Below are 57,671 nucleotides of genomic sequence, written 5' to 3' on the forward strand. Positions count from 1 at the left end.
ATTAAGGGAATGGTTTTACGAATATGGTCACGACTCGCAAGCTCCGGCACAACGCCGCCATAGTCCGCATGCAATGCCACTTGGCTATATAATTGGTGAGCCATAATGCCCAGCTTATCGTCATAAATGGCGATGCCAGTTTCATCACAAGAGGTTTCTATTCCTAATACACGCATGTTAGTCATTCAAAGCTGTCGAAAAAGTGGGAGTTATGTTACCCTTTAAGTGGTTTTTTAACCAGCGAACCTCTGTGGGACTTTACTTTAGGTTAGGGTTCAGAGTAGAATTTCGCACCATTTTTATTAGTCAGACTGATTTATAAAAAATCAGTTAACCGAGGTGAGAGGCACATGCCAGTAATTAAAGTACGTGAAAACGAGCCGTTTGATGTAGCTCTACGACGCTTCAAACGCTCTTGTGAAAAAGCCGGTATTCTTTCTGAAGTGCGCCGTCGCGAGTATTACGAAAAGCCAACAACAGAGCGTAAGCGCGCAAAAGCAGCTGCCGTTAAGCGTCACGCTAAGAAATTGTCTCGTGAAAACGCACGTCGCATCCGTCTGTACTAAGTTGTTATTGATCTCATGTCCTTAAAAGAGCAACTCTCTGAACAGCAAAAAATTGCCATGCGTGCCAAAGACAAGGCGCGCCTCGGCACCTTGCGTATGCTGCTGGCAGAGATCAAACAAAAAGAGATAGATAGCCACGAAAGCTTGACCGATGAAGCTATCGTCACCATAGTTACCAAAATGGTAAAACAGCGCAAAGACGCCGCTTCTATTTATGATGAAGCTGGTCGTAAAGAACTTGCTGATGGTGAGCGTCAAGAAATCGTGGTGCTGCAAGAGTTTTTGCCGCAACCTCTTAGCGCAGACGAACTGGAAACTTTACTCACTGCTGCCATTGCCGATACCGGCGCAAATGGCATGCAAGATATGGGTAAAGTAATGGCGGTATTAAAACCGCAAATCCAGGGGCGTGCAGATATGGGTAAGGTAAGCGCGAGCATTAAAGCCAAACTGGCTTAAAAGCAAAGCGATACCCTACTAACGAGCCGTGCCTCTTTTGGGGCACGGCTTTGTTTTTTCTTCGCTATCCCGGTGAATCATGTCAGGCAGAATCCCCCAATCATTTATTGACGACCTTTTGGCTAGAACCGATATCGTCGATCTTATCGATCAGCGGGTAAAGCTCAAAAAAACGGGTAAAAATTATCAAGCCTGCTGCCCATTTCATAACGAAAAGTCCCCCTCTTTTACCGTCAGTCACGAAAAACAGTTTTATCACTGTTTTGGTTGTGGTGCCCACGGCACAGTGCTGGGCTTTTTAATGGAATACGATGGCTTAGAGTTTTTAGATGCCATAGACGAGCTCGCCAGTATGCACGGGCTAACCGTGCCACGCGAGAACAGCAAGTCCTCACTTAGCCCACAACAACAAGCGGCCGCTAAAGCGGTACGCCAAGACTTATATGCCCAGCTGAACGACATTAGTCGCTTTTATCAAACTCAGCTGCGCCAATCACAAGACGCCATTCAGTATCTCAAAAAACGCGGCCTAAGCGGTGAAGTGGTCAAACGCTTTAACATCGGCTATGTACCCGAGCAATGGGATAGCGTAAAGCGTCAATTTGCCCCTAATAATGAAGCCGAACATCAGCTTACTGAAGGCGGCATGCTGATTAAAAGTGATAGTGGCCGAGTATACGACCGCTTTCGCGATCGTATTATGTTTCCTATTCACGATCGCCGTGGCCGTGTAATTGGCTTTGGTGGCCGTGTGTTAGGTGATGGCACCCCTAAATATTTAAACTCGCCAGAAACGCCGGTGTTCCATAAGGGCCGAGAGCTATATGGCTTATATGAAGTTCGCCAAGCTCACCGTAATCCTGAGCGCATCTTAATTGTAGAAGGCTATATGGATGTGGTCGCGCTTGCGCAATTTGGCATCGACTATGCCGTAGCAAGCCTAGGCACCGCCACCACACCCGAGCATCTACAGTTGCTATTTCGTACCACTCGTGAAGTTATTTGTTGCTACGACGGCGATCGCGCTGGACGAGAAGCCGCATGGCGCGCACTCGAAAATGCGCTACCATTACTACAAGATGGTCGTAGCTTAAAATTTGTTTTTTTACCCGATGGTGATGACCCAGACACTCGAGTGCGTAAACTGGGTAAAGACGCCTTTACCCAAGAGCTGGAGCAAGCGCAAGATTTTGGTGACTTCTTATTTGAACGCCTGGGCCAAAATGCCATGACAGGTGACGCTGGCCAGCATGAATTAGCCAATAAAGCGGCAGAAGCCATTATGCGAGTACCAGAAGGATTCACCCGCGAAGGGCTAATTACTCAACTCTCTCGACAGCTAAACTGGGGGGAAAATGAGCGACGAGTGCGCGACTTATTTAGCCGATTGCAGCCAAGTGGGTCAACAACAACCGACTCTAGGCCAATAAATTCAAAGATAAAGCTCACACCTATTCGCCGAGCTATTGCACTTGTGCTACAATATCCGGCTGCGGCGTCTAACTTGCCTGATATGCCAGAATTCACCGAGCTGACTATGCCCGGTATGGATTTACTGCGAGACCTACTCGCTCAAATACGAGCTCAGCCCAGTATTACCACAGCTCAGCTGCTTGAACATTGGCGTGGACACAGCTTTGCAAAAGCATTGGCAAGACTTGCAATGGCAGAAGAGCTGTTTGCAGGCGAGAATATAGAGCAAGAGCTACAAGATACTTTCGTCGTCCTAATTAACGATTATCTTGAAAGTCATATCGACATGCTGCAACAAAAGAGCAAACAAGGCGGTCTAACGCCGATAGAAACACAAGAATTAATGCTATTACTCAGCGAAAGTAAAGCAAATAATAACTGAACATTGAAAATTGAGGGTTATGCCCTCATATAGTAACTAAACCCGATAAGCGGGCATTATAAAATCCTAGAAGCTGCAACACCCCCATGACTAAGTCTGGCGTGTTAGCAGGCATACACCAACAACACAGCGGCGTTGGTTAAGTTTTGTTATCACCGGCTGATTATGTATCACACTAGTGTGTACCTAATTGCCTACACCCTCTTGCAACATCTAACCGGACGAGTTCTATGGAGCAAACCCCACAGTCACAGCTTAAACTTCTCGTTGCCAAAGGTAAAGAACAGGGGTACCTGACTTACGCCGAGGTTAACGACCACCTTCCACAAGACATTGTCGACTCAGATCAAATTGAAGATATCATTCAAATGATCAACGACATGGGCATTCAGGTAGTAGAAACTGCCCCCGATGCCGATGATCTGATGATGACTGAAACATCGGCCGATGAAGATGCCGCAGAAGCCGCCGCTCAAGCACTGGCTTCTGTTGAATCTGAAATTGGCCGCACCACTGATCCTGTACGCATGTATATGCGTGAAATGGGTACAGTAGAACTGCTGACCCGCGAAGGCGAAATTGTGATCGCCAAGCGGATTGAAGAAGGTATTAATCAAGTACAAAGCTCGGTTTCTGAGTATCCTCAGACCATAACCACTTTGCTTGATCAGTTTGATCGCTTTGAAGCAGGCGACATCAAGCTCAGCGATATTATCACCGGATTTCTTGACCCAGACTCTACCGAGACTGCAGCTCCCACAGCCACGCATATTGGCTCTGAGCTCAGCGAAAAAGAACTGGAAGATGAAGACGACGATGAAAAAGACGAAGACGAGGAGGACGAAGAAGAGGTTGATACCGGCCCCGATCCTGAACTCGCTCGTGAAAAATTTGGTGCGCTGCGTGAACAGTACGAAATTATGCGCAGTGTTATTGAAAGCAAAGGTCGCGCCTCTGCTGAAGCCATTAAAGAAATCGACGAGCTTGCTTATATCTTCCGTGAGTTTCGCTTAATACCTAAACAGTTTGATCGTTTAGTTAACGCCATGCGTGACACCATGACGCGCGTTCGCGTACAAGAACGCCTCATTCTCAAGTTATGTGTAGATCAGTGTAAAATGCCGAAGAAAACCTTCGTGCAGAACTTTGCCCAAGATGAAAGTAACCCAGAGTGGTTTAACAAACAGCTGGCAGCTGGCAAAAGCTGGTCACCACGCTTAGAAGAAGTAGCTGAAGACGTATTACGTTCTATTAGCAAAATTAGGCAAGTAGAAGAAGAAACTGATTTAACCATACTGCAAATAAAAGATATCAACCGCCGTATGAGCATAGGCGAAGCCAAAGCGCGCCGTGCCAAAAAAGAAATGGTTGAAGCTAACTTGCGTCTGGTTATTTCCATTGCCAAAAAATACACCAACCGTGGTTTGCAGTTCCTCGACTTAATTCAGGAAGGCAACATCGGCTTGATGAAAGCGGTAGACAAGTTTGAATACCGTCGTGGTTATAAGTTTTCAACTTATGCTACTTGGTGGATCCGTCAAGCGATCACCCGCTCTATTGCTGACCAAGCGCGCACCATTCGTATTCCGGTGCACATGATTGAGACTATCAACAAACTCAACCGTGTATCGCGACAAATGCTGCAAGAAATGGGTCGTGAGCCAACACCAGAAGAATTAGCACACCGCATGATCATGCCAGAAGACAAGATCCGCAAAGTGCTTAAAATTGCCAAAGAGCCAATTTCCATGGAAACGCCCATTGGTGATGATGAAGACTCCCACTTGGGCGACTTTATTGAAGATACAACCTTATCGTTACCGGCAGACCAAGCCACCAACGAAAGCTTGTGCAACGCTACCAAAGACGTACTCTCGGGCCTCACCGCACGAGAAGCAAAAGTACTGCGCATGCGCTTTGGTATCGATATGAACACTGATCACACGCTAGAAGAAGTAGGCAAACAGTTTGACGTTACCCGTGAGCGTATTCGTCAAATTGAAGCTAAGGCACTGCGCAAGCTACGCCACCCTAGCCGTTCAGAAGTGCTACGTAGCTTCTTAGACGAGTAAGCTAATACACCGTCTTGCACAATAAATGACAAAAGGGCGCACGCGCCCTTTTTCTTTGCCTATTCTTAGACTAAACCTAAGACCTATTTGCAACGGAAGAACGCAGAACCAACGGAAAATTAGAGATAAAATCTGAAAAGGATTTAATGGTAAAGGCTTAAGGGCAGTGGTGAGGGATTAGTGTTTAGTGAACAAGCCATTGGAATAACTCAAAACTGACAGCTTACCGCTGATAGCTGACGGCTCCTCGAAGGGGTTGGGTCATTGCGAGGAACGTAGTGACGCGGCAATCCAGTCTTAAACTTTATTTGGCGCTGGGCTCGGTAATAACTACTAGACGACAAAAAAGTTATGCCAACCGTCTAAAAATCAAACGGATATCAAGCTAGTCCACTAGACAGCAAGCACGGCTTTCCCTATAATCATCCCACTTTTGGCCCCTTAGCTCAGTTGGTTAGAGCACACGACTCATAATCGTTAGGTCCCCAGTTCGAGTCTGGGAGGGGCCACCATATACAGCAAGGGTTAACAGGTTAACAGCCGCTAACCCTTTTTTGTGGGGATACCTATGGGATACTTCTGGTAAGGAGTATCAGGTAACAATAGCGTACCATTGCAAGCTAATGTCCCTACTTTGCCCATCACTTGCGCCAGCCTGTAACCGTAAAGCCTCACTGTTTAGATCGGCGTAATACTGCCCCCCTTAATCGGCGTGTAAACCGCACCAACATAGCGCCAGCCCTTATCCCTTATGCTTCACAAACTCGCGCCTAACTCCGCGCCAGCGATAAAAGCGGCGGCTCTATGGGTAGGGGGTGGGTCAATCTCTATGCCCCTACTCGGTGGACACCGCACCCTCAAGCGTTTTTTTATGCCTGATAAATAAGGAATGTTTTTTGGTTATCTGGTTGGGCCGGTGGCGAGATTCGGCTTCTAGTTGTTCAAGTCTAGCGGCTGGCGCTCACTGACAAACGCCACTATAAAGACTAAGTAATGCCTGACGTACTCGCCAAGATATATCTACGCACACGGTTAGCTCATCGGTCACTATCTTAATTTGTGGTGAACTCCCCAATAGCGCAACCTCAGAGGGTCGGGCTAAAATGGTGATCCCTCCGCTTTTAATTACACACATCCCTAAGCTCTCGCGGTCGTACCCGATCATGATGCCGTCACGCTCAATAGAAAAGGCGGTTTGTGATGCCACTAATCTGGCCATGGTTATTTGTTGGGTGGCCATAGGTAAGATCCTCGTATTGATATACTGGTTTAACATCTGTGATCTAGGCAATAAAAAGCCCCCACTAATACAGTAAGGGCTTTATGGGGTTCTGGTGGTGCGTAAAGTCTGCCGCGCTAGATTGTTATTTTAGTACCGCTTATTTCTCCACGGTTCGGGGGGGTGTATAGGTGCGGCATTTGAATAACTAAACGTCCTACATCATACCGGCTACCCTCTGTCACTGACTCTAAAGCGCTCGCGGCTTTGCGGATACCTGCCATAATTTCGCCAACTTTATCATCTTGTATATACTCAATAAGCTGGCGCTCGTACTCCGCTAGCTCATCACTATGCACAATACGAGCAACATGATCGCGTGTATCTGTAAGCGCTGCTATCTGCTCGCTTACCTCTAACGCCTTGCGCTCTAAGCCTCTAAGCGCTGCGGCTCTCTGGTTGGCTTCTTCTAAGCTCTTTTGTGCTGCGGCTTTGGCTTTGGTTAATGCTGCCTGTGCTGCTTTCTTATCTTCGGCCGAACTCATACCAAGCGCATCTAGCGCGGCCAATTCATCAAGTTTAGCCTGTGCAATAGCTATATCATCTTGGCTTTCTTCTTCGCTTGTTCCTTCACTATAACTCGCTATAAGATCGGCTATCTTTTCTGCATCCTGATCCATAGATTCCAACTGATCGTTAAATGCCATAAGTGCCACAGCGTTAGCTTCTGGCCGCTCACCTTCTAGCGTTGCAAGTGGCTCCGCCAAGCTGTGTATGGTTTCAGTTAGCCTATCATGGTTAGCTTGGCACTCGTCTAGGGCCCGTTCAGCTTCCTCCATTGCCTGTAAATGGCTCGATAATGCTAGGGCTTGACCTGAGTCTATAAGCATACGCTTACGGCCAGCGGGCGATAACCTTAAGCTAAGAGCAGCACGAACCTGATCCCGTTCTTCTCTGCTTGGCACCTGCATATTAATATCTACACCTACATGGTGGTTTGCTTCCTTAGCTACTGAGCAAGCCCCAAGGGTTGCGCGGTCTACCGCTTGAGCTAAGTCGTCGAGCTCGCTTTCTGCTTTGGCCAGCTCTGCGCGTTTGGCTTGTGATTCAGTAATCCAGTTGCGCCAAGTGGTGGCGCTATTGCTTTTTGTAGTCATTGCTTAGCCTTATCGGTTATGGTCTTTGCTTCTACTTGAGCGGCTACTCTTACGATCCGCTCTTTAATATCTTGTGGGGCTGCCTCTAGTGCCTGCCCTAACTGTTGCGCCTCTCTGTTAACCTTTACTTGGTTTAGAAAAGTGGAAAGGCTGGCATTGTTTCGGCTAGTGAACATGGTGGCGTACCTCTGCATTATGGCTAATGCTGTCGAGCACCAAGAGCCAACCGGCGGCGCTCACATCTCCACCCTCTGCCCTATCATTCAAGAGCTCAATCAACTCACGGCGGCGGCGCTTGGTCATAGTGACCTGCCGCCCTCGCCCTTGGCCCTTACTGCTCATAACCACCCCTTTAACTGTATTTATATACAGTACAATAGTACCTTTGCTGGTCTTTATTGCAAACCATCAATCACGCACCCGCTCGCACAAAAACATGGGTCCTTATTCGCTTTCTTGTGTCGTCCACGGGGGCGTAGAGCCGCGGACTTCGGCTAATTTTCGGGGCTCTAGGGTCGTCAGCAGCACCAAGCCCCACCCCTTGCCGTTGTTGGCCTTGTCGGTGTTGGTACTGTTGATATAAAAATGCTTAACGGTCAGCAGATTATTAGCTAGCGGGTAAAGATGATCGGCACTTTAGGCGCTGGCGTTTGGTGTAATGGCGGGTAAGTGGTGGCGGTTATACATTAGCGGAACGAACACCCGTAAAATTACGGGCGTAACTTTGCGCCCGTTGGTGCGGTATGTTCTCAAAGTCGGATTTCCAGCTTTGGTTACTTTTGCTCAACCGCCGAAAAGTTGGCGGTTGCCTACAAGCTATTTTTACAAACATTCCAAGTTGTTGTTTAGGCTGGTACTCAAGCCTTATTTGGCAAGGGTTCGGCCACTGTTGATAAACAACAACCACATCTAATAAATTTTTAAATAGCCAAAGGTCGAGCCTCCACGCACCCGTAAGGGGTCCCCTCTCGGGAGTACCTTTTTATTCGGCTTGCCGTCTCATTAGCAATAACAGCTAACCATTAGCAGTGTTAGCTAATAGGTCGGTGAACATATCGAACCGCCAGTTTTACGGTTTTAGTAAAAGGTTTACTGTTTTGGGGAATGTTTCCCTGTTTTTGGGAAAGATTAGAAGGGGCGGCATAAGTTAGGTAAAGGCCGAATGTCAGGGGTAGGATGCTCATTTAATCCATGGCGGCGTAATAACCGGCCAGCGCCCCGAGCCGCTTTCGTCCAGCACACTAGCGTAAGCTTAATATTGTTATTAACTGCCAAGATTAGCAGCTCTATATGGCTAGTATATAAAGTGCCCCGATTATCGGGGTGGGCTAGGCGGTCAGTAACAGCTTTACCGCCCCGATTTTCGGGGCTATTAAAGATGAACCGGCGTTAACCTGCCCCGTTTATCGGGTCTATTACGAGATTAGCAGCCCCGATTATCGGGGTGGGGAAAATCGAATAAGGCAGAAATAAAAAAGCCCCTTATTGGGGCTATGCGGTCAACAAACTATTCTTATTTGGGGTCGTCAGCGCTCGCCCATCGTAAGGATCTAGGTAGCTACGCCTTAATGGTTGAGTGGTGGGCTCAACGTCGAACACTCGACCATTACCGTTGTAAGTATTGATCGGGCATATCGCCAGCCAAGTGAGCGCGTATAGAGTAGGCTGGCGCTTACCATCTACGCCGCCCTGACCTTGGCGAGTCTTTACAATTAAGCCGCGCTGTATTAGCTCTTTAATAGATCGCTCTATTGTGTCTTTACTCGCAAAGCCTCGCTTATTTAATATAGACCACGCCGCCGTGAGGTCGCCGTTATTGTGGCCGTTAACCTGCCTTGCAAACTCAAGGAGCAGCTTGATAGAACCGCCATTTAAGGCCATAAAATCAGGCCCATCTAATACCCGTCTCGGTATAGCAGCAAAGCCGCCCCTATCTCCGTTCCAAAAATCAGAGTTAACCGGCGCAGTCTTTCTTTTGCTGGCGCGTTTGGGTACACCATCCCGATCAATCTTAGCCATACCCTCCCCCTAGCGTATAACGCCACTGGCCAAAATAGCCCAGTAACTTTTAAAGGTTGAGGTATTCACTCTTTATCTATCGTTAGGTTAACCCCAGTAAACCAAGCTAAGCGGGCTGCGTCTTCATAACAAAGATCAGGCAATACTAAGCGCAGCCCGTCACCGCTTGATATTACAGCTTGAGCGCCCGCCGGTTCCCTAAGCTCAGCACTCATTGGCCAGCACTCAATAGAGAAGTTATCGCGCCTACATTGAACAAAAAAGCCCATGTTTTGATTGCTCACGGTGAAACGGCCGCCGCTCTGCTTGCAAACAGTAACTTCACCAAGAACACACACAAAAGAATGGCTAGGCGGTTCGCTAGGGTTACCCAAACCGGCAGCATTGCGGAATAATTCAAGCTGGCGCTGGTATTCGGCGTATTGCTCCCTTGCATCCTCTGTATCTGGGTTTAACTCGTACCGTTGGCAAAACTCGCTAAATGGCTTCATGCGCTAGCCTCCTGCTTAATACCAAACAAACGCAAAGACTCGGCACCATTCCAATTGGTAGCATGTTTAATCTCTGGCGCTGTCGGACAAATACCGATATTAAAAAGAACGGCTTTAGGTTGGCAGTTAGCACCAACAAAGGCGGCGCGGGCTTCATCCATAACCTGATCTTGAGTCAGGTTAGCAATAAAAGGGCCCATCATTAGATCAGCACCATCATGATCCACTGTGTGAATAAAAAAGTTAACCTGACTCATGCGCTCACCCCCTGCAAACTATCAATATTAACAATGCGGATTGCTGTTGGATTTGGAGCAATAACTTCTTGCTCATCTCGTCCAGCAATATAAACCATGCTCTTAGTGTCAATAATGACAGCCTCGGCCAAAAGTCTTGGGCCTGCGTCACTGCGGCTATACCTATTTAGAAGTGTGAAGTTTTCAGCAATCCTTTTATCAAGTGTCCAACTCAGACCTTGAATATTATCGGAATATCCACCTCGATAGACTTTCATTCCAGCAGATAAACCACGGAAAATAGCTAGTTCATCCGTATTCATCATCCGATCAAGGTCTTCCCTACTAGCGAGACTTAACCGAATAGATAGCGGGGTTATGTGCTCGTAAATGTTATCGCAAAGAGACCAGTTTTCTCCTAAAAGCTCAAACCACATCGAGCTAGGTGTGTGATTATAAAGTTCCTTAATCGCTTCCATGCGGTTATAGCTATTAGTAAACCGCATCAGCTCATTAACTTGTTGGCGTGTAATTAGATCAATTGGTTTCATGCTGCCACCCCCATAACTGGGTAACGGCTTACAAATACCAAAGAGCTAGCGCCAGCAATCGCGCGGGCTTCTTGTTCGGTGCTAGCCAATACGGTAATAAAGCGGATTTTCTGTATAGCAGCAATCCGCTGCTTGCCTTGGGCAATAACAAAGGTAAACTTATTAACAGCCATAGTCGTTAGCCTTTTAACGTTTGTGGTTAGAAGCCCGATCAGTGTTACAGCACTATCGGGCTTTGTTGTTTTTGCTTTGCTAGTGTCATACACTTGCTTTACCAAATAATAGTAAGCTGGAGTACAACACGTGTCAACAGTCATAAACGCTAAAGGCAACAAACAAATAAACTTCCGTGTGGAACCTGATTTGGAACAAGGCATCATAAAAGCCTTAAAAGAAGATGGGGATGCCTCTATGTCCGCTTGGATTAAGCGGGTCATACGCAAAGAGCTAAACTCGCGGGGTATTGAGCCAAAAGAGTGAGAAACACTGTTTTTAGACAAGCCGATCCCCTGAGCATTTCGCCCATTAATTAAATGTTTCATTGGTGGGTTCTCCGGTGGTTAAACCATTGCGGGATTATTTAGGGGGTACGGCGCGGCTAGTTGGGCCACTTCTGCCGGTGTAAGTGCTGGCGCATTACGTTTATGGCGCATCTGACTGATTAGACTAGCTAAGCGCTCGGCATCTTGGCAGTTCGCCACGCTGTAACGATAATGGCAGCCTATACCATCCGGATTATCCATAGATTCGCGGTTTAATCTAATGCCTAGGGCTCTTTCTGCTTTGCTGGCATAGTTCCGACCGGAAGAAAGGCGGCAATGCCTGAGAATGTCGCCCTCTGTTACACCTTTAGGCCATGATAGTAACAACATATAAGCCCGCTCGGTTTTTGTGGCTGGCTTTGTCGCTATTGGCTGGCGCTGTTGGTTGGTGCTACACTCTGTCTTGTCATTGTTGCGCTTTGTAGATTGTGGGGCTTGAACCTGTGCAGGGTTCAAGCCCTTTTTGTTTGCTGTCATGCTGATACCCCACCTTAAACTGATTGTGTGCCGCTTTGCCCATCAAGCCAAGCATCAAGATCGGCTTTTAAGTAAATCGCTTTCTTGCCGCATCGGTGATACTTGAGCCCATAACGCCCTGTACTGGCCCAGTTCGCTAATGTCTTATGCGCCAAGCCCAAATAAGCGGCGGCCTCTTTGCGGGTTAATCGCGGGTTTGCTTCTAGCTCAGCGGCTAAGCGGTTATTTAAAGCAGGGTGGTGCGTGGTGGTTTGCATGTATTGCCCCTTTCATTCGGTGGTTATGGGGGCATTATCTCGGGGGGTTTTAATTAGCTCTATCGAAAAGCGGAAAACTCAGAATTCGATAGTAATTTTAATTTAGTGCTATCGCTTTAAAAAATCACTTACTGGCCAACCGTAAAGGTGCGGCTCTTTATCTAGCGCCAGCATCATCCGATCCAAAAAATTGGCTTCCATTAGCTCTTTTATAAATGGTTTTCTTGTAGCGCCAACTTGAGCGCCGCTAACCGTAAAATCTGGGTGTAACGTAGCAGCCAGCAAATCATTTGTTATCCACACTTCGCGCATTTGCTCCCAAAACATTAAATCAAGCATAGGGATCGCGCGATAAATTATAATTTTAGTCAAGTTAGCTATCCCTGCTTTGTCTTTTTCTAGCTTCGGCTCTGGGTGTTTAAGTGACTCTCGCCAAAATGGCAACAATTGAGCTATATCGGTTAATATTTTTTCATCCGTGAACTCTGCAAGGTTTACAGCCACAGCCAGCCCCTCATCCATAGGTATTGCATGATCAAAAGTATCAAAATTAATGACGGCGTCCAGATCATCAATAACTGTCAATGTTCGCCCTCGGTCAGCCAAGGCACCATAAGCACCTGCTCCCCTCGCTCTCTTGTCCATATAAGCAAGTCTAGAATAAGTTATTGGCCTAATGCTCTCCTTTCCTTCCATTTGTCTGGCATGTTGTGGGGCGTTATTAACTGCGTGCAATCCTGTATCAAGGAGTGGGCTAAACGCTACCTTTAGCTGTCCATCATCATTAATTCCATGGAAAGGCATTTCAAAAAGTGATATTCGCTCAATTAGCTGATCTATAAACTCAGCCACTGGTAATTCCAATAGCACATCATACCGTTCTAATTTAAACCATTCGGGCAACTGCTCCGGTTTATTAATTCGCTTTGCCATTGTCTTATCCCTGTTCGGTGTCATTGCTGGCGCTGGTGTCGTCGTTGCCGTGTAGCTTGGCGGCCAGCTCGAACAACAAGCGGCGTTTGTCCTTTTCTGGCATTCCCTCTACCAAGGCGGCTAACTGGCTATCAATAGCCGCATCAGGTTTTTGCGCCAGCCCCGCATGTTCTAGCATGGCCCGCTCTATCCGTTCGGCCGGCCCTCTCAACTCGTCGGCACTAAAAGACAAATAACCCTCGGTTATATCGTCGCGCTTACTTTTATGGTTCATCAACCGCTTTAGAATGTAAGTTCCCACGCCTGCTAACTCTGCCACGCTGCCAAATGTGCGGCGGGCATCATGGCAAGTAAAGGCAATAGGGGTTAAACCATCAGAGTTAGGGCTTGGCACTGTTTGGGCTACTATTCTTTTAATGGTCTTTCTGGGCTCTTGGATGGGTTTAATATTGCTTGCACTCGGGAACACATAAACGCTAACCATGCCGCAAACATTCCAGCGGCGGCGAAAGATGGTTAACAAGGTATTGGTGATCGGTAGCTCTAAAGGGTCGCCGTTTTTTGTTTCTTCTATCCAAAAGAAACGCCCCCCAAGGTTTACCCGCTCCCATGTAAGACCGAACACCTCTGATCGCCTTAAACCGGTAAATAAAGCCAAGTCCAGCCCATCACAAATAGCGGCCGTTGTGTCTTGACGGTTCGCGGTGGCTTCACTTCGCACTTGCTCAACTGCGGCAAGCCAGCGGCCTAAATCATGGTTTCTTATTCGGCTAGTTTTGCGGGATACATGATTCCATTGCCGCTTTGTGGATAAAACCAAGGTAGGGGGATCAGGTAATAAAGTCGTCCCATCTTCGTCACGATAATGATCATGTGCAAAGCGATATACAGCCCGCAAAGAGCGCCCCCATAAATCGGCTTGCGCTTTACTGGCATTTCTCATTTTCACCGCTTGCCCGTCTTTGTTTATCCAGCTTATACGCCCCTCGCTAATTGCTTGGTGCTGTTGCTGTACTCGCTCCCGTGAAATATTGCGCAATGGCTGGCCCATCCAACCCTGTGAGTAATTACCTAGAGCAGCTCTGTATTGTTCGGCGGTGGTGGTTTTAATGCGCTCGCCTCGACTGCTTATGTATTCCTCAAGAGCTTCCAGCAAGGTAACGCTAGCTTTTTGGTGGATGCGGCGGGTTTCGTTCGGGTTATTGCCCGTGGTGGCAATATCGCGCAATACATTCATGGCTACACGCCGCGCACCATCAACGGTAAGGTCTGGCCATGTTCCAATAGTTGAGCGGATAAACTTTCCATTTTTTTTGCGGATCACACAAAAAACCTTACGGCCACTAGCAGCCACACGAACACGCAACCCTGATATTTTTGTATCAGCGTATTCTTTGCGGCCTATCTCCGGAATGGCTAAATCATTAATAGCCCGTTTAGTGAAGTTAAACCTGTCCAATTCACCGCCCCTATTTGCCATAATCGTTTGGTCTCGAGGGATACCCATGGGATACCTTGGGATACCAGTGGGATACTTTATATAGGTATTTGCAGGGAATCAAGAGTAACAACAGTTACGCGTAAGGCTCTGTTTTAATTATAGTAATATGCAAGCAGGTAACGACAGTGATTCCTTATCCGCATAACTCATAATCGTTAGGTCCCCAGTTCGAGTCTGGGAGGGGCCACCATATATAGTAAGGGTTAGCAGATTAATATCTGCTAACCCTTTTTTGTGCCTGCCTCCTTATGGTTAAGAGTGGGTCAAGTAATGGGTCAAATAAGCGCATAGCTGTTTGACTTATTGGCAGTGCCGTTGGCGCATCTGTTACTAAGCGAGTTACAAGCTAAACTACCAGAAAACAATCTTGAGCTAACTAAGACACGGTTACTGCTGCGTAAGCAAGAGCAGTGATGAGAAAAGTTGATAAGAGCTTCTTGCCGAGCCTCGACAACAGACGGTTCAGAGCTGGCGCTAATGCTGCGTTTAGTGCTGATTGATTATCTCAGTAAAGTGGAGAGACCACTTCCCATGGGAAACGGCATCAACTGAGTAATTGGAGTAAAACGAGGCTTAGGCACCTGTCCCTCTTCAAAAAATCCAGCGAACCTGAACCTAAGTTGCCACCCAATGAACCTAAGTTGCCACCCAATGTTAAATTGTTCCACTAATGAACCTAAGTTGCCACCCAATGTTAAATTAACCTAAGTTGCCACCCAATGTTAAATTGTTCCACTAAGACTCATTGTTCCACTAAGACTCATGTTGGGCCAGCCACCTAGATTTTTGGCTGTGATTGGCAAAATTGAATGGGATGAAAAACTAAAATGGAGCAGATTGCTCTTATTTGATGTGGTTTGCTAGTAATTTGCTTCGTTTAAACGATATTCAGGTAGCACTTGCGCACTCCTGTTGGAGTGTACGTATTTAGCTATGTTGATTGACGCTAAGTACTCAGCTTGACCAGTGCTGGCAACTTTTAAGGTGCGCGCGCCGCTGCATACCTAAGTGTTTGCAGTAACGCGTTAAGTCTTCAAGCGACCCAACCGGTCCGGTGAACAGATACTTAAACTCTTCGGTTATCTTTAACCAGTTTTCTAGCGGAATATTCAACCTGTTCAGTATGTTGGCGGTACTTTCTGCAATAGCACCTCGTTTATCATCGCGTAATATTCTGCCCATATCGTCCACGAGGGTGATGTAATCTTTGACGTCAAACAGTAAGCCTTTGGGTAACTGTTTGCGTTCATTACCCACAAAGGGCAGTAGACGCTTCGGTTGTCCCCCCTGTTTTGCTGCATCTATACGTCGCCTAATGCTGGTGTGCTTAGACTTTTCTGGGGTGGTGGCCATTTGTGCGCGAATGGGGTTTAAATCGACGTAGGTCATACAGGCCAACACCGCAGCTTCATCGAGTAAGGCTTGAGATTTAAAGCGCCCTTCCCAGAAGCGTCCGGTGCAGTTATCTTCCTTATTCGCTTGGCGAGCTATTGGCTCGTTTAAGGCGCGCATAAACCAGCTGATGTCTATCAGTCGACGTCGATACTCGGCAACCCTCTCGTTAAGTATGTCGATTTCATAAGCCTTAACGACCTCGCCGTTCGCAAACCGTTGGGTGAGCGGTGTGCCTTTAAACAGCTTATGCCATTGATTTACCACATCAATATCTCGCCAATTCACCGCTGTTTCTGCATCAATACGCAGCACCACATGCACATGATTAGACATAACCGCATAGGCGGTAATATCAATGGCAAACGCCTGCGTCAAAAACAGCAATCGCTTCTCTAACCATTGTCGACGGTGTTCAAACGTACGACCAGAAACCTCATCCACACCACACAAAAATGCCCTTCTCACCGTGCGACTTACGCAATGGTAAAAGGGCGTATCTTGTAAGCTCACTTGGGCAACCCGTGGTTTAGCCATCCTAGCCTCCTAAAAAGTTCAACCCTGAACATTTTAAGTATAGGTGATAGGCTAAAAAACAACCAATATCTATGGGTGGCCTGTTAGTTGGATTTGGTGATAGGCTAAAAAACAACCAATACCTATGGGTGGCCTGTTAGTTGTGTTAGTTGGATTTTTAGTATCCGATACTCACACCTTACGACAGAGGGCTACACCTTGCCCATCTGCGTCACTGACTATGTACTTTAGGCCGCCTAAAGAATAACAGTTTATCTGCTTCATTCTTTGCCTAAGAGCATGAGCTAGGAGTGTTATTCAATATGCTCAAACTGTCATACTCACTCTTAGGCTCGCTGAGTAAGGGCGGGGAGCTTCACTGTACCTTATAGGCGTTGGGCTTATCCAGCTACTTAGGAGCAATCGCAGATATGGGACATAGGCAGGAGATAAAAATAGACTATAACGTTCAAAGAGAGGCGATATGAAAAACAGTACTTTAATAGCTAGTTTGGCGGCCACGGGGACATTTTTTGCACTGTGCTGGCTGTTTTCGGGAGCTGCTGACAATGCATCTTGGTTAATGTCGCTTAACCCCATATCCTCATTTACCGGCTTAGCATTTGCGCTGTCTTTTGCGGCAGGCTTTCCTATTGGTTTGGCAATTGCTGCGGCCTGTGGGGTGTTTATATTAATTCCTGCGGCTGTGTTTTTTATTAGTCGTCGCTGGCTACGCCGTTATGATCTATAGCTAAAGATATAAGCAGCGCCAGCTAAGTTATAACCCTAATTAAGGAAGCTCTAACTAACAATCAAACCTTATTATTTTTCGTATGGCAGCCGGCGTTTAACAGGCGATGTGGGTGACTAGTTTTTTGATATGGAGCGGTACTGGATCTAAACAAGATACGGGACTGATACTGTTGTTTAAGATCAGTGGCAGTTCGGTGCAACCGAGTATCACTTGCTCTATTTTTTGCTCGATGACCATGTCATTTATAATGCGCAGCAGTTGTTGTTGGCTGGCGTCTGTTACCACGCCATGCTCTAGCTCGCTGGCGATAATTTGTTGAATTAACGCTATGTTGTCGGTGTTTGGAGTGACGACTTTGATACCGACTTCGGCAAAGCTGCGGGCAAAAAAGTCGTGATTCATGGTAAAGGCGGTGCCTAATAGGCCAACGGTATTAACCTTACTATCTTGTGCGGCATTTCGGGTAGCATCCAGCATGCTGATCAGTTCAATCGGCGAGCGCTTGACTAACTCATCAAACACAATATGGGTAGTGCCCGCAGTAAGAGCAGCACATTCTGCACCAGCAGCGGCAAGATGATGAATGGCGGTAAGCAGATATTCGGTTAAACCGGCAAGATCTTGTGCTTCACAGTATGCAAATACCTCGAAAGGGCTGAGGCTTTCAATGGATAACTTGGGCAATACTTCTGACCCTTTAAGCTGCCCTATTCCCGCAATTAACCCTTGGTAATATAAGACGGTAGCTTCAGGCCCAGTGCCACCGACTAATCCTAGCTTACGCATAGCGGGCTCCTTTCTCGTTAGAGGTTTTTCTGCTAATGGCTTAATGCCTTACTTTTGGCTAACAGCTTCTTTGATGTTAGTCCCTTTTGCGCTTGAATTCAGGTGCTAAAAGAGGGGAAAAGCAAACATTTATTACTATGCAGCTACGCACATGGCTTGAGCTTTTCTCACCATCAAATAAAAAATCATGATACTGAGTTAATTATCGCTTTTTACATGGGTTTTTATGGTTTTTGCAGCTAAAATCACTAATATTTTTCATTATTAGGGATATGGCTCTATGGGGACTCTGTTGATCTTAGTTGCGGTTATCGCTTTTATTGTGCTGGCAACAGCACGGTTTAAGTTACATCCGTTTCTTACCTTATTACTGGCAGCTTTTTTACTGTCTTTATTAAGTGGCTTACCGCTGGCAGATACAGCCAAAAACATCAGCAATGGATTTGGTGGTATTTTAGGCTATATCGGTCTAGTTATTGTACTTGGTACCATTATTGGCGTGATTTTAGAAAAAAGTGGTGCAGCCATTACCATGGCAGAAACCGTGATCCGTATACTCGGGCCACGCTTTCCTACGCTAACCGTGTCTATTATTGGCTATATTGTTTCTATTCCGGTGTTTTGTGATTCGGGTTATGTGATTTTAAATTCACTTAAACAATCCTTGGCCAATAGAATGCGAGTATCTAGTGTGGCCATGAGTGTGGCATTAGCGACTGGCTTATATGCGACACACACTTTTGTACCTCCAACTCCTGGCCCCATAGCGGCGGCGGGTAATTTGGGGCTAGAAAGTAGCCTTGGGCTGGTGATTGGCGTAGGGGTTTTAGTCTCAGCCTTTGCTGCTATGGCAGGTTTAGTGTGGGCTAACCGGTTTAAGAACGAACTGCCCGATGGTGAAGGTGCTGAAGAGCTACTTGAAAAAGCCGAAGAATTCGAAGAAATGAAGCAGAGCTATGGTGCGTTGCCTAGTACTTTTAATGCTTTTGCACCTATTTTTGTACCCATTATTCTGATCTGCTTGGGCTCTGTGGCCAGCTTCCCTACCTTGCCACTGGGTGATGGTCATACTTATGAAATACTCAACTTTTTAGGCCAACCGTTAAATGCACTATTAATTGGTCTATTTTTGTCGGTACGTTTAATTAAAGGCAAAAATAAACTAGAAGTATTCAGTGAACACATTGCCGCAGGTTTAGTTTCCGCTGCTCCCATCTTACTTATTACCGGTGCAGGGGGTGCTTTTGGTGCTGTGATTAAGGCAACCGATGTAGGTAGTTATTTGGGGATGACATTATCGGGGTTAGGCATTGGTATTTTTATGCCTTTTATTGTTTCTGCGGCTCTCAAGTCTGCACAAGGCTCTTCTACGGTCGCGTTGGTAACAACTTCAGCATTGGTTGCGCCTATGCTGGGTGACATTGGCTTGGGGAGTGAAATGGGCCGCGTGTTAACGGTAATGGCTATTGGTGCAGGTGCCATGACAGTGTCTCATGCTAATGACAGTTTCTTTTGGGTCGTCACTCAGTTTAGTAAAATGAGTGTCCCTCAAGCCTATCGTGCACAAACTATGGCCACCTTAGTACAAGGTGTCACAGGCATAGCCGTCGTGTATGTGCTTACATTAATTTTGTTATAAGGCTGATAGTCTCTTTGAGATTGGCTCCCATATTAAGGTATGGGAGCCAAGGTTAAGCGATGGTTTTTGCTAAACACCGATTATGCAGTCGGCGAGCGTACTAGGATGTTAAGGCTGTATTCGATAAAGGGGAAGCGCTGGCTGGTGTCGGCTTACCCAACAAGTAACCTTGCAATATGTCGCAACCTAGCCGGGTCAATAACATCTGCTGCTCTGACGTTTCTACGCCCTCTGCCACTATACGCATGCCTAAGGTCTTTCCTAACGCAATAATCGCCTGCACTATGGCCTCATCATCGTTGCCCTGCTCTAGCTCAGTAATAAAACCTCGGTCAATTTTCAGCTCATTAGCAGGTAATTGCTTCAGATAGAGCAAACTAGAGTAGCCGGTACCAAAATCATCAATAGAAATGGCGACGCCAAGCGCAGACAAGTTATTGAGCACTTTAAGGCTAGTCTCTGCGTCATGCATAGCAGTAGACTCGGTAACTTCAAGCACCAGCTGTGAGGGTGAAAGTTCATGTTTTTTTAGTGTCGCCGCAACAACATCAACTAAACTTGTATGTTGTAATTGTAACGCAGATAAATTGACCGCCACGCTACAATCTCTGTGTCCTTGAAGACTCCACACTTTCATCTGCCGGCAAGCTTCATTAATGACCCAGTTGCCGATAAGAACAATTAGACCAGAGCTTTCTGCCAGGGGCAGAAAGCGATCAGGGGTTATAAAGCCGTGTTTGGCACTTTGCCAACGTATTAATGCCTCTAAGCCGCTCATAGAACCATCCGTCGCCTTAAACTTAGGCTGGTAATAGAGCATCAATTCGTTGTTATCAATGGCTTGCCGTAGGTCTTGTTGCAATTGCATCTGCAACTGTACGTCTGCATTCATAGCCTGCTCAAAAAAACGATAACTATTACGGCATTGTTGTTTAGCGTGATGCATAGCCGCGCTTGAGTTAACCATTAGCTGATGTGGACTTTTTCCATCTTGCGGATAAATAGCAATGCCAATACTCGCAGAGGCATGCACGGCTTGATTTGAGATTTGAAAAGATTGCTCTAAAGCATCAATTAGGCGATTTGCCATTAATGCAGACTGTTCAGGAGAGGCAGGCTCAATCAAGAGTACATATTCATCGCCACCGATTCTAGAAACAGTATCTCCTTCACGAGATACTTGCTGTAAGCGACGTGCAATCGCTTTTAATAACTTATCGCCCACATGGTGACCAAAGGTTTCATTGATAGCCTTAAAACCATCTAAGTTCATAAAAAGTACTGCAAACTCACCGCTACTGCGCTCAGAACGATATATGGCTCGTTTTAATCGATCTTCTAACAGCATACGGTTAGGCAAACGTGTTAGTTGATCATGTAACGCCAGTTCAGTTAGCTCATTATTCGCTTCATTAAGCGAATGAGATAGTCGATCTGTTCGAACATCGAGCATCGAGCATCGAAATAATAAGTGCAATAGCAAACACTGCTAAGCTGACAATAATAACGAGTATTGCTAGCCATTTAGTGTCAATTCCGCTATTGGTCGCACCACAAAAGCTATTTAGCGGGAATTTAGAAGCGGCGATGTCAGTATAATGCATACCTACAATGGCGCAGCCCATCACCAGTGAGGCGCCAATACGAGTAAAGGCTGTGCGCTTAGAATCATAGCGCAGACGAAAAGCTAACCATAAAGCCGCGATTGAGGCAAAAATGGCAATCACAATCGATAGCACAAATATCCAAGGCACATAAACAATACGCGGCGTCATTAGCATGGCTTCCATGCCAGTGTAATGCATACTGGCAACCCCTCCACCCATCAGGATTCCCCCTGAGATAAGACGCTTGATAGGCAGTGTCTCTTTACAGACTAAATGCAAGGCAAGTGCTGAGGAGGCGATTGCAATAAGTAGTGAAATGAAGGTAAGAGGAACGTCGTAACCTAACGCTATCGGCAGATTAAAGGCCAGCATTCCGATAAAGTGCATCGACCAAATGCCAAATCCCATCGCGAATGAGCCACCAGCCAGCCAGCACATTGCCGTTTTACCAGAGGTATTAGATACTCGACTCGCCATATTAAGAGCGGTGTAAGATGCTAATACAGCAACAATGATTGAGCAGATAACGAGTATCTGGTTATGACTGCTTGCTAACATTAGGTTCCTATTTATATAGAGGTATTAGAGGGGCGCCATCACACCCTATGACGCCAAAAGAACTTTTTCGTTAAGTTCAGCTCTTTAAAGAGCGAGAGTTAGCAACTTCAAGGGGAAATTTAGCGTTCTAGACTAAATTATATCATTACTACGCTACCTTCGAATCATTAGTTTCAATCTAATTGCACATTAAAATGAGTAATTATTAGCATTTTGGTTATAATCAGCCATCAATGATGTGTTGGTTGAGAAGTCACATTCATTACACTAGGCTCTGGTACAACTCTGCTCTAGATAAAGCAAAATCTATATAGATTAGCTATTAGTCGCAGCAGGCAGGTTGTTGTTTTTCTGATACACACGGATCATAAAATCGGCTTCGCAGTTAAATTGCGGGCTGGCTTTTATATTGCCGCGCAGTGCGGGGCTGGCTTTCCAGGCGAAAGGGGTCATTTGCAGTAGGTCGTCTGCTTGTTCACCGGTCAAAGCCATGGGGTAGCTAAGTTTAGATGAAGCAATAAGCTCAAAGCCGGCAAGCTGCTCTGCGCTTTCATCGTGTAAGTGTACTTCTGTGTAGACTTGCTCGCGCAATTGGTAAAGGTGGCGTGCGGCTGGGGTAACGGTAATAACAACGCCGTTATCGGCCAGTACACGCGCCAGCTCTGGGGCTTCACAGGGGGCATAAATGCGCACAACAGCGTTAAGGCTGTGATCGGCAAAGGGTAAGCGCTGGCTAGAAGCGACACAAAATTGCATCTGTAGTGAGGTGTAGCGTTTGGCGGCATAGCGAATGGCCACTTTGGAAATGTCTAAGCCATAGCAGGTGCTACAGCTAGATTGCGCGCTAAGTTGTTCGCTAATATAAGCGGTATAGTAACCCTCACCGCAGCCGATATCGAGGATTTGTCGAGGGGTATTTTCGGTGTATGTTAAGCACAGTTTAGCTACCGCTTTACGCATTGTATGATAGTGCTCAGACGCTAAAAAGCGCCGGCGCGCTTGCATCATCTCAGCATTGTCACCTGGCTCTTTTGAGCGTTTATGCTGCACTGGCATTAGGTTAACGTAGCCTTCTTTGGCGCGGTCAAATTGATGGTTGTTTTCACATTGTAAACCACTGTTATTAGGAATAAGCGCGTGATGACAAAGTGGGCATTGATAAGACATGTAAACCTACAAAGAATGGGTGCAAGCAAAAGATGGTCGCAGTGTAAGCGTTTTTAATGCGAGATGCGATTGCCACCGCAACACGCTGGTTTTGGGCTGGGTAGTCGTGCGATACTGCTCGCCTTTCGCTTACACGACATATCTTCATCAACTAGGTATAACGGCATGTTTTATATCATCATAATGGCTATTGCGAATGTTATTTTATATACCATTCTTAACTACTTTGACGTGCCACTGGTGATCACTTATGGCATTATTTTTATTATTTTAATCACCACTATTATTGCGGTACTTGGCCGTTACTTATATCAGTGGTTAAAGCGACGCTAGCCATTATCCCTAAGCACACAAAAAATACTGACCTTGCATAATAAACGGGCACAAAAAAGCCGAACAATAAGTTCGGCTTTTTTTATTGCTTCATTCGCTTATTGGATTTTAAAACGCCCCACTAACGATTGTAATTGAGTCGCCAGCACAGATAGCTCTTGGCTGGCTTGAGCGGTTTGCCCCACCGACAATTCACTTTGCTCGGCGATATCGCTGATAGTGTTAATGCTGCGGTTGACATCTTCTGCCACATGAGATTGCTCTTCTACAGCAGCCGCTACCTGAGTGTTCATATCGTGTATGGCATCTACAGAAGATTTAATATCAGTTAACCGTTCAGCCGTGATGTGGGCTTCGGTTACCGCAGAATCAGTTTTAAGGCGGTTTCTGTCCATTACAGCAACCACATTGTGGGTGCTGCTTTGAATATTTTCGACTATTTTTTCAATTTCAACGGTCGACGCTTGAGTGCGCTGGGCAAGATTTCTTACTTCATCAGCAACCACGGCAAAGCCACGCCCCTGTTCGCCGGCGCGCGCAGCTTCTATCGCTGCGTTTAGCGCCAGCAAGTTGGTTTGTGCGGCAATGTTACCTATCACTTCTAGCACCTGACCAATATCATTGCTCTGTTGCTCTAATTCTTGAATAGTCAATGATGCAGCCATCACCTCGTCGGCCAGCTCACCAATAGTAGACACATTGCGTGATACCGCTTGGTGCCCTTGCTCTGTGGTTTGAGTGGTGCTTTCTGCGGTGTCGGCTGCGCTATTGGTATTGCCAGCAATTTCTTGAATAGAGACCGTCATTTGATGCATGGCGGTGGCCACTTGCGTGGTTTGATCCCGCTGTGCTTGGGCACCTTGTTTACCTTGATTAGCAATATGCGATAGCTCTTCGGTGGCTGTCGCCATTTGGTTGGTAGCATCTGAGACTTGGCTAATCAAGTGCTGCACTTTGCCAACAAATTGATTATAAACTTGGGCGAGCTCACTTAACTCGTCTTGGCCGTTTTCATCGAGTCGGCGTGTTAAATCCCCTTCCCCTTCGGCTATATCATGTAAATTAGCCACGGTAGCACGCAGCGGCTGCACAATGCTTTGTGCCAACCAATAGGCCATAAGCAAGGCAATTAAGATGGCCACCACCGACATCATAATCACAAAGCGGCGTGTGCTAGCGATGTTGTCGGCATAAAAACTGCGATCCATTGCCAGTTCAATCACGGCAATAGGCTCGCCAGAAAAGCCATCTACATTATGAGTGAGTGTGGCATAGGGCGTACTGCTATATTGCTCTCGTCCCAATACAAACTCGCCTTTCCAGCCTGCTAATATGTCAGCTTTGCCAACTAAGCTATTACCTTTAATGGTGGTGGCGAGCGTTTCAACTTGGTTACCTTTTACGGCGTGAATAGCAATACCGGCGCCAAACTCTTCACTAAAACGCGTTGCAAATCCCTGCCCTAGGTTTAGGCCAAATTCGACTGAGCCTAGGTGTTTTCCTTGGTAACGCATCGGCGATAAACCACGAATGCCGATACCAGCAACGCCACCATCTAGGCCGTGTACCGGCGACTGAGTGCGATTAGTGGCCACTATGGTAGGACGTAACTGACTAAGATCATCACCATATTTTTCTAATTTATGCAGGCGTAAAAATGAAGTGGCAGGAGCGGTATGAAACTGAAATTGAGCCACACCATAGTGCTGTTGTAATTGCTTAAATACAGGTTGAAACTGCTCCACTAAGCCTTGGCGATCATGGGCTGCTAACTTAGCTTGCACGTCTGGCTGCTCTGCCACAATGCGGCTCATGGCTTCGGCAAAAAAGGTTTGGCTTTCTAGCTGAGCACTAGCGGCACCTAATAGGCTTTGTAGCTCGCGTTTTTCTGCTTGTTCGATTACGCGGTTGGCATTGGCTAGATAAAACAGTGCCATTATAACCACTGTGATCGTCACTAAGCCACCAAAGCCAATGGCTAGGCGGGTTCCTATATTTAAACGTCTGAGCACCTGCAACTTCCTTAGAACTGAGATTAAGAGTAAGCAATTTGGGGGGACGAAATATTAATCAAAGCTTGAGTGAAATACTAGGTTTTATTGAGGCATTATCGCTACCAGACTCATACTATCCCAAACTTTATATTGCACTGCTCAGAAAAAGTAGTGCAATTATCTATCCCCTCTTATTGAAGGCAAGCAGATAGCTCAGACGAGTGCTATTACTCGCTTAGGCTCACTTCATAGCCGGTAAATTTACGTAGGTTAATCACGCCGGTGTCGAGTATTAGATATTGACCTTTAATGCCCATGAGTACGCCTGATACTTCTGGGTTTTTATCGAAGTTGTGACTGGTAATTTTGCTGGGATATTCCAACACCGGAAACCGTAAATTTACAATCGGCTCATTGAGTACGGTAATGGCAGATTCACCGTGTTGTGCTTGTAGTTCGGCTATGGTTTGCTGTATTTCGGGTAGCAGACGTGCCGCTTCGGCTGTTAAGTCGATATCTGCCTCGCCCCCTTTAAGCATGGTGCGCCAGTTAGTTTTATCTGCCACCATTTTAGCCAAGGCAATTTCCACTAAACCAGACAATTGACGGGTAGCGACCCGTAAAATCGGTAAGGCTTGGGTAGCACCTTGATCAATCCAACGGGTAGGCACCTGAGTGTGGCGCGTAATGCCCACCTTTAGACCCGAGGTATTGGCTAGATAAACAATGTGATCCACCATGCAATTTTGTTCGCCCCATTCGGGCTCACGGCAGGTGCCAGCAGCATAATGACAGGTTTCGGGCTTCATAATGCACATGTCACACCGGGCTAGGGTTTTCATGCACGGAAAACAGTGACCTTGAGAGTAGCTTTTTTTGGTTTTTCTACCACAAGCGCTGCAATAGATATTACCGGTATGGGTGAGCGTAATAGGTTGCCCTAAGCGTGCGCTAAGGTCGACTCTGTGTTCGCCTACTGCCAGCTGGTAATGAATAGGATCTGCCAGCTGAGCAGGCATTTTAATAAGAGTGCCGATCATGACATCCTCGTTTTGAAGTGAAGTGGTGCTATTGCTCATGGGTTTCTGTTTTATGAAGAGTTTGCGGACAATATTAACAGTAGCGGCCTAACAACGCACTTCACAAGGGTCAGCAGACAGCGAGCAGCGCTTGATTTAATCTAGATTAATGACATTTGATATACAAAATGATACAAGATTGTAAACAAGCATTAACACCTTGAGATCTGTAATGAACCGACTTTCTATTAAACAAAAAATATTGTTGCTGGCATTGCTGCCGCTATTATTACTGGCGGCGGTCAGTACTTGGGTGAACGTGAATCAGTCGCTGCGTCTTAAACAGTTAAGTAGCGATAGTTTGCATAGCTCACTCACCGATGCTCGCAAGCAGCAATTATCGAACTACACAGAATTAGCCATTACCGGTATCACCCCGCTGCTAGAGCGTGGTGATATTAACGCCGCGAAAGCACAATTACGCCAACTGCGTTTTGATGAGGGAACAGGTTACTTTTTTGTGTATAACACCCAAGGCATGCAGGTGGTTAGTGCGGATAATCCGGCTCGAGAAAATAAGAACTACTTAGACTCGAGCAGCCCAAGTGGCCGTCATTTGGTACAAGAATATGTGGCGCTAGGTGAGCAAGGCGGTGGCATCATTGAATATAACTGGCCCAAGCCTGACACCCAGCAAAATGCACCTAAACTTGCACACATTACGCCAATTCCAAATACCGATTGGTTGTTAGGAACTGGGTTTTATGTGGATGATTTAGAAGCAACAGTGGCTCAATTAGAGCAAGAAATTTCTGACTCTGTGATGCAAGGTCTTATTAACTCTGGTTTATCCGCCACTGTATTACTCTTACTCATTGCAGCTTTAGCATTGCTGTTAGTGCGCAGCATCCACGCCCCACTGCGCCAAGCCGTTTCAACTATGCAAGATATTGCACAAGGTGAAGGTGATTTAACACGCCGATTGAATAGCCAACAAGGCCATGAACTAGGATTGCTCGCTTCTTCTTTTAATCAGTTTGCTGGTCAAATTAGCGGCTTAATACAAAACACCCGTCAGTCGGCTGATACCTTGCAACAGGCCAGCGATCAACTGCAGCAATTTATGGTGGAAACTGAAACTGGCATCGCGCGCCAAGATCACGAAAGTGATCAACTTGCTACCGCCATGAACCAGATGTCGGCGACCGCCCAAGAAGTCGCCTCTAGCGCGGCACGGGCTGCAGAGGCGGCACAACAAGCCGAGGATCAGGTGGTAGATGCACAGCAGTTGTTACAAGGCACCATTGCCGTGATAGATGGGTTAGAAGATCAAATTGTGAATGGCGTAGACATTATTCAGCGTTTAGGCACAGAGTCTGAGCAAATTGGCACTGTACTGGATGTTATTCGTGATATTGCTGAGCAAACCAACTTACTAGCACTGAATGCGGCCATAGAGGCGGCCCGAGCAGGCGAACAAGGCCGCGGCTTTGCGGTGGTAGCCGATGAAGTACGTAACTTAGCTGGTCGCACCCAAACCAGTACCGCAGAAATTGATGACATGATTACTCGTTTACAGCAAGGGGCTAAAGACGCCGTACACGCCATTGAGTATATACGCGAAGGCAGTGCAACGACTGTGTCTGAAGCGAAACGTATTGATACAGCCTTGCATGAAATAAGCGGTGCAGTAAACACCATTAACAGTATGAATGAACAAATTGCCAGTGCCGCCGAACAGCAAACTCAGGTATCTGAAAATATTAATGTTAACGTACATGAAATTGTCGCCATTAGTGAACAAACAAACTCTGGTTCTCGGGCGGCAAGTAGCATCAGTAAGCAAGTTGGTGAACTGGCGGCGAGCTTGCAGCAACTAGTAGGCCGCTATCAAACATAGCCAAAGGCTAATGCATAAGCAACCGTCTATACACCCTGCGCCAACACTTGTGTTGGCGCAATTTATTTGCCGCTCAATCAATAGTCGATTATCTTAATCACCTCTATGCTGTATTTAGCCTCTTTTTAGGATCTTAATTCTATGCGCGAAAAACTCGAGCAACGCTCTTTTCTATTTATTTTATTGTTAGTCAGTTTGTTGTTCGTATTGCTACTTAAGCCATTTTGGGGAGCTATTTTTTGGGCCTGTGCGATTAGCGTTATCTTTAACCCCTTACAAGATCGTATTTTAAGGCTAATTGGCGCTAAGCCAAACCGTGCAGCACTGCTGACTCTCATTATTTGTGTGGTAATTGTAGTACTGCCCATTTTACTAATTACGGCCTCTTTTATTCAGGAGGGCTTATCTCTTTATCAGCGCATTCATAGTGGTGAAGTCAATCCATCTGAGTGGCTAGGGCAAATTCGTGATGCTTTTCCTATAGTGCCAGAACTTTTTGAGCGCCTAGGTGTTGATTTAGGTAGTATCCGCGAGACTGTGTCTAAAGGTGCCATATCTACCAGTAAGGTTATGGCGGAGAAGGCATTAGGGGCGGGACAAATTACCTTTAGCTTTATTATTAGTGCAGCCCTAATGTTGTATTTAACTTTTTTCTTATTGCGCGATGGCCGCCAATTAATTGAGCTAATGGTAAAAGCCCTACCCTTGGGAGATGCCCGTGAGCGTAAGTTATTTACTAAGTTCTCGGAAGTTACCCGCGCTACCGTAAAAGGAAATATTGTGGTAGCCATGGTACAAGGCGCGTTGGGCGGCTTTATCTTTTGGGCTTTGGCGCTACCTGGCCCCTTACTGTGGGGGGTAGTGATGGCCTTTTTATCCTTAATTCCGGCCATTGGTGCCAGCTTAGTTTGGCTACCTGTCGCCCTCTACTTGTATGCTACGGGTGAGTGGGGCTCAGCCTCTATTTTGGCAATATTTGGCGCGGTGGTGATTGGCTTAGCCGATAATGTACTGCGCCCGCTATTGGTGGGCCGCGATACAAAACTCCCTGATTATCTAGTACTGTTTTCTACTTTAGGCGGTATTAGCTTAATGGGCATTAATGGCTTTGTGATTGGCCCTTTGGTGGCGGCATTGTTTTTAGTGGTGTGGGATATTTTTATGCGCGAGTTTAATGATGCCGACCCGTATGAAGAAATTGCTCCCATTGCTAAGCATGAGGTATCCAGCCAAAAATAATACCAACCTAATAAAAGTTTGATCTGATTTTAACTGGGTGCCTTCCTTGACGCACAAGCAGCCTGCTAACCCAGCCAGCATACGACTTTGTGGCATAGGGGAGAATAAAAGATTTGACTCCTACAAGGGTGATAAATAGATCAGTTACTTTCTCAGATTGGTATAAACACCCGACCAACTTAGCCGCGATACAAAGAAAATGGTACCTTCTTTAGGTATTAAAAAAGCCTCTTGCTGCATGCAGCAAGAGGCTTTTTATATTAATAACTCGCAATGCGGTTATTAGTCTAATTCAACCGTCATGTTAATTGACTCGTCAAAGAAGAACTCATCACAGTTGTTACCTGGGCCTGAACGGTCAACCACTAAGAACTCGTCGTCATCGCGCAGTGCCATAATTGGGTGGTGCCATACATTTCTGTGGTAGTTTACACCCTGACGCGCATTAGCACGGAAGCAGCGTACTGTGCTTGGGTCAATATTCATGCTGCCATTACCTACTGGGGCAACAACCAACAAAAACTCATGGCCAAACAGCGGGATAAAAGACTGTGAGCCAAAAGGATGGCGCTCTAGCATTTTAATTTGCAGTGGGTACTCTAATTTTTTAGCGCGGAAGATGCTGATAATGCCTTTACCATCTTCATCTAACTGTACGTCACCCACGTTGTGATAACGCTCGGTAGAGCCGTTGTTGATCATAAAGTGATCACGACCTACAGACTCGATCACATCGCCAAACTCTGCAAACGCTTCTTTCGTTAACGGCTCTATTTTAAGAGTCTTGTTCATATTGCCTCCATTCATTCATTAAAACGGGGTGTTAAGATCGTTTGGATCCTAGCCACCCCGTATTTTTAATTCAGCTGTTTAACGCTTAATTAGACTGCTTTAGCTTACATAGCGCTTAAACGAAACTCGCCGATTTTGTTAATTTCTTTTACCGCACGAGCAAATTCAGTGTCGTAGTCGTTATGAATACGCTCTTCAAATGCCGCTAAAATCTGGTGACGGTTTGAGCCTTTTACCGCCATGATAAAAGGAAATTGAAACTTCTCTTTATAGGCGTTATTCAGGTAAGTGAAGCGCTCAAACTCTTCAGCATTACACTCGCTAATACCCGCACCGGCTTGCTCGTTAGTAGAAGATTCTGTCAACTCGCCACGCTGGGCCGCTTTACCCGCTAAATCGGGGTGAGCATTAATCAGGTCTAACTGTGCTTTTTTGTCAGCATTGCTCATTACCGCAGCCATACGTGCATGTAGGTTAGCAATAATATTATCCTCAGCGGTTAGGCCTTGATCAAATGCTTGCTCAGCAACCCATGGTGAGTGCTCGTAAATGTCAGCAAATGTTGCAACAAATTCTTCGCGGCTCATGGTACTAGGAGTACAGGTAGTAAAACGGCTCATTACTTGCTTCCTTTATAAGGGTGATTTGCATACCAATGATTAGCAATGTCGATGCGACGGGTAAACCATACATGATCATGACCTTGAACATATTTAATGAAACGCTCAAGACCCGCAATACGACCTGGGCGGCCTAATATACGACAGTGCATACCAATAGACAGCATCTTAGGCGCTTCAGCACCTTCTGCATACAATACGTCAAATGAGTCTTTTAGATACTGGAAGAACTCTTCGCCGTTGTTATAACCATTTAAACCAAAACGCATGTCATTGGTGTCCATTACATAAGGGATCACCAAATGGCCTTCGCCGTCGTTGTCTACCCAATAAGGAAGATCATCACCGTAAGAGTCGGAATCATACAAAATGCCTTTGTCTTCCATTACGATCTTACGAGTATTAGGGCTATCACGGCCGGTATACCAGCCTTTAGGACGTTCGCCACATACGCGCTCAAAAATTTCCATGGCTTTTTCGTAGTGCTCACGCTCTTCTTCTTCACTCATAAACTGATAAGTGATCCATTTATAAGCGTGTGAACAAATTTCGTGACCTTCGTCCATAAAGACTTTAGCCAGTTCAGGGTAGCGCTCAAGAGCGGTGGCTACCGCAAAAATAGTCATGGGAATGTTATAGCGCTTAAACAAACGCAGCATACGCCATACACCAGCACGGCTACCGTATTCGTAGATAGACTCCATACTCATGTGGCGGGCGTTAGGAAACGCAACGGCAGTTGGCATTTCAGATAGAAAAGCTTCAGACTCACCATCACCATGCAATACGTTACGCTCACCGCCTTCTTCGTAGTTCAGTACAAAGTTAATGGCAATACGGGCTTTATTTGGCCATTTGGGATGGGGTGGGTTAGCACCATACCCAGCAAGATCACGAGGGTAATCGGTTGTTTGGCTCATCAGAAACTCCTTGAAACGAAGGGTGGGACACCAGCCGAAACAAGATATGCAGAGGGCTGGCCAGTCGAATATCGACTCTATTGTATACAATAAAGTCGATATATGTAAATAACAGGTTTGCTTTTTGTATCAGAAGGTACAGCTTATCTTGCTTTGCCCTCTTAAAGCAAAGACAATCCTATACATCAAGATAGTAACCTTGATTTCACGCCACAGTTCAAAATGTGACTTGCGAGTCAAATTTATGTTAATGAAATGTAGACATTAAATATTATCTTGATGTAAAATTAGTATTGTCGTCGTACTGTTAAGGGTACTCATGACCTAGAGCCATGATGATTAAGAGTGTCGAAGATAATACCTTGTATTAATATGGAGACGCGTAATACGCGCAAGGTAATGGAAAATGGGAAAGTTAACGACACACGTTCTAGATGCATCTAAAGGTAAACCAGGTACTGACATTAAGATTGAGCTGTATCTCGTTGAAGAAGGTGAAAAAACCACCCTTATCAACACTGTATACACCAATAGTGATGGCCGTACTGATGCACCTGTTCTAGAAGGCGACGACTATGTAGCCGGTAAGTATCAGTTGGTATTCCACACTGGTACTTACTTGCGCAAGCAAGGTGTTGAGTTACTTGAGCCTGCCTTTTTGGATGACGTTGTTATCCGTTTTGGTTTGGCAGCAGATCAAGATCACTACCACGTACCGCTGCTGATCTCTCCTTATAGCTACTCTACTTACAGAGGCAGCTAATAAGTAGTAGGCAGCACCTGTCAATGCCGTCCCTGGAAACCTCGTTCGGCATTGACAGTTTGCTACCATCTAAATTCGAGGAATACGGCTATGGAAAATGCCAATAATGAAACTGTAAAGCCAACCACAGAGCCAGCGCGCGCTGACAATGGCATGTTAGAAAAACTGTTTAAGTTAAAAGAGCATGGTACTACGGTAAAAACTGAGCTGGTTGCCGGCTTAACCACTTTTATCACCATGGCTTATATTATTTTTGTTAACCCTAATATTATGGCCGCCTCGGGAATGGACTCTGGTGCCGTGTTTGTGGCGACCTGTGTCGGTGCCGCTATTGCTACCTTATTTATGGGACTTTATGCCAACTGGCCAGTCGGTTTGGCACCGGGTATGGGACTAAACGCATTTTTTGCGTTTACCGTAGTCGGTGAAATGGGCTATAGCTGGGAAATAGCGCTAGGTGCTGTCTTTTGGTCGGGTATTATTTTTACCGCCATGAGCTTTTGGAAAATACGTGAGTGGGTGCTAGATGCCATTCCCGAGTCGTTACGTTATGCCATGACCGCCGGTGTGGGTTTATTTTTGGGCCTCATTGGTCTGAAAAGTGCCGGTATTGTAGTAGAGAGCCCTGCCACTTTAGTTACACTCGGTGATTTTACTCAGCCTAGTGCCTTACTGGCTGCTGCCTGTTTTTTAATTATCTCGGTATTAGTGTATCGCAATGTATTTGGCGCTGTACTAATCGGGGTATTGAGTGTCACGCTGATTGGTTTAGGAATGGGCATTGTTGAATACAATGGTATGTTCGCTATGCCACCGAGTATTGAGCCAACCTTTATGAAGCTAGATATTATGGGTGCGCTCGATGTGGGCATGATCACGGTTATTTTGGCTTTCTTATTTGTGAATATGTTTGATACCGCAGGCACCCTAATGGGCGTTGCTGAGCGGGCAAATTTACGCAAGGACGATGGTTCAATTAAAGGCCTGAAAAAGTCACTAAAAGCCGACAGTGCTTCCTCTGTAATTGGTACTTTTGTGGGTTGCCCACCGGTAACCAGTTATGTAGAAAGTGCAGCAGGTGTAGCTGCAGGTGGCCGTACTGGCTTAACTGCTATTGTTATTGCCATCTTGTTTTTACTGTCGATGTTTTTAGCGCCGTTAGCAGGCATGATCCCTCCTTACGCCACGGCAGGTGCTCTTATCTTTGTGGCCTTTGCCATGATGAGCAGCCTCTCTAAGATTAAGTGGGATGATTATACTGAAATGGCGCCAGCGGCCATTACAGCCTTGATGATGCCGTTCACCTTCTCTATTGCGAATGGTATTGCCATGGGCTTTGTCAGCTACGCAGTATTGAAACTGGCCACCGGCCAAGGCCGCCAGGTGTCTGCTGGTGTCTACGTGCTAAGTGTTATCTTTATTGCTAAGTTTATTTATATGTAAATAACCTAAATAAGCTTAATAAGATGAAAGCCACCGCTAAGCGGTGGCTTTTTTTGTACTGCGTATAGCTGTCGGTTTAGAGCCTGCTAGGGCCTTTGTTATGTATAATAAAGATCAGCAGATATTATTAGCGGCAAGGGAGTGCAGGCATTATGCCAAATCGAGCGCAGGGAAAACCTAACATCTGGCCCAAGATATTGCCATTTTTACAATGGACTCCGCTTATCAATGGCGCCAGCTTACGCGCCGATGCCCAAGCCGGCCTCACTAATGCCATTATTGTACTGCCACAAGGGGTTGCTTATGCCCTTATTGCCGGCCTGCCTCCAGAATATGGGCTGTATGCCGCCATTATCCCGGCCATTATTGCCGCATTATTTGGCTCATCTTGGCATTTAATTTCTGGCCCTACCGCCGCCATGTCGGTGGTAGTATTTACCTCGGTAAGCCCATTGGCCACACCAGGCAGCAGCGAATTTATTGCACTCGCCCTTACCCTTACTTTAATGAAGGGGGTCTTTCAGCTCGTGCTGGCCTCAGCAAGGCTTGGAGTATTAGTAAACTTTGTGTCGCATTCTGTGGTGATTGGCTTTACTGCGGGGGCGGCTGTGGTAATTGTGGTCAGCCAGCTGCAAAACTTATTGGGGTTGTCACTGGAGACCACAGGCACCTTTACTGATAATAGCTGGCAAGTACTGAGTCATTTATCCAGTGCCGACCCTTATAGCTTAGCAGTGGGCCTCACCACCTTAATCAGCTGCGTGATCATGAAAAAGCTTCGTCCCCGCTGGCCAAATATGCTGATCGCCTTAGCACTGGCCAGCGGCTTAGCGTTTATCTTAGATCCTACCCAACAGCATATTGCTATGGTGGGAGCAATACCTGCCAGTTTACCGCCTTTTAGCATGCCAGACCTTAGCTTTAATAATATGAGTGCCCTCTCATCTGGAGCCTTGGCCATTAGCTTATTAGGCTTGGTAGAAGCCTCATCTATTTCTCGCGCCATTGCTAGTCGCTCGCATCAGCGCCTAGACGATAATCAGGAGTTTATTGGCCAAGGGCTATCGAATGTAGTGGGGGCTTTCTTTTCTTGCTATGCCTCTTCGGGCTCGTTTACCCGTACTGGGGTTAACTTTACCTCAGGCGCCCGCACGCCCATGGCAGCCATTTTCGCCTCCTGCTTTTTGCTGGTCATTTTATTATTATTTTCTGATATAACCGCTTGGCTCCCTATTCCTGCCATGGCCGGATTACTCTTAGTGGTCGCATGGAACTTGATCGACTTTTATCATATTAAATTGATTATGCGCGCCGCTAAATCAGAAACCACAGTCTTGTTGGTCACCTTTGCCGCTACCCTGCTGGTGGCATTAGAATTTGCGATTTACGCGGGGGTTATTTTATCACTGGTGTTTTATTTAAAACGTACCTCACACCCACGTATTGTAAGTATTCTGCCCGACCCCAGCGCTAAGCATCCGCAATTTGTGAGTGCAGAAAATAAACGACTGCCTTATTGCCCACAGCTGCGCATTATTCGTATTGAAGGATCGCTATTTTTTGGTGCAGTCAACCACGTTCAAGAGTACCTACAAAATATTAGCGAACCTAGGCTGCTGATTGTGGGTAACGGCATGAACTTTGTTGATATAGTTGGCGCACAAATGCTATTACAAGAGTCACTGCGCCGGCGCGCTCAGGGGGGTGACCTGTATTTATGTAATGTAAAAGAGGGAGTGATGCGCACCCTTAAACGCAATAACCTGATTGAGCGTTTGGGAGAAGATCATATTTTTGCTAATAAGGGCAAAGCAATACATGGTATTTATGATCAATTAGATCCCAATATTTGCCACACCTGTACCGCGAGAATATTTCAAGAGTGTCATATAGCGCCACCAAACAGTAATAAGGATTAACGAAGAGACAGCGGTACGCTATACGCCGACCGCTATACGTTAACAGCCAACATACTGGGGCTGACTATTTTATTGTTTTTTAAGGTAAAGCGTATAACGTAAGGCGTATAATCATACGTTAGCCATCCGTTCACACTTGCCCTCGGGCTGGCTGGAAGCCATCACACTCTTTATATAAGGGATATTTCTATGTTGCCGAACGTGAATAACATTCTTTATTGTACTGATTTATCTAAAAACGCAGCTTATGCCTTTCAGTATGCTGTGTATTTAGCCAAAACCACTGGCGCTCAGGTACATATTTTAAAAGTAGTAGAGCAGCTCACCAGTGACGAGCGCCTCACTTTGCAGTCATATATTCTTAATCAAAGTGGCAGCGAGGAGTTTTTACAAAAGCGGCTCGATCATGCCTATCAGCATTTAGACCAACAATTAACTAATTTCTGGCAAACCTGTACGCCCGAAGAGCAGCGCTTACGCGAGCATATTGTGGGGTATGAAGTGGTAGAGGGGAATGCTAATCAGACGATTTTAGAGCGTGCTAACGCCCTTGAGTGTGACTTAATTGTTATGGGAGCACACGAGAAGGGGTGGATAGAAACATTGTTAGGCAGTGTGGCTAAAAGTGTGTTACGTGATTCCCGTATTCCGGTCTTAATTGTGCCAAGACCAGAAGACCCAACCGCAGAAGATTAACTAATAGAATATCAGGTGGTGAGCGGCCAACTAACATCAAGCACGGCAATCACCACCTACATATTAGCTAACTATACGAGAATTCACTACTTAAGCTGGGCGAGACTTTCTTTTCCTCACCCCTGAGAATACCGCATGTAAATCGGTGGACGCCGTTTCATTATCGAGGTTTAACTTACCTTCGATATGATCCAGGTGTTGCGCCATCATAGCCACAGCACGAACCGGATCGCCCGACTCTATCGCTGACAGCAAGGCCTCGTGTTCGTTAAAAGAACAATCTGCTTGATGCCCGACTTCATACTGAGCAATAATCAATGAGGTTTGAGATACCACACTGCGCTGAAAGTTAAGCAGCGGCGTATTGTTAGCCATGTGCGCCAGCTCTAGGTGAAACTCTCCTGATAAGCGAATGCCGCTACCACGATCACCACGGTCAAAAGCATCTTGCTCTTGCTGCACTAAAGTACGAATGCGCTCTAAACTCGCAGGAGTTACATTTTTAACCGCCAGTTCAATAACAGCAAGCTCAACCACACGCCGAGCAGCAAATATTTGTCGCGCTTCTTCCACACTGGGCGCCGCCACGACTGCCCCACGATTAGGTCGAATACTCACCACCTGCTCATGAGATAAGCGTAATAAAGCACGACGAATAATGGTGCGGCTTACGCCAAATATCTCGCCTAGGGCTTCTTCACTAAGCTTGGTACCAGGAGCGAGGCGTTGTTCTAAAATGGCATCAAAAATGTGTTCATAAACAACATCATCTTGAGTATTTGAGCTCGACTTGACGGGTCTAGGCTCCAGCTGGCTGAGTGAACTCATAATTAAGGTTTCCAATTAGGGCTAACATGACAAACCGCTAACATATTATTGTGTGCTTATGCTTCGTAATGTTTGCTTGTAAGTTAAATTTTTGTAATTACGTATACAATCTTACTGTGTTTTGCACAATTCGGTAGCCAAAATTGTCAAGACTGTGACTGAACACAAAAAACGCCCTCATTGGGCGTTGTTTGTAACACGGGTTTATTGAGATTCATTTAACCCCGTTCTCGTTGATATTGACGATGACCTGCAATATAAGTTTCGGCAATCGCTCTATCATCTCCGAGCATCATTAATACAAATAACTGTTCAAATAAATGCTGGCTATTGGCGATGCGGGCATCCATTAATGGCGTCGCATGTAAGTCTAATACTAAAAAGTCGGCTTCTTTGCCTACGCTTAAATTACCAATTTTATCGTCTAAACTTAATGATGCTGCACCACCTAAGGTTGCTAAATATAACGCTTTAATGGGGTGTAGTTTATGCTCTTGTAATTGCTGTATTTTATAGGCCTCAGAAATAGTATGCAGCATAGAGAAACTCGTGCCCCCACCGACATCTGTACCTAATCCCACACGAATGCCATGGCCTTCTACCTCAGGTAAATCGAGTAAGCCTGAGCCTAAGAATAAGTTAGAGGTGGGGCAAAACGAAATGATAGAATCGGTCTCACCCATGCGCTCACTTTCTGCTTGATCCAAATGTACTGAGTGTGCAAATACCGAACGCTCACCTAGTAAACCAAAGTGATCGTAAACATCTAAGTAACCGGCTCGTTCAGGAAATAAAGACTTTACCCACTCTATTTCTTGTTTATTTTCCGATAAGTGTGTCTGTAAATAGACATCGGGATATTCGGCTAATAACTGACCGGCCATAGTGAGCTGCGCCTCACTGCTAGTAGGGGCAAATCTTGGGGTGACGGCATACAACTGGCGGCCTTTGTTATGCCAGCGCTCAATCAGCGCTTTACTGTCGGCATAACCTGTTTCTGGTGTATCTAATAAATAGTCAGGTGCATTGCGATCCATCATCACCTTGCCGGCGATCATACGCATATTGCGCTGCTCAGACTCGGTAAAAAACGCATCAACGGAGGCTTTATGCACAGTGCCAAACACCAAGGCAGTGGTGGTGCCGTTACGCAGTAGTTCGTCTAAGAAAAAACGGGCAACGCGCTTGGCATGCTCAGGGTCGGAGAACTTACCTTCTTCAGGAAACGTATAGTTATTTAACCAATCAAGGAGCTGTTCACCGTAAGAGGCGATCATTTCCGTTTGTGGATAATGAATATGCGTATCAACAAAGCCGGCGCTAAGCAGCTTATCTTTAAACTCCACCACCTGGGTCTGCACAGGAAGTCGCGCTAATACCTCTTTGGCAGAGCCGATATCGCTAATGTGGCCATCGGTGACCACCAAAACACCATCTTCATAATAGTCGTAGCTGCCGTCTAGCCCGACTTGGTTAGGATCAGCCAAGCAGTTAATAATAGCGGCGCGGTAAGCGGTCACTTGTGTCATAAACACGTCTCCAAAAATTCAGTCATACAGCTTTTGCCACGGAGTCACGACATCCACGGAAAATAATTAATATCACCTAACACTGAGCGCTAGGTTACTTATGCCGAGCTTGCAATAGGCGAGATATTGCGTTTAGTTACTGCGCAATACTCACTTTTTTCCGTGGCTACTTGCTGGTATTCGCGGATTAACTCGCCCGCCACCGAGACGGCAATTTCGGCAGGATGCTTGCCGCTCACTTCACTTAAACCAATCGGACAGATCATTTTTGTTAGTTCCAGATCACTCACGCCCCGCTCTTTTAGCTTATAGTCGAAACGTTTGCGTTTGGTTTGTGAGCCAATAACGCCAAAATAACGGGCATCATTGCGTTTTAATATTTGCGCACACAGCTCAAGGTCTAATTGGTGGTTATGGGTCATCACCAAATAAAAACTGCCCGGCGGTTGACTATTAATCTCACCAACAGGGTCATCACTGACCAGCTGAGTCACCCCACTGATTTGCTCAGCAGGAAACTCAGCTTCACGCTCGTCAATCCAGGTAATACGAAAAGGTAACGTAGCCAGAATATGCACCAAGGCTTTCGCCACATGACCGGCGCCAAACAACACCAGATGATGACGGGCACGCACCACAGGCTCTAGCATAATACTCGCCATGCCGCCGCAGCACTGGCCAAGACTCGCCCCTAAATTAAAGCGCTCCACTTTCATCTGTGACTCACCACTCAACAGCATCGCGCGCGCCAGCTTAAGGGCTTTATACTCAAGGTGACCGCCACCAATAGTGGCGTAGCAGCCTTGCTCGGTAACCAGCATTTTGGTGCCGCTATCGCGCGGTGTAGAGCCTTTATGCTCAACCACTGTCACCATAACGCAAGGTTCACCCTTGCGTTCTAATTCGGCCAATATTTGAATCCAGTTATCTTTAAACATAACCTTTATTACCTCTTCCTAATATCTCAGCCGCCGATTGGTATACCTTTAAGCAACTCAGTGCTTAAGGGAGGACCAAGGGAATTACTCAACCGACCACCTGCGCCAGGGATGGCGCGGTTGAGCCCCCAGGGGGCGAGCTTGTCTCGCCGTGACAAATTGTTTGAGTCTGACCAAATATCCAGTGAATGTTCGCAGCTGACTCAAACAATGAGTGTCATATCCCACGACGAGTCGGAGGAGTAAGCCCTTGGTTCGACTTCTGCCGCTACCTCAATTGATACTCGCCTCCCCTCACACATCTCCTGCGGTGGCTTCATTCTTTTCTACCCACTCGTGCATTTGCTCTACCGCCCATAGCACTCGTTCTGGGGTAGCAGGAGAGTCAATATGTGGATATGTTTGATAATCAGACACACTGGCAATGGCATCTTTAAGGGCACACCACACCGAAATACCCAACATAAAGGGCGGCTCACCCACGGCTTTAGAATGAAACACAGTGTCTTCTGGGTTTTTGCGGTTTTCGACTAATTTAGTACGAAAATCAATCGGCATATCAGCCACGGCAGGAATTTTGTAACCCGCAGGCCCTGTGGTCATTAAGCGACCTTTATCATTCCACACCAATTCTTCGGTGGTTAACCAACCCACCCCTTGCACAAAAGCCCCTTCTACTTGGCCAATATCAATGGCGGGATTAAGCGAGTCCCCCACATCATGCAAGATATCGGCACGCAAAATTTTGTACTCGCCAGTTAAGGTATCAATCAATACCTCTGAGCAGGCAGCCCCATACGCAAAGTAGTAAAAAGGCGAGCCTGAGCCGGTCGCATGATCGTAGAAGATCTTAGGAGTACGGTAAAAACCCGTGCTTGAAAGCGAAATCTGATTGAAATAGGCCAGCTCAATAAATTCAGGGAATGACATGATCTGATCGCGGATCGTCACAAAGTTATTTTTAAACACCACTTCTTCTGGCGTTACCTGAAAATGACCGGCCGCCCACTCAATTAAGCGATTTTTAATGGTTATCGCCGCATTTTGTGCCGCTTTACCGTTAATATCGGTACCGCTCGAGGCCGCTGTAGGGGAAGTATTTGGCACTTTATCGGTATTGGTGGCCGTGATCTGAATACGGTCAATGTCTACCTGAAACTCTTCCGCCACAATTTGTGCCACTTTAATATTCAGCCCCTGCCCCATTTCAGTACCACCGTGGTTAAGGTGAATACTGCCATCGGTATACACGTGCACTAAAGCGCCGCCCTGATTTAAGAAGCTGGCGGTAAACGAAATACCAAACTTCACTGGGGTCATGGCAATCCCTTTTTTCAAAATAGGGCTTTGCGCGTTATAGGCTTTTATCTCATCGCGACGGCGAGCGTATTCACTGGACTCTTCTAGTTCCTCAACCATCTCATGAATAATATTGTGCTCTACCGGCTGATGATAGTGAGTGACGTTGCGCTCATCTATGCCATAAAAGTTAACTTTTCGGATCTCTAGTGGATCTTTACCCAAATGAGAGGCAATTTCGTCGATCACATGCTCTATGGTCATCATGCCCTGGGGGCCACCAAAACCACGATACGCCGTATTAGAAGCGGTATGGGTTTTACATCTGTGACCCACTACTGTGGCGTCACCTAAGTAATAGGCGTTATCTGAGTGAAACATGGCGCGGTCGACAATGGACGACGAGAGATCCGGTGAGTAACCACAGTTACCTGCCACTATAATCTCTGAGGCTTGAATGCGACCTGTGTCGTCAAAACCAATTTTGTATTGGTTATAAAACGGATGACGCTTACCTGTCATCATCATGTCTTCTACACGGGGTAAACGCATTTTGGTTGGTCGACCGGTTAGGCGCGCCACCACTGCCGCTAAACAGGCTGGGGCTGCAGCTTGGGTTTCTTTACCGCCAAAACCGCCCCCCATGCGTCGCATATCGGTAACCACCTTATGCATAGGGACCCCTAATACACTGGCCACCAACTTTTGAATTTCTGTCGGGTGCTGGCTTGAGGTAAACACCATCATGCCGCCATCTTCGGTGGGCACCACAGAGCTGACTTGGGTTTCTAAGTAGAAGTGCTCTTGGCCACCAATATGTAAGCTGCCCTCAATAACGTGCTTAGCGCTCGCCAAGCCTGCGGCAGAGTCACCTCTTTGTTGGGTGTGGCTTTCTGTCACAAAGTGCTTTTTTTCTAGTGCTTCTTCTACCGATAAAATAGCGGGCAGGTCTTCGTATTCAATGATAGCGGCCATGGCGGCCTTGCGGGCCGTCACTAAATCTTTAGCCGCCACCGCCAACACCACTTGGCCAACGTATTCCACTTTACCATCGGCTAAGAGCGGATCACCGGCCAAAATAGGACCAATATCTAACTGCCCAGGCACATCTTTTGCGGTAATGGCCAGCGTCACACCCTCAAAGTCGTAACAAGGGCTGACATCTAGCTTGGTAATGCGAGCATGAGCACGCTCTGACTGTCTAGCATACAGGTGCAGTTGGTTAGGAAACTCCAATCTGTCGTCTATATATTGCGCTTCGCCTGATACCTGCATGGCAGCACTGTCGTGTGGGACTTTTTTGCCCACGCCAGTTTGCAGATTCTGTTTTACCAAGGCCATCATTTCATCGATGGTCAGTGTCTGTTTTGCTGTATTAGACATAAGACGTCACCCTTGTTTCGAGTTGCAGACTTTGTTGCTCAAGAAAGAATTTATAGAGCAAATTAGTGGCCGTTTTGCTGCGATATTCCTTGCTCGCCCTAAAGTCGGTAAGAGGCTCAAAATCACCACTTAAGGCATCCATAGCAACTTTTACTGTCACTTTCGTCCAAGGTTGATTAAGTAGCGCTTGTTCACAAGCATTGGCCCGCTTAGGCACCCCCGCCATACCACCAAAAGCAATGCGTGCTTCAGTGATCACATCATTGGTAATGGTGAGATTAAAGGCACCACACACTGCAGAAATATCATCGTCTAAACGTTTAGAAAGCTTATAAACCTTAAAACACTGGTTGGCAGTGGGCTTGGGCACGATAATTTTCTCAATAAACTCACTGCTTTGTTGCGCGGTCTTTTTGTAATCCAAAAAGTAGTCTTCTATGGGAAGTTCACGGCGCATATCACCTTTGCGCAGCACTAAGCGAGCATTTAATGCCATAAGCACCGGCGGTGCATCGCCAATGGGCGAGGCATTACCTATGTTGCCCCCTAGGGTACCTTGGTTACGTATTTGCAACGAAGCAAAGCGCTCTAACAACTCGCCCATATCAGGAAATACTCGGCTAAGGGCGTCATAGCTATCGTTTAAGCTACGGGCCGCGCCTATTTCGAGCTGCTGCTCATCTTCTGTTAGCTGCTTCATATCTGCCACATTACCCACATAAATCATCTTGGGTAGTTCACGATAAAACTGCGTCACTTGCAGTGCTAAATCGGTACCGCCAGCCAGCAGCTGTGCATCGGGGTGCTCCACTAATAAGCCGGCGAGCTCATCGCTGGATACCGGTGAAAAACACACATTACCGTTTCCGTTAAGGGTAACTAAAGCATCGGTTTCAATCTGATCCAGCTTGGCTAATATCTCGGTTTCGTAGCGTGAGAACTGATCCACTAATTGCGGCTGCTCGGCAATGGCTTTAGCTGCATCCACAATGGGGCGATAACCGGTACAGCGACAAAGGTTGCCGGCTAGCGCTTCAAAAATATCGTGCTTTTGTGCCGTGGGCTTATTTTTGCTTAGGGCAAACATAGACATAATAAAGCCGGGAGTACAAAAGCCACATTGCGAGCCATGAAAGTCGACCATGGCTTGTTGAACTGGGTGCAAGCTGCCATCGGTTGATTTGAGATCTTCCACTGTTAGTAACTGTTTGCCGTGCAATGTCGAGACAAAAGTAAGGCAAGAGTTAACGGTGCGATAACGGATATGATCCCCTTCACGCTCACCAAGCACTACGGTACAGGCACCACAATCGCCCGAACCACAGCCTTCTTTAGTGCCATTTTTACCCAGGTGTTCGCGTAAATAATTAAGCACCGTCATATTGGGCGACAGGTCAGTTTCCTCTCGCATTTCTTGGTTAAGTAGGAACTTAATCAAGCTCACCTCCTTTAGCAGAACCCTGCACATATGGCTAAACAACAAATAATATCTTCATGTGTAATTAAAATAAAAGTTGACCAATTAGTCAATAATTAATTTTACTTTTTACAACTTTTATTGAAACATAAGTTTAACATCATCCTAATTTGCTGCCGAAATCATGACTGAAGTCGTCAGCCATAGGGATTGTATAAGCTCGCCAAGTTGCGCTATCTGCCTTCTATAGCAAGAAATCACCGCTAATCACCTATAAAAAACGATAAAAAAACACCAAGCTTGTAGGCTTGGTGTTGTTTAAGACTTCACGATTAGACTATACAGTGCTGTTAATAAGACAGAGCCTGAACGTTGCAACCACTCAATACCAGCTGAGTGATCTGCTGTGCTGCCAACTCAAAGTCGTGATCGTCTAGCTCTTCTTTACCCAAGGTCATGGTAATTTGCCAATTAAAATCAGCATAGGTTTGCGTAGACGCCCAAATAGCAAACAGTAAATGGTGTGCATCGACAGCATGCAGCAAGTTTTGTGCTATCCAATCGTTAAGCTTGGCACTTAAAGTGCGAGTTTGTTCGCTAAGGCGCTCAATAATATCGGGAGGTAAATGCGGGGCGCCATGCATGATCTCATTTGCAAATACTTTAGATGCATAAGGGTAATTTTTTGAGATCATTAGCTTAGATTTAATATAAGCGGTTAGCGCTAATACGGGGTCTTGATGCTGAATAAAAGGCTCAGATGCGGCCAGCAAAGGCTCGGTGATACTTTCAAGTACAGCTCGGTAGAGCTTTTCTTTACTGCCAAAGTAATAGTAAATATTCGGTTTGGGTAAGTCTGCAAGCTGGGCAATGGTCGCTGTTTTAGTCGCGGCATAGCCATGTTCAGCAAACACCTGACTTGCCGCGCGTATAATAATTTCTTCGTTTTTTGCTCGGATCCGAGACATAGTAATGTAAGCTCCAAACCATTATATGAGGCGTTTCTTGGTTAACCCTACCCCAATTTAACCAAGACTGTGAGCAAAAATACATAAAAAAGCGTTCACTGAAGTGAACGCTAGTATCAATAACAGGCTTAATGCTGGTGCTTGATAATATTAAGGCTGTTAATCTGACCGAGTGTTAGTTAGCTGTAATCTGCCACCAAGTCGGCAAGCTTAACACCGGCAATAGCACAGGCTTCATCTACATCGGGAAGATCGCCACTAATGCCTACAGCACCCAGTATGTTGTTGTCGGCATCACGAATTAATACGCCACCGGGAGCGGGAATAATATCGCCATCGGACATCACATTAACCGCAGACATAAAGGCCGGACGCGTCTCTGCAACCTCAGCTAAGCCTCGAGAGCTGCGCCCTAATGCTACAGCACCCCATGCTTTACCTTTAGCAATATCGGGTCGTAATAAGGTGGCGCCATCTTGGCGCTGAAGGGAGATAAGATGACCCGCATTGTCTAATACAGCAACGGTAAGGGGGGCGGCGGAAACCTCTGATGCGTGCTCAAAGGCGCCACGCGTGATGGTTAACGCTTGTTCAAGTCTAATGGTGCTCATTTATGGACTCCCTGTCGATGGTAACAACAGTAACAATAGAAGAGAATTGAGCACTAATAAAGCATAAAACAGACACAATGTTAAGATCTTTCGTTCGCATCTTACGTTAAGGTAATGTATTTACTCGTCTATTGTCTGTGATCAAAAGCACATTTTAGGCTGTTAAATAACAAAAACTCACTGATTACAGGCATCCAATATCGGCTGGCTCACCCAAGGAGTAAATATCTGGTATGATTTTTGCTTTAGTTTGCTATAAACCGTGAATATTAACCTTAGCATAGCCATAACGTGAGCATAAGTCATACTGAATAACCGTCAGTCACGTCTTATCAATAACAGGCTTATGCACTGCATCGTTAAGCAGGAAGACAAGCTAGCCCTTTCTGCTTCTGGAGATAAATATGCTGGATTTTCGACAGGTTTCACGCTTTAACCGGTTTATGTGTTGGTTACTGCTGAGCTGCACCATAATGAGCTTATTGCCGCAGAGTTTGTTTACCGGCTCATTTGGCCAATGGCTACATAACTATCGTCTGCTGTTTATACTGGGCATGGTCGCTTCTGGCGCTTACTTTTTTTCTCATGCCGCCATTATGTTATTTCAGTATGTCTTTTCTCGTAAGCAACGTGCCATGCAAGAAAAGTTACTAAAAGAGCTACTCGACTATTTAGATGCAAATGAAAAATCGGTGTTACGTGAGTTTGTGATCCAACGTAAAAGCGTCATAAAATTGCCTGTGACAGAGCCTGCCGTCAAAAATTTGTTAGAACAGGGTATATTAACTTATGCCTATGGTGAACCAGGAGAAATGGGGTTAAATGCCATTAAGCCATTAATGATCAGTATTGAAGCACGTCCATTATTGACATTTAAGGTGCTGGGAATTAACCCCAGTAGCATGACAGAGGAACAAAAAGATCTGATTTTAAATACCCGCCCTAAATACGCCTACAAACAGTTAGATCGTCATTAAAGGCAACAAAAAGCAAGCGCTAAGCTGGAAACGTAAGAAAGTACCATTTGTTCACACAGCGGTTGCTGCAAGATTTATCTATGAGCATTTAAACAGCAAAGCCGACCGTTTGCCTAGTATGACGCTGGCGGCGTTTTGGCAGAGGGATACTTGGGGTGGGTTAAGCAACTTCGTAGTAAACCGCATTCTTGGCCGTTTCTTCAGCAAGAATTGACATAGCAACCGGCACGCACTTACCGCACTGTGTTCCCACCGCCAGCTCTTTCTTCAAACGTTTAAATTCACTGCCACCGTCTTTTATTGCGGCACGCAGTTGACTGTCGGTAATACCCTTGCATAAACATACATACATTTGAGAACCCTCCGCATTCAATGGAGTAAATCTAAATGATATTAGTTATCAATGCAAGGGTTATTACTTAAGCTTTTTACGTCAGCGCGCGAGATCATAGATTTGCTTTAACGAACAAGCTTGCTTTCATTATTATTGATCATGCGCTCATCAAGCGTAGGAGCCAACTTTGATAAGTCATAGCCTGCTGCCGTGGCTTTGTGTAAAAGTTGCTCGCTAGACACCTCAGCGGCCTGAGATAACGCCCATAAGGTAATGGAGCGTGTACCTGTTCGACAAAATGCCAATACGGGCTCGTCGCTGCTCTTGAGTAGCTGTTTAAACTCACTCACATTAGCCTCTGTAAACTGCCCTGGCGTAATAGGCAACCAATACCAGTTCAACCCTAAGCTACGTGCTTGTTCGGCCAGTGTACCCGCTGTAGGTTGCTCTGGGGCTTCAGCATCGGGCCTATTACAGATCACAGTGCCAAAACCGGCGTTTTTAAGGGCGACTAAATCATCGCCAGTCACTTGATCTGCCACCGAAAAATCAGCTGTAACAAATTTGATTTCCATATTACACCTCCATAAAAACACCTTACGCCTTACGTTTACAGTGTAAAGCTATATTAGTTTTAACGTATAGCTTTGTTTTATTTTTAACGTATAGCGTATAGCCATGGTTTACCGTATTTTAGGTATAAAAAAAGGAGGCCAAAGGCCTCCTTTTTTGCATACTTTTAAGCGCTAATTAAGCAACGATTTTCGCTACAACACCAGCACCAACAGTACGGCCACCTTCACGGATAGCAAAACGTAGACCATCTTCCATCGCGATAGGAGCAATCAAAGTAACAACCATGTGTACGTTGTCACCAGGCATTACCATCTCAACGCCTTCTGGCAGTTCGATAGTACCGGTCACGTCAGTTGTACGGAAGTAGAACTGTGGACGGTAGCCTTTAAAGAAAGGAGTGTGACGACCACCTTCTTCTTTTGACAGAACATAGATTTCTGATTCAAAAGTAGTGTGTGGAGTAATAGAACCTGGCTTAGCAAGAACCTGGCCACGCTCAACATCTTCACGCTTAGTACCACGTAGCAGAACACCAACGTTCTCACCTGCACGACCTTCGTCAAGCAGCTTACGGAACATTTCTACACCAGTACAAGTAGTTTTGGTGGTGTCTTTGATACCAACGATTTCAAGTTCTTCACCAACTTTGATGATACCGCGCTCAACACGACCAGTAACAACAGTACCACGGCCTTGGATTGAGAACACATCTTCGATTGGTAGCAAGAAAGCACCGTCAACAGCACGCTCTGGATCAGGGATGTAAGAATCAAGGGCATCAGCCAACTCGATGATCTTCTCTTCCCACTGAGCTTCGCCTTCTAGGCCTTTCAGTGCAGAACCTTGGATTACTGGCGTGTCATCACCTGGGAAGTCGTACTCAGACAACAACTCACGGATTTCCATTTCAACCAGCTCAAGCAGTTCTTCATCGTCAACCATGTCACATTTGTTCATGAATACAACGATGTAAGGAACGCCAACCTGACGGGCTAACAGGATGTGCTCACGAGTCTGTGGCATAGGACCATCAGTAGAAGCAACAACCAAGATTGCGCCATCCATTTGAGCCGCACCAGTGATCATGTTTTTAACATAGTCGGCGTGACCTGGGCAGTCTACGTGTGCGTAGTGACGTGCTTCAGTATCGTACTCAACGTGAGATGCAGCAATGGTTATACCACGTGCTTTTTCTTCTGGTGCGTTATCGATTTGAGCGTAGTCGCGAGCGCTACCACCCATTTTCTTAGCCAATACGGTAGTAATGGCAGCAGTCAGAGTTGTTTTACCGTGGTCAACGTGGCCGATAGTACCTACGTTTACGTGTGTTTTATTACGTTCAAATTTTTCTTTAGACACGGACTAGTCCTTCCTAGTTTGTTCCCACTCGCGTTGCGGTGGAAAGTTTAAACAAAGATTATTAACCTTTACGAGCAGCAATAAGCGCTTCAGCCATGCTGGCAGGTACTTCGGCGTACTTAGCAAACTCCATAGAGTAAGAAGCACGACCTTGCGACTGTGAGCGCAGGTCTGTAGCATAGCCAAACATTTCCGACAGGGGAATCATAGCATTAATTATTTTGCCTGATGCGCCATCTTCCATGCCATCTATGATACCTCGACGACGATTAACGTCACCGATAACATCACCCATATACTCTTCTGGCGTTTCTAATTCAACCTTCATCATAGGCTCAAGTAGCACAGGGTTACATTTCATAAACCCATCTTTAAATGCCATCGACCCTGCGATTTTAAAGGCCATCTCAGAAGAGTCAACATCATGATAAGAACCATCGTACAGGGTGACCTTGATATCTTCGATTGGATAACCGGCCAATACCCCCTGTCTCATTTGTTCTTGAATGCCTTTGTCTACTGATGGGCAGTACTCTTTGGGTATTGCACCACCAACAATAGCATTCACAAACTCATAACCAGCACCGGGCTCTTGTGGCTCAATTTTGATCCACACATGACCAAACTGCCCTCGACCACCTGACTGACGAACGAACTTGCCTTCTTGCTCAACACTACCGCTAATGCTTTCACGATAGGCCACCATGGGCTTACCCACGTTAGCTTGTACGTTGAACTCGCGCTGCATTCTATCTACCAGAATATCGAGGTGCAACTCACCCATGCCAGCAATGATAGTTTGACCTGATTCTTCATCGGTATTAACGCGGAAAGACGGGTCTTCCTGCGCCAGCCGCCCCAATGCCAAGCCCATTTTTTCTTGGTCGGCTTGGGTTTTAGGTTCAACGGCCACTGAGATAACAGGCTCAGGAAACTCCATACGCTCTAATATAATAGGCGTATTAGGAGCACACAGGGTGTCACCTGTGGTCACGTCTTTTAAACCGATGGCGGCGGCGATGTCGCCGGCACAAACAGATTTTATCTCTTCGCGCTTATTGGCATGCATCTGTACGATACGACCAAAACGTTCCCGTTTACCCTTAACGGAGTTCATCACTGTATCCCCGGTGCTTACCACACCTGAGTACACGCGGAAAAACGTTAGGCTACCCACAAACGGATCCGTCGCAATCTTAAATGCGAGGGCAGAGAAAGGGGCATCATCACTGGCTGGGCGAGTATCTGGGGTTTCCCCATCCACTTTTGTACCAGCAATGGCAGCCACTTCAACCGGAGACGGCAGATAATCAACAACAACGTCTAGCATGGCTTGCACGCCTTTATTTTTAAAGGCGGTACCACAGGTCACCAGAATAATTTCGCTATTCAGTACGCGCTGACGCAAAGCTGCTTTAATTTCAGCTTCGGTTAGCTCTTCACCTTCTAGGTACTTATCCATCAGTTCATCGTTGGCTTCAGCCGCAGCTTCTACCATGTTCTGACGCCATTCTTCGGCTAGCTCACGCATCTCTTCGGGAATATCGTAATAAACGAAGGTCGTCCCGTGATTATCGCTGTCCCAGTCAATCGCTTTCATCTTGACCAAGTCGATTACGCCTTTGAAGCTTTCTTCAGAGCCGATCGGTAATTGCACAGGAACTGGCTCGCCTTTTAGGCGGCTTTTAATCTGTGAAACTACACGCAAGAAGTCAGCGCCGGTACGGTCCATTTTATTAACAAACGCGATACGCGGAACATGATATTTATTCGCCTGACGCCATACGGTTTCAGACTGAGGCTGAACGCCACCCACAGCACAGTAAACCATAACAGCACCATCGAGGATCCGCATAGAGCGCTCTACTTCAATCGTGAAGTCAACGTGCCCTGGGGTATCGATAATGTTAATACGGTGCTGAGGGTACTGGTGCTCCATTCCATCCCAAAAACAGGTGGTGGCGGCAGAGGTGATAGTAATACCACGCTCTTGCTCTTGCTCCATCCAGTCCATGGTGGCAGAACCCTGATGGGTCTCACCAATTTTATGGTTTACGCCGGTATAAAACAGTACCCGTTCTGTGGTGGTAGTTTTACCCGCATCAATGTGAGCACTAATACCAATGTTGCGATAGCGCTCAATTGGGGTTGTACGAGCCACAATAAAATCCTCTTGCTAAGGTCAATGCCCTTAGTAGGCAATTAAGGGGGTGCGCAAACTGCGCACCCAGCAAATTACCAGCGGTAGTGTGCAAACGCTTTGTTTGCTTCAGCCATACGGTGCACGTCTTCACGCTTCTTAACCGCAGAACCTTTGTTATCGGCAGCATCTATCAGCTCACCAGCTAGGCGTTGAGCCATAGACTTTTCACCACGCTTACGCGCAGAGTCTACCAACCAGCGCATGCCTAAAGCATTACGACGCACTGGACGTACTTCTACTGGCACCTGGTAGGTAGAACCACCTACACGGCGCGATTTAACTTCAACTGTAGGACGAATATTTTCTAACGCTTCTTCAAACAGCACCAAGTGCTCTTTGCCGCTTTTAGCTGCAGCTGCTTCTAAAGCAGAGTAAACGATAGTTTCTGCGGTTGATTTCTTACCATCAATCATCAGAATGTTAACGAATTTTGCCAGCAATTCAGATCCGAACTTAGGATCTGGTAAAATTTTACGCTGGCCGATTACGCGACGTCTTGGCATTGCAAATTCTCCGTAACTTCAGGGATAACCCAAAACACAGTGTGTTATTGAATAAAATGTTTGGCCTTACTTAACAGAGAACTATTAAGCCTTAGGTTTTTTAGCGCCGTACTTAGAACGACCCTGGCGGCGTGCAGAAACACCTGAGGTGTCTAGTGCGCCACGAACGGTGTGATAACGCACACCTGGTAAATCTTTAACACGACCACCGCGAATAAGCACAACAGAGTGCTCTTGCAGGTTGTGGCCTTCACCACCAATGTAAGAGTTAACCTCAAAACCATTGGTTAGACGAACACGACATACTTTACGCAGTGCAGAGTTCGGCTTTTTTGGAGTGGTGGTGTATACGCGGGTACATACGCCACGTTTTTGCGGGCACGCTTCCAACGCTGGTACGCTGCCTAAAGCAACGACTTTTTTACGTGGTTTGCGAACCAGCTGATTAATTGTAGTCATTAACAGCTCCTGAAAATATATCGTTCTACAGTTGTGAAGAAACCTTCCCCAAAAGTGGGGACGCAAAATTCTATGCTTGCTACGCCCTTGAGTCAAGATTTATACAATTATTGCTCGAACATTTATCGTTATTGCTCGATTTTTAGCAAAATTGCCGCTTACCAAGCTTGAGGGCTGCCCCATTCTGCCACTAATGTAACCCAATCGGCCATACTAATTAACTCGCCCAACTTATGAGACAGACCTCGGGCCGCTAAATCTTCTTGCATCACATACAAGCGCCCTTGACTGGCCAGTGCTTGTAATGGAGCCTGCCACGGCAATGCACCGGTCACACTGGCTGCAATAACGCCATCTTGCCATAACAGCAAGCTGTCTTCTGGTTGCAACTGCGATAACGCCAGATTGAGTGTTTGATGGCTAAAAGGGGAGTATTTAATGGTATGTAGCATAATGCCTCAAAAACTCAGTCGCACTGAGTAGTCGTTTAAGTGCTGCTGCCAAGCATCCATTGATAACACCTCTGCGACTATGCTGACTTGTGTAGACGCCAAACCTCGTTCAGCTAACGACTGAGCGCATACATACACGCGTTCAACATCATAGAGATCGAGTAAACCAAAGGTTGGCGCATAATCTCGCCCAAGGATGAGACTGGTATCTTGCCCCTCTAACACTTGATAAACACCGTCTCCAATAAAAAAGATACCTATATCTTCATTAAGTGCAGAGGTCGCCAAGGCAGCATCTAATCCCTCTCGGCCAGACGCCGAGCCATGGGGGGGAGTTCGAAATATAAAGGCGACCTTATTCATAATAAACACCCATCACAACTCGTGCGTAATATAGCGCGCTCAAAACTGCACCACCCTATCTGCCGTTAGGGCTGCTTGTGCCAGTTGCCCTAAGCCTGTCATACAAAACGGCGGTGCTAAGTTCCATTGGCCTTGCTCGGTATCTGCCGCCGACGCCTGATCACAAATGCCACGACGCAAGGCCGCCGCGACACAAACATCCAAGGTAAGATGATGCTGATTGGCAAACTCGACCCAAGCTTGCTGCAAGTGGAGTTCATCCGCAGCAGGCTGAGCCAGCTGATTGGCATTATAAACACCGTCTTGATAAAAAAAGACATGACTAATGGCATGGCCCTGCTCTATTACCGCACAGGCAAACCGATAGGCATCACTCGCCGATTGGCTGCCATAACACGGGCCTGTGACCAATAAAGCAAACCGCAATGCGGGTTGAGTCATAACCAGCCTCTTTATTATTGAACAATAAAATTACTTAACGTAAGCAATGGCTTCAACTTCAACCAACACATCCTTTGGCAGGCGCGCCGCTTCTACGCAAGAACGTGCAGGGGCCCCTAGCGTAAAGTAGCTGGCATACACTTCATTAAAGGCCAGAAAGTTGTTCATATCAGATAAGTAACAGGTTGTTTTAAGCACGCTAGATGCATCAGCACCAGCGGCTTTTAATACCGCTAACAGATTATCCATCACTTGTATGGTTTGCGCCTCAATGCCGCCTTCTACTACCGCCATACTAATCGGATCGAGTGGAATTTGGCCTGAGGTATACAGGGTATTGCCAATACGCGTGGCTTGTACGTAAGGGCCAATAGCGGCAGGGGCATGTTCGGTCGCAATTGTCGTTTTAGTCATTAGGGCTCCTAAATGGGATCAGCTGAAGTTTATCGCTTACCCAGTCATATCCAGTAATATATAGCAAAGTGTTGTCGAGTGATGTTGCACAAATACAAGCATCACTCATTGCTCCGATCATCAACTGATGATGACAGATGTCAACAAAAAAACCGCCCTAGGGCGGTTTTTGGTATCTGGTTAACACTCTGGGTTTAAGGGCGGAGCGATTTTTCGCCACGTGATACACCACAAACGCCACTGCGTACCACTTCAACGACTTCGGTTACATCTGTCATATTGCTAATAAAGGCATCCAATTTGTCGCTGGTGCCCACTAGCTGCACCGTATACAGATGTGCCGTAACATCAACAATTTGTCCTCGAAAGATATCTGCCGTGCGTTTCACTTCATCGCGATTAGCACCATCGGCACGCACTTTCACTAACACTATTTCGCGCTCAATATGGCTGCCTTCACTTAAATCACTCACTTTAAGCACATCCACCAGCTTGTTCAGCTGTTTGGTAATTTGCTCAATTTCACGCTCATTACCTGTGGTGACCAGCGTCATACGCGACAAGGTTGGATCTTCGGTGGGTGCCACAGTAAGGGTTTCAATGTTATATGCCCGCTGAGAGAACAACCCAACCACTCGACTCAAAGCACCGGATTCGTTTTCCAGTAGCAGGGATATGATACGTCGCATTAGGTTCTCTCCGTTTTACTTAAAAACATTTCATCCATAGCACCGGTTTTAATTTGCATGGGATAAACATGCTCTTCTGGGTCAATTACAATGTCCATAAACACCAGTTTATCTGTCATTGAGAAACATCTCTCTAATGCTGCATCTAATTCTTTAGGGTCAGATACACGAATACCCACATGGCCATAGGCTTCTGCTAGCTTCACAAAGTCAGGCAGAGAGTCCATGTAAGAGTGACTTTCACGACCTTCATAGAACATTTTCTGCCATTGTTTAACCATCCCTAGCGAGTGGTTATTCATGGAGATAATTTTGACCGGTATGTTGTACTGCATACAGGTAGATAGCTCTTGAATATTCATCTGAATAGAGCCATCACCGGTGACACATATCGATATCGCATCGGGCCGTGCCATTTGAGCGCCCATAGCCGCAGGCAAGCCAAAGCCCATAGTGCCTAAACCGCCGGAGTTAATCCATTGGCGAGGCTTATCAAAAGGATAGTAAAGAGCAGCAAACATTTGATGCTGCCCCACATCCGAACTCACCATAGCCTCACCTTTAGTAATGCGATATACAGACTCTATTACCTGCTGAGGCTTAATATATTGCTCGCTGGTTTCATATTTTAAGCAATCACGCGAGCGCCATTGTTCAATTTGCTCCCACCAGTCGCTCATCGCTTGAGCATCGGTTTGCAAGCCTAACTCCCGAATCACCCCCAGCATCTGGCTTAACACCGTATCAGCCGAACCAACAATGGGAATATGGGCCTGAATATTTTTAGAAATAGACGTCGGGTCCACATCGACATGCACCACAGTCGCGTGAGGGCAGAATTTGGCCACATTGTTAGTCACCCTGTCATCAAAACGCGCACCTATAGCTAATATCAGATCAGAATTATGCATCGACTTATTGGCTTCATAGGTGCCGTGCATGCCCAACATACCCACAAACTGTTTATGGGTACCCGGCATGACACCCAGACCCATTAAGGTGTTGGTCACAGGGAGATTAAACTTCTCGGCCAGCTCAACCACTAAAGCACTGGCCTCTGAAGTAACCGCGCCGCCACCCACATACATAATGGGTCGTTTGGCGTCAGCTAACGCAGTCATGGCCTTTTTTATCTGTCCTTTGTGCCCTGCGCTAGAGGGATTATAAGAACGCATCTCAACCGAGCTAGGATACACATAAGGGTGTTTTTCTAGTGGGTTTTGAACGTCTTTTGGCAAGTCAACCACAACCGGGCCTGGGCGACCACTGGCGGCAATGTAGTAGGCTTTTTTTATCGCCATGGGAATATCAGACGCTTTTTTACATAAAAAGCTGTGCTTTACGATAGGTCGAGAAATACCAATCATATCGGTTTCTTGAAATGCATCATCACCAATATAAAAGGTTGGCACCTGACCCGATAAAATCACCATAGGGATTGAATCCATAGCGGCAGTTGCGATACCGGTAATACAGTTAGTCGCACCAGGGCCTGAGGTGACCAATACAGTACCAACGTTTCCAGTGGAGCGCGTATACCCATCAGCCATGTGGACGGCGGCCTGCTCGTGACGCACCAATACATGCTCTATTTTACTGTTCTCAAATAAGGCGTCATAGATATCAAGCACTGAACCGCCGGGGTAACCGAATAAATGCTCGACTCCCTGATCTTCCAGCGCCCGAACCACCATTTGTGCGCCTGATAACATCTCCATGATAAGCCCTCCAGGCTTTACTTTTATTCAATCTGCTTTTTATTTTTCGCGCCACTCGCAATATACGGGTGACATCTCAAGACAAGCCACTTTATTTAAAAAACACTTCTGCCAGATAGCGATATTTAGCAGAAAAGACAAGAATTTTACCTTAACCTGCTTTAAATCTCTTGTCTATGCGCTTCACTAAAAGCACAACTCATCAAGCTTCAAGCAGCATACACTCTCTTAATTCAAGAGCGTATGCCCCAAAAACAATCCATTAAAGCCTCACAAAAAGGCCAGTTGCTTAGCGTATACTGCCGTCTTTATAACCGACTGACCAATGAACATTTAAGACAGGAATTAGGGAATTATCACGCCAGCGTTATGATATTCAAAACAATAAACCACTATTCTTTAATTTTAAAAAGCTAACACCTACCTAATAGTCATCTCACCTTTACAATATGAGAAGCACCCTGTTTTAAAATTTGACCTAATTTGTTGACAGCGTCACAATTTACCGCTATTCATATGGCATTATTAATGATTTACAACTTGATGATGAGCGTTATGTCTAATTCAATTCAGCGACTACTACTATTAAACTCTCAGGTGCTAACGCGCACGGGTCGAGCGTAGCTGGAATTCATCATCCACATACTTTTATAAAAACCCGTGCCAGCCGCACGGGTTTTTTATGTGCGTTGCAGGGTGCAGCCAATTAAGGGGAAAGCGATATGTCGAACCAGGTCATCATTTTCGATACCACTTTGCGAGATGGCGAGCAGGCGCTTTCTGCAAGCTTAACAGTTAAAGAAAAACTACAAATTGCTTATGCGCTAGAACGTTTGGGGGTCGATGTAATGGAAGTTGGCTTCCCTATCTCATCACCCGGTGACTTTGAGTCGGTGCAAACCATAGCCCGTCATATTAAAGACAGCCGAGTATGTGCCTTATCTCGTGCCTTAGAGTCCGATATCGATGCTGCCGGTGAAGCGCTTAAGGTGGCGGATCAATTCCGTATTCATACCTTTATATCAACCTCCGATATTCATGTGCAAAGCAAGTTGCGCAAAGAGTTTGGCTCGGTATTAGAGATGGGCGTGAATGCCGTTAAACATGCACGCCGTTATACCGATGATGTGGAATTTTCTTGCGAAGATGCCGGTCGTACCCCCATAGATAACTTATGCCGCATGGTTGAAGCCGTGATTAAAGCCGGTGCCACTACGGTCAACATTCCTGACACTGTGGGTTATACTGTGCCTAGCGAATTCTCTCGCATTATAGCGGCGCTATTTAATCGAGTACCCAATATTGATCAAGCGGTTATTTCCGTACATTGCCACGACGATTTAGGCATGTCGGTTGCCAACTCCATTGCCGCACTTGAGCAAGGGGCTCGCCAAATTGAATGTACGATTAACGGCATTGGTGAGCGAGCTGGTAACTGTTCGTTAGAAGAAGTGGCCATGATCTTGCAAACTCGCCATGAGTTGTTAGGTCTTAACACCAATATTAAACACCAAGAAATTTATCGTACCAGTCAATTAGTGCGCAACTTATGTAATATGCCAGTGCAGCCTAATAAGGCCATTGTGGGCGCGAATGCCTTTTCACACTCGTCAGGTATTCATCAAGACGGCGTGTTAAAAAGCAAAAACACCTACGAGATTATGACCCCAGAAAGCATTGGCTTGCAGAAAAATGAGCTGAACTTAACGTCGCGCTCTGGCCGTCATGTGATCAAGCACCGTATGAGCGAGCTGGGGTATAGCGAGCAAGATTACAAGCTTGATACCTTGTATGAAAGCTTCTTAGCTTTGGCGGATC

At 46.2% G+C, this 57,671-nt stretch carries 57 protein-coding genes, 1 tRNA gene and 1 pseudogene (2 of these 59 only partly in view); 16 read left to right on the plus strand and 43 right to left on the minus strand.

Going from position 1 to position 57,671, the window contains the following annotated elements; all coding sequences use genetic code 11:
• A protein-coding gene (gene tsaD / locus J3U76_RS01060; RefSeq protein WP_208003892.1) for a tRNA (adenosine(37)-N6)-threonylcarbamoyltransferase complex transferase subunit TsaD crosses the window boundary here: on the minus strand, nt 1-176 show its start. It extends 850 nt beyond the left edge of the window; the window shows 176 of its 1,026 coding nt (coding positions 1-176); its start codon is at nt 174-176; the stop codon falls past the left edge of the window.
• Between the two features lie 174 nt (nt 177-350).
• Here tsaD and rpsU point away from each other — a divergent pair, with 174 nt between their 5' ends.
• The 5 genes and pseudogenes from rpsU (at nt 351) to J3U76_RS01085 (ending at nt 5,464) form a co-directional block, all read left to right on the plus strand.
• On the plus strand, nt 351-566 hold the full coding sequence (rpsU, locus tag J3U76_RS01065; protein ID WP_208003813.1) for a 30S ribosomal protein S21: 216 nt from the start codon (nt 351-353) through the stop codon (nt 564-566).
• 15 nt (nt 567-581) lie between these two features.
• A complete protein-coding gene (locus tag J3U76_RS01070; RefSeq protein WP_208003814.1) occupies nt 582-1,025 on the plus strand; it encodes a GatB/YqeY domain-containing protein in 444 nt (147 codons plus the stop codon).
• A gap of 79 nt (nt 1,026-1,104) precedes the next feature.
• Nucleotides 1,105-2,880: a DNA primase gene (dnaG, locus tag J3U76_RS01075; protein WP_208003815.1), complete on the plus strand. Its 1,776-nt coding sequence runs from the start codon at nt 1,105-1,107 to the stop codon at nt 2,878-2,880.
• 224 nt (nt 2,881-3,104) lie between these two features.
• Nucleotides 3,105-4,952: pseudogene (gene rpoD / locus J3U76_RS01080) on the plus strand (RNA polymerase sigma factor RpoD); the annotation flags it as partial.
• Between the two features lie 435 nt (nt 4,953-5,387).
• Nucleotides 5,388-5,464, plus strand: a tRNA-Ile gene (locus tag J3U76_RS01085).
• A 449-nt stretch (nt 5,465-5,913) separates the two neighbouring features.
• On the opposite strand, the gene J3U76_RS01090 is transcribed toward J3U76_RS01085, so the two are convergent.
• The 14 genes from J3U76_RS01090 to J3U76_RS01155 all read right to left on the minus strand — a co-directional run bounded on the left by J3U76_RS01090 (nt 5,914) and on the right by J3U76_RS01155 (nt 16,264).
• A complete protein-coding gene (locus J3U76_RS01090) occupies nt 5,914-6,192 on the minus strand; it encodes a hypothetical protein (RefSeq protein WP_208003817.1) in 279 nt (92 codons plus the stop codon).
• A gap of 116 nt (nt 6,193-6,308) precedes the next feature.
• Entirely contained in the window at nt 6,309-7,328 is a 1,020-nt protein-coding gene (locus J3U76_RS01095; RefSeq protein ID WP_208003818.1) for a hypothetical protein, read from the minus strand.
• On the minus strand, nt 7,325-7,504 hold the full coding sequence (locus J3U76_RS01100) for a hypothetical protein (RefSeq protein ID WP_208003819.1): 180 nt from the start codon (nt 7,502-7,504) through the stop codon (nt 7,325-7,327). Before J3U76_RS01100 ends, J3U76_RS01095 begins: the two co-directional genes overlap by 4 nt.
• Entirely contained in the window at nt 7,494-7,670 is a 177-nt protein-coding gene (locus tag J3U76_RS01105) for a hypothetical protein (protein WP_208003820.1), read from the minus strand. Before J3U76_RS01105 ends, J3U76_RS01100 begins: the two co-directional genes overlap by 11 nt.
• Nucleotides 7,671-8,819: 1,149 nt before the next feature.
• On the minus strand, nt 8,820-9,347 hold the full coding sequence (locus J3U76_RS01110) for a hypothetical protein (RefSeq protein ID WP_208003821.1): 528 nt from the start codon (nt 9,345-9,347) through the stop codon (nt 8,820-8,822).
• Nucleotides 9,348-9,412: 65 nt separating this feature from the next.
• Nucleotides 9,413-9,838 (minus strand): hypothetical protein, encoded by a 426-nt coding sequence (locus tag J3U76_RS01115; protein ID WP_208003822.1) that lies wholly within the window; start codon nt 9,836-9,838, stop codon nt 9,413-9,415.
• Nucleotides 9,835-10,095, minus strand: coding sequence for a hypothetical protein (locus J3U76_RS01120; protein WP_208003823.1), 261 nt, complete (start codon nt 10,093-10,095; stop codon nt 9,835-9,837). Before J3U76_RS01120 ends, J3U76_RS01115 begins: the two co-directional genes overlap by 4 nt.
• Nucleotides 10,092-10,625, minus strand: coding sequence for a hypothetical protein (locus J3U76_RS01125; RefSeq protein WP_208003824.1), 534 nt, complete (start codon nt 10,623-10,625; stop codon nt 10,092-10,094). The genes J3U76_RS01120 and J3U76_RS01125 overlap by 4 nt, the downstream gene beginning before the upstream one ends.
• Entirely contained in the window at nt 10,622-11,167 is a 546-nt protein-coding gene (locus tag J3U76_RS01130) for a hypothetical protein (RefSeq protein WP_208003825.1), read from the minus strand. The genes J3U76_RS01125 and J3U76_RS01130 overlap by 4 nt, the downstream gene beginning before the upstream one ends.
• Before the next feature lie 18 nt (nt 11,168-11,185).
• Entirely contained in the window at nt 11,186-11,644 is a 459-nt protein-coding gene (locus J3U76_RS01135) for a hypothetical protein (protein ID WP_208003826.1), read from the minus strand.
• A gap of 14 nt (nt 11,645-11,658) precedes the next feature.
• The gene (locus J3U76_RS01140) at nt 11,659-11,901 is read right to left on the minus strand and encodes a helix-turn-helix domain-containing protein (protein WP_208003827.1); all 243 of its coding nucleotides are present in this window, start codon (nt 11,899-11,901) and stop codon (nt 11,659-11,661) included.
• A 108-nt stretch (nt 11,902-12,009) separates the two neighbouring features.
• Complete coding sequence (locus tag J3U76_RS01145; RefSeq protein WP_208003828.1) at nt 12,010-12,834, minus strand: DUF6387 family protein; 825 nt, start codon at nt 12,832-12,834, stop codon at nt 12,010-12,012.
• 4 nt (nt 12,835-12,838) lie between these two features.
• Nucleotides 12,839-14,341: a tyrosine-type recombinase/integrase gene (locus J3U76_RS01150; protein WP_243453969.1), complete on the minus strand. Its 1,503-nt coding sequence runs from the start codon at nt 14,339-14,341 to the stop codon at nt 12,839-12,841.
• 948 nt (nt 14,342-15,289) lie between these two features.
• Nucleotides 15,290-16,264 (minus strand): transposase, encoded by a 975-nt coding sequence (locus tag J3U76_RS01155; RefSeq protein WP_208003829.1) that lies wholly within the window; start codon nt 16,262-16,264, stop codon nt 15,290-15,292.
• A gap of 463 nt (nt 16,265-16,727) precedes the next feature.
• Here J3U76_RS01155 and J3U76_RS01160 point away from each other — a divergent pair, with 463 nt between their 5' ends.
• A complete protein-coding gene (locus J3U76_RS01160) occupies nt 16,728-16,994 on the plus strand; it encodes a hypothetical protein (protein WP_208003830.1) in 267 nt (88 codons plus the stop codon).
• Between the two features lie 96 nt (nt 16,995-17,090).
• Here J3U76_RS01160 and J3U76_RS01165 read toward each other — a convergent pair whose 3' ends face one another.
• Nucleotides 17,091-17,783, minus strand: a complete 693-nt coding sequence (locus J3U76_RS01165) for an aspartate/glutamate racemase family protein (RefSeq protein ID WP_208003831.1) — start codon at nt 17,781-17,783, stop codon at nt 17,091-17,093.
• A 280-nt stretch (nt 17,784-18,063) separates the two neighbouring features.
• Between J3U76_RS01165 and J3U76_RS01170 the strand changes: the two genes are divergently transcribed.
• Entirely contained in the window at nt 18,064-19,422 is a 1,359-nt protein-coding gene (locus tag J3U76_RS01170; RefSeq protein WP_208003832.1) for a GntP family permease, read from the plus strand.
• A gap of 100 nt (nt 19,423-19,522) precedes the next feature.
• Here J3U76_RS01170 and J3U76_RS01175 read toward each other — a convergent pair whose 3' ends face one another.
• The 3 genes from J3U76_RS01175 to rlmA form a co-directional block, all read right to left on the minus strand.
• On the minus strand, nt 19,523-20,875 hold the full coding sequence (locus tag J3U76_RS01175) for a putative bifunctional diguanylate cyclase/phosphodiesterase (RefSeq protein WP_208003833.1): 1,353 nt from the start codon (nt 20,873-20,875) through the stop codon (nt 19,523-19,525).
• A complete protein-coding gene (locus tag J3U76_RS01180) occupies nt 20,835-21,587 on the minus strand; it encodes an MHYT domain-containing protein (RefSeq protein WP_208003834.1) in 753 nt (250 codons plus the stop codon). The genes J3U76_RS01175 and J3U76_RS01180 overlap by 41 nt, the downstream gene beginning before the upstream one ends.
• Nucleotides 21,588-21,902: 315 nt before the next feature.
• Entirely contained in the window at nt 21,903-22,754 is an 852-nt protein-coding gene (gene rlmA, locus J3U76_RS01185) for a 23S rRNA (guanine(745)-N(1))-methyltransferase (protein WP_208003835.1), read from the minus strand.
• A gap of 165 nt (nt 22,755-22,919) precedes the next feature.
• On the opposite strand from rlmA, the gene J3U76_RS01190 reads away from it, so the two are divergent.
• Nucleotides 22,920-23,087 (plus strand): hypothetical protein, encoded by a 168-nt coding sequence (locus tag J3U76_RS01190; RefSeq protein ID WP_208003836.1) that lies wholly within the window; start codon nt 22,920-22,922, stop codon nt 23,085-23,087.
• A gap of 98 nt (nt 23,088-23,185) precedes the next feature.
• On the opposite strand, the gene J3U76_RS01195 is transcribed toward J3U76_RS01190, so the two are convergent.
• Both J3U76_RS01195 and J3U76_RS01200 read right to left on the minus strand, forming a co-directional pair.
• On the minus strand, nt 23,186-25,099 hold the full coding sequence (locus J3U76_RS01195; protein WP_208003837.1) for a methyl-accepting chemotaxis protein: 1,914 nt from the start codon (nt 25,097-25,099) through the stop codon (nt 23,186-23,188).
• Between the two features lie 209 nt (nt 25,100-25,308).
• On the minus strand, nt 25,309-26,121 hold the full coding sequence (locus tag J3U76_RS01200; protein ID WP_208003838.1) for a DUF2797 domain-containing protein: 813 nt from the start codon (nt 26,119-26,121) through the stop codon (nt 25,309-25,311).
• Nucleotides 26,122-26,332: 211 nt separating this feature from the next.
• Here J3U76_RS01200 and J3U76_RS01205 point away from each other — a divergent pair, with 211 nt between their 5' ends.
• Together J3U76_RS01205 and J3U76_RS01210 are read left to right on the plus strand one after the other, a co-directional pair.
• Nucleotides 26,333-28,000 carry a methyl-accepting chemotaxis protein gene (locus J3U76_RS01205; protein ID WP_208003839.1) on the plus strand — a complete coding sequence of 556 codons (1,668 nt, stop codon included), beginning with the start codon at nt 26,333-26,335 and terminating at the stop codon, nt 27,998-28,000.
• A gap of 141 nt (nt 28,001-28,141) precedes the next feature.
• Nucleotides 28,142-29,239: an AI-2E family transporter gene (locus tag J3U76_RS01210; RefSeq protein WP_208003840.1), complete on the plus strand. Its 1,098-nt coding sequence runs from the start codon at nt 28,142-28,144 to the stop codon at nt 29,237-29,239.
• A 282-nt stretch (nt 29,240-29,521) separates the two neighbouring features.
• On the opposite strand, the gene J3U76_RS01215 is transcribed toward J3U76_RS01210, so the two are convergent.
• From J3U76_RS01215 to puuE, 3 genes are all read right to left on the minus strand, one after another.
• Nucleotides 29,522-30,031, minus strand: a complete 510-nt coding sequence (locus J3U76_RS01215; protein ID WP_208003841.1) for an ureidoglycolate lyase — start codon at nt 30,029-30,031, stop codon at nt 29,522-29,524.
• Between the two features lie 104 nt (nt 30,032-30,135).
• Nucleotides 30,136-30,651 (minus strand): 2-oxo-4-hydroxy-4-carboxy-5-ureidoimidazoline decarboxylase, encoded by a 516-nt coding sequence (gene uraD, locus J3U76_RS01220; RefSeq protein WP_208003842.1) that lies wholly within the window; start codon nt 30,649-30,651, stop codon nt 30,136-30,138.
• The gene (gene puuE / locus J3U76_RS01225) at nt 30,651-31,571 is read right to left on the minus strand and encodes an allantoinase PuuE (protein ID WP_208003843.1); all 921 of its coding nucleotides are present in this window, start codon (nt 31,569-31,571) and stop codon (nt 30,651-30,653) included. The genes uraD and puuE overlap by 1 nt, the downstream gene beginning before the upstream one ends.
• A 406-nt stretch (nt 31,572-31,977) precedes the next feature.
• On the opposite strand from puuE, the gene uraH reads away from it, so the two are divergent.
• The 4 genes from uraH (at nt 31,978) to J3U76_RS01245 (ending at nt 36,392) form a co-directional block, all read left to right on the plus strand.
• On the plus strand, nt 31,978-32,334 hold the full coding sequence (uraH, locus tag J3U76_RS01230; RefSeq protein ID WP_208003844.1) for a hydroxyisourate hydrolase: 357 nt from the start codon (nt 31,978-31,980) through the stop codon (nt 32,332-32,334).
• Nucleotides 32,335-32,424: 90 nt separating this feature from the next.
• A complete protein-coding gene (locus tag J3U76_RS01235) occupies nt 32,425-33,777 on the plus strand; it encodes an NCS2 family permease (RefSeq protein ID WP_208003845.1) in 1,353 nt (450 codons plus the stop codon).
• 152 nt (nt 33,778-33,929) lie between these two features.
• Entirely contained in the window at nt 33,930-35,696 is a 1,767-nt protein-coding gene (locus J3U76_RS01240; protein WP_208003846.1) for a SulP family inorganic anion transporter, read from the plus strand.
• Between the two features lie 189 nt (nt 35,697-35,885).
• A complete protein-coding gene (locus tag J3U76_RS01245) occupies nt 35,886-36,392 on the plus strand; it encodes a universal stress protein (RefSeq protein WP_208003847.1) in 507 nt (168 codons plus the stop codon).
• Nucleotides 36,393-36,482: 90 nt separating this feature from the next.
• On the opposite strand, the gene J3U76_RS01250 is transcribed toward J3U76_RS01245, so the two are convergent.
• The 7 genes from J3U76_RS01250 to J3U76_RS01280 all read right to left on the minus strand — a co-directional run bounded on the left by J3U76_RS01250 (nt 36,483) and on the right by J3U76_RS01280 (nt 45,365).
• Nucleotides 36,483-37,220, minus strand: coding sequence for a GntR family transcriptional regulator (locus J3U76_RS01250; protein ID WP_208003848.1), 738 nt, complete (start codon nt 37,218-37,220; stop codon nt 36,483-36,485).
• Nucleotides 37,221-37,438: 218 nt separating this feature from the next.
• The gene (guaD, locus tag J3U76_RS01255; RefSeq protein WP_208003849.1) at nt 37,439-38,749 is read right to left on the minus strand and encodes a guanine deaminase; all 1,311 of its coding nucleotides are present in this window, start codon (nt 38,747-38,749) and stop codon (nt 37,439-37,441) included.
• 98 nt (nt 38,750-38,847) lie between these two features.
• Nucleotides 38,848-39,687, minus strand: a complete 840-nt coding sequence (xdhC, locus tag J3U76_RS01260; RefSeq protein WP_208003850.1) for a xanthine dehydrogenase accessory protein XdhC — start codon at nt 39,685-39,687, stop codon at nt 38,848-38,850.
• Between the two features lie 294 nt (nt 39,688-39,981).
• A complete protein-coding gene (gene xdhB / locus J3U76_RS01265; RefSeq protein ID WP_208003851.1) occupies nt 39,982-42,369 on the minus strand; it encodes a xanthine dehydrogenase molybdopterin binding subunit in 2,388 nt (795 codons plus the stop codon).
• Complete coding sequence (gene xdhA, locus J3U76_RS01270; RefSeq protein WP_208003852.1) at nt 42,362-43,807, minus strand: xanthine dehydrogenase small subunit; 1,446 nt, start codon at nt 43,805-43,807, stop codon at nt 42,362-42,364. Before xdhA ends, xdhB begins: the two co-directional genes overlap by 8 nt.
• Before the next feature lie 329 nt (nt 43,808-44,136).
• Nucleotides 44,137-44,754 (minus strand): TetR/AcrR family transcriptional regulator, encoded by a 618-nt coding sequence (locus J3U76_RS01275; RefSeq protein ID WP_208003853.1) that lies wholly within the window; start codon nt 44,752-44,754, stop codon nt 44,137-44,139.
• A 179-nt stretch (nt 44,755-44,933) separates the two neighbouring features.
• Entirely contained in the window at nt 44,934-45,365 is a 432-nt protein-coding gene (locus J3U76_RS01280; RefSeq protein WP_208003854.1) for a GlcG/HbpS family heme-binding protein, read from the minus strand.
• A 404-nt stretch (nt 45,366-45,769) separates the two neighbouring features.
• On the opposite strand from J3U76_RS01280, the gene J3U76_RS01285 reads away from it, so the two are divergent.
• Nucleotides 45,770-46,342, plus strand: a complete 573-nt coding sequence (locus J3U76_RS01285; RefSeq protein ID WP_208003855.1) for a superinfection exclusion B family protein — start codon at nt 45,770-45,772, stop codon at nt 46,340-46,342.
• Between the two features lie 160 nt (nt 46,343-46,502).
• Here the strand turns inward: J3U76_RS01285 and J3U76_RS01290 are convergent, their stop codons facing one another.
• The 12 genes from J3U76_RS01290 to J3U76_RS01345 all read right to left on the minus strand — a co-directional run bounded on the left by J3U76_RS01290 (nt 46,503) and on the right by J3U76_RS01345 (nt 55,853).
• The gene (locus J3U76_RS01290) at nt 46,503-46,694 is read right to left on the minus strand and encodes a bacterioferritin-associated ferredoxin (protein ID WP_208003856.1); all 192 of its coding nucleotides are present in this window, start codon (nt 46,692-46,694) and stop codon (nt 46,503-46,505) included.
• Nucleotides 46,695-46,801: 107 nt separating this feature from the next.
• The gene (locus tag J3U76_RS01295; protein WP_208003857.1) at nt 46,802-47,251 is read right to left on the minus strand and encodes a protein tyrosine phosphatase family protein; all 450 of its coding nucleotides are present in this window, start codon (nt 47,249-47,251) and stop codon (nt 46,802-46,804) included.
• A gap of 175 nt (nt 47,252-47,426) precedes the next feature.
• Nucleotides 47,427-48,611 (minus strand): elongation factor Tu, encoded by a 1,185-nt coding sequence (gene tuf / locus J3U76_RS01300; protein ID WP_208003858.1) that lies wholly within the window; start codon nt 48,609-48,611, stop codon nt 47,427-47,429.
• 61 nt (nt 48,612-48,672) lie between these two features.
• Nucleotides 48,673-50,772 carry an elongation factor G gene (gene fusA / locus J3U76_RS01305; RefSeq protein WP_208003859.1) on the minus strand — a complete coding sequence of 700 codons (2,100 nt, stop codon included), beginning with the start codon at nt 50,770-50,772 and terminating at the stop codon, nt 48,673-48,675.
• Between the two features lie 74 nt (nt 50,773-50,846).
• The gene (gene rpsG, locus J3U76_RS01310; RefSeq protein ID WP_208003860.1) at nt 50,847-51,317 is read right to left on the minus strand and encodes a 30S ribosomal protein S7; all 471 of its coding nucleotides are present in this window, start codon (nt 51,315-51,317) and stop codon (nt 50,847-50,849) included.
• Nucleotides 51,318-51,401: 84 nt separating this feature from the next.
• The gene (gene rpsL, locus J3U76_RS01315; RefSeq protein ID WP_208003861.1) at nt 51,402-51,776 is read right to left on the minus strand and encodes a 30S ribosomal protein S12; all 375 of its coding nucleotides are present in this window, start codon (nt 51,774-51,776) and stop codon (nt 51,402-51,404) included.
• A gap of 158 nt (nt 51,777-51,934) precedes the next feature.
• On the minus strand, nt 51,935-52,228 hold the full coding sequence (gene tusB / locus J3U76_RS01320) for a sulfurtransferase complex subunit TusB (protein ID WP_208003862.1): 294 nt from the start codon (nt 52,226-52,228) through the stop codon (nt 51,935-51,937).
• 6 nt (nt 52,229-52,234) lie between these two features.
• Nucleotides 52,235-52,591, minus strand: coding sequence for a sulfurtransferase complex subunit TusC (tusC, locus tag J3U76_RS01325; protein WP_208003863.1), 357 nt, complete (start codon nt 52,589-52,591; stop codon nt 52,235-52,237).
• A gap of 39 nt (nt 52,592-52,630) precedes the next feature.
• Nucleotides 52,631-53,032: a sulfurtransferase complex subunit TusD gene (gene tusD / locus J3U76_RS01330; protein ID WP_208003864.1), complete on the minus strand. Its 402-nt coding sequence runs from the start codon at nt 53,030-53,032 to the stop codon at nt 52,631-52,633.
• Nucleotides 53,033-53,062: 30 nt separating this feature from the next.
• On the minus strand, nt 53,063-53,446 hold the full coding sequence (locus J3U76_RS01335) for a RidA family protein (protein WP_208003865.1): 384 nt from the start codon (nt 53,444-53,446) through the stop codon (nt 53,063-53,065).
• 194 nt (nt 53,447-53,640) lie between these two features.
• On the minus strand, nt 53,641-54,135 hold the full coding sequence (gene ilvN, locus J3U76_RS01340; RefSeq protein ID WP_208003866.1) for an acetolactate synthase small subunit: 495 nt from the start codon (nt 54,133-54,135) through the stop codon (nt 53,641-53,643).
• The gene (locus tag J3U76_RS01345) at nt 54,135-55,853 is read right to left on the minus strand and encodes an acetolactate synthase 3 large subunit (protein WP_208003867.1); all 1,719 of its coding nucleotides are present in this window, start codon (nt 55,851-55,853) and stop codon (nt 54,135-54,137) included. The genes ilvN and J3U76_RS01345 overlap by 1 nt, the downstream gene beginning before the upstream one ends.
• Nucleotides 55,854-56,575: 722 nt before the next feature.
• Between J3U76_RS01345 and leuA the strand changes: the two genes are divergently transcribed.
• Nucleotides 56,576-57,671, plus strand: partial view of a 2-isopropylmalate synthase gene (gene leuA / locus J3U76_RS01350; RefSeq protein WP_208003868.1) — the 5' portion only. 473 nt of this gene lie beyond the right edge of the window; only the first 1,096 of its 1,569 coding nucleotides appear in the window; the start codon lies at nt 56,576-56,578; its stop codon lies off the right edge, out of view.

This window comes from Oceanisphaera pacifica, from assembly GCF_017498065.1.
GTDB classification, from domain to species: Bacteria; Pseudomonadota; Gammaproteobacteria; order Enterobacterales; family Aeromonadaceae; genus Oceanimonas; species Oceanimonas pacifica.

Coding starts and splice junctions, on each gene's coding strand:
- J3U76_RS01215 (WP_208003841.1), bottom strand. CDS start 30,031: ATGAACAAGACTCTTAAAATAGAGCCGTTAACGAAAGAAGCGTTTGCA.
- J3U76_RS01335 (WP_208003865.1), bottom strand. CDS start 53,446: ATGACTAAAACGACAATTGCGACCGAACATGCCCCTGCCGCTATTGGC.
- J3U76_RS01245 (WP_208003847.1), top strand. CDS start 35,886: ATGTTGCCGAACGTGAATAACATTCTTTATTGTACTGATTTATCTAAA.
- uraD (WP_208003842.1), bottom strand. CDS start 30,651: ATGAGCCGTTTTACTACCTGTACTCCTAGTACCATGAGCCGCGAAGAA.
- J3U76_RS01285 (WP_208003855.1), top strand. CDS start 45,770: ATGCTGGATTTTCGACAGGTTTCACGCTTTAACCGGTTTATGTGTTGG.
- J3U76_RS01165 (WP_208003831.1), bottom strand. CDS start 17,783: ATGCGTAAGCTAGGATTAGTCGGTGGCACTGGGCCTGAAGCTACCGTC.
- J3U76_RS01140 (WP_208003827.1), bottom strand. CDS start 11,901: ATGCAAACCACCACGCACCACCCTGCTTTAAATAACCGCTTAGCCGCT.
- J3U76_RS01235 (WP_208003845.1), top strand. CDS start 32,425: ATGGAAAATGCCAATAATGAAACTGTAAAGCCAACCACAGAGCCAGCG.
- J3U76_RS01120 (WP_208003823.1), bottom strand. CDS start 10,095: ATGAGTCAGGTTAACTTTTTTATTCACACAGTGGATCATGATGGTGCT.
- rpsU (WP_208003813.1), top strand. CDS start 351: ATGCCAGTAATTAAAGTACGTGAAAACGAGCCGTTTGATGTAGCTCTA.
- rlmA (WP_208003835.1), bottom strand. CDS start 22,754: ATGTCTTATCAATGCCCACTTTGTCATCACGCGCTTATTCCTAATAAC.
- J3U76_RS01290 (WP_208003856.1), bottom strand. CDS start 46,694: ATGTATGTATGTTTATGCAAGGGTATTACCGACAGTCAACTGCGTGCC.
- J3U76_RS01135 (WP_208003826.1), bottom strand. CDS start 11,644: ATGACAGCAAACAAAAAGGGCTTGAACCCTGCACAGGTTCAAGCCCCA.
- uraH (WP_208003844.1), top strand. CDS start 31,978: ATGGGAAAGTTAACGACACACGTTCTAGATGCATCTAAAGGTAAACCA.
- tusC (WP_208003863.1), bottom strand. CDS start 52,591: ATGAATAAGGTCGCCTTTATATTTCGAACTCCCCCCCATGGCTCGGCG.
- J3U76_RS01125 (WP_208003824.1), bottom strand. CDS start 10,625: ATGAAACCAATTGATCTAATTACACGCCAACAAGTTAATGAGCTGATG.
- J3U76_RS01160 (WP_208003830.1), top strand. CDS start 16,728: ATGAAAAACAGTACTTTAATAGCTAGTTTGGCGGCCACGGGGACATTT.
- J3U76_RS01150 (WP_243453969.1), bottom strand. CDS start 14,341: ATGGGTATCCCTCGAGACCAAACGATTATGGCAAATAGGGGCGGTGAA.
- J3U76_RS01115 (WP_208003822.1), bottom strand. CDS start 9,838: ATGAAGCCATTTAGCGAGTTTTGCCAACGGTACGAGTTAAACCCAGAT.
- J3U76_RS01090 (WP_208003817.1), bottom strand. CDS start 6,192: ATGGCCACCCAACAAATAACCATGGCCAGATTAGTGGCATCACAAACC.
- J3U76_RS01095 (WP_208003818.1), bottom strand. CDS start 7,328: ATGACTACAAAAAGCAATAGCGCCACCACTTGGCGCAACTGGATTACT.
- J3U76_RS01130 (WP_208003825.1), bottom strand. CDS start 11,167: ATGAAACATTTAATTAATGGGCGAAATGCTCAGGGGATCGGCTTGTCT.
- xdhC (WP_208003850.1), bottom strand. CDS start 39,687: ATGTTTAAAGATAACTGGATTCAAATATTGGCCGAATTAGAACGCAAG.
- J3U76_RS01105 (WP_208003820.1), bottom strand. CDS start 7,670: ATGAGCAGTAAGGGCCAAGGGCGAGGGCGGCAGGTCACTATGACCAAG.
- J3U76_RS01200 (WP_208003838.1), bottom strand. CDS start 26,121: ATGATCGGCACTCTTATTAAAATGCCTGCTCAGCTGGCAGATCCTATT.
- dnaG (WP_208003815.1), top strand. CDS start 1,105: ATGTCAGGCAGAATCCCCCAATCATTTATTGACGACCTTTTGGCTAGA.
- J3U76_RS01145 (WP_208003828.1), bottom strand. CDS start 12,834: ATGGCAAAGCGAATTAATAAACCGGAGCAGTTGCCCGAATGGTTTAAA.
- xdhB (WP_208003851.1), bottom strand. CDS start 42,369: ATGTCTAATACAGCAAAACAGACACTGACCATCGATGAAATGATGGCC.
- J3U76_RS01155 (WP_208003829.1), bottom strand. CDS start 16,264: ATGGCTAAACCACGGGTTGCCCAAGTGAGCTTACAAGATACGCCCTTT.
- tusD (WP_208003864.1), bottom strand. CDS start 53,032: ATGACTCAACCCGCATTGCGGTTTGCTTTATTGGTCACAGGCCCGTGT.
- guaD (WP_208003849.1), bottom strand. CDS start 38,749: ATGACACAAGTGACCGCTTACCGCGCCGCTATTATTAACTGCTTGGCT.
- J3U76_RS01210 (WP_208003840.1), top strand. CDS start 28,142: ATGCGCGAAAAACTCGAGCAACGCTCTTTTCTATTTATTTTATTGTTA.
- ilvN (WP_208003866.1), bottom strand. CDS start 54,135: ATGCGACGTATCATATCCCTGCTACTGGAAAACGAATCCGGTGCTTTG.
- J3U76_RS01070 (WP_208003814.1), top strand. CDS start 582: ATGTCCTTAAAAGAGCAACTCTCTGAACAGCAAAAAATTGCCATGCGT.
- J3U76_RS01345 (WP_208003867.1), bottom strand. CDS start 55,853: ATGGAGATGTTATCAGGCGCACAAATGGTGGTTCGGGCGCTGGAAGAT.
- J3U76_RS01110 (WP_208003821.1), bottom strand. CDS start 9,347: ATGGCTAAGATTGATCGGGATGGTGTACCCAAACGCGCCAGCAAAAGA.
- rpsG (WP_208003860.1), bottom strand. CDS start 51,317: ATGCCAAGACGTCGCGTAATCGGCCAGCGTAAAATTTTACCAGATCCT.
- J3U76_RS01100 (WP_208003819.1), bottom strand. CDS start 7,504: ATGTTCACTAGCCGAAACAATGCCAGCCTTTCCACTTTTCTAAACCAA.
- J3U76_RS01240 (WP_208003846.1), top strand. CDS start 33,930: ATGCCAAATCGAGCGCAGGGAAAACCTAACATCTGGCCCAAGATATTG.
- J3U76_RS01190 (WP_208003836.1), top strand. CDS start 22,920: ATGTTTTATATCATCATAATGGCTATTGCGAATGTTATTTTATATACC.
- tusB (WP_208003862.1), bottom strand. CDS start 52,228: ATGCTACATACCATTAAATACTCCCCTTTTAGCCATCAAACACTCAAT.
- J3U76_RS01295 (WP_208003857.1), bottom strand. CDS start 47,251: ATGGAAATCAAATTTGTTACAGCTGATTTTTCGGTGGCAGATCAAGTG.
- J3U76_RS01275 (WP_208003853.1), bottom strand. CDS start 44,754: ATGTCTCGGATCCGAGCAAAAAACGAAGAAATTATTATACGCGCGGCA.
- J3U76_RS01175 (WP_208003833.1), bottom strand. CDS start 20,875: ATGCTCGATGTTCGAACAGATCGACTATCTCATTCGCTTAATGAAGCG.
- J3U76_RS01280 (WP_208003854.1), bottom strand. CDS start 45,365: ATGAGCACCATTAGACTTGAACAAGCGTTAACCATCACGCGTGGCGCC.
- J3U76_RS01180 (WP_208003834.1), bottom strand. CDS start 21,587: ATGTTAGCAAGCAGTCATAACCAGATACTCGTTATCTGCTCAATCATT.
- J3U76_RS01205 (WP_208003839.1), top strand. CDS start 26,333: ATGAACCGACTTTCTATTAAACAAAAAATATTGTTGCTGGCATTGCTG.
- puuE (WP_208003843.1), bottom strand. CDS start 31,571: ATGAGCCAAACAACCGATTACCCTCGTGATCTTGCTGGGTATGGTGCT.
- J3U76_RS01250 (WP_208003848.1), bottom strand. CDS start 37,220: ATGAGTTCACTCAGCCAGCTGGAGCCTAGACCCGTCAAGTCGAGCTCA.
- rpsL (WP_208003861.1), bottom strand. CDS start 51,776: ATGACTACAATTAATCAGCTGGTTCGCAAACCACGTAAAAAAGTCGTT.
- J3U76_RS01170 (WP_208003832.1), top strand. CDS start 18,064: ATGGGGACTCTGTTGATCTTAGTTGCGGTTATCGCTTTTATTGTGCTG.